Source organism: Kitasatospora sp. NPDC058115 (assembly GCF_042884635.1).
GTDB lineage: Bacteria > Actinomycetota > Actinomycetes > Streptomycetales > Streptomycetaceae > Kitasatospora.
The window spans coordinates 57,672-115,342 of sequence record NZ_JBHVTL010000012.1; the positions used below are offsets into that span (position 1 = coordinate 57,672).

Here is a 57,671-nt window from a genome sequence, read left to right on the forward strand (position 1 = left end):
GCCATGACCCCGGACTACGGCCCGCGCCTGCACCAGGGCGACGAGGAACTCGGCGGGTACCTGCTGACCGGCAGCACCGCCAGCGTCGCCTCCGGGCGGATCGCCTACTCCTTCGGCCTGGAGGGGCCGGCGGTGACGGTCGACACGGCCTGCTCCTCCTCCCTGGTGGCCCTGCACCTGGCCGTGCAGGCGCTGCGCTCGGGCGAGTGCTCGCTGGCGCTCGCCGGCGGCGCCACCGTCATCCCCACGGTGGGCATGTTCCTGGAGTTCAGCCGCCAGCGGGCCCTGGCGCCCGACGGCCGCTGCAAGGCCTTCTCGGACCGGGCGGACGGCTTCGGCCTCGCCGAGGGCACCGGCATGCTCCTGCTGGAGCGGCTGTCCGACGCCCGGCGCCACGGCCACCCCGTGCTGGCCCTGGTGCGCGGCACCGCGATCAACCAGGACGGCGCCAGCAACGGACTGACCGCCCCCAGCGGCACCGCGCAGCAGCGGGTGATCCGCCAGGCCCTGGCCGTCGCGGGGCTCGCCCCGGCCGACGTCGACGCGGTGGAGGCGCACGGCACCGGCACCCGCCTCGGCGACCCGATCGAGGCGCAGGCCCTGCTGGCGACCTACGGGCAGGACCGTGAACTCCCCCTGTGGCTGGGCTCGCTGAAGTCGAACATCGGCCACACCCAGGCCGCGGCCGGCATCGCGGGCGTCATCAAGATGGTCCTCGCGCTCCAGCACCGGACCCTGCCGAGGACCCTGCACGCGGCCGAGCCCTCGACCCGGGTGGACTGGACGGCGGGCGCGGTGCGGCTGCTGGCCGAGCCGGTCGACTGGTCCGACGGCGACCGCCCGCGCCGGGCCGGCGTCTCCTCCTTCGGCATCAGCGGCACCAACGCCCACGCCATCCTCGAACAGGCGCCCGCCACCGACCGGGACGAGGCCGCCGAGGCCACCCCCGCCGAGCCCGCCGCCGACGCCGTCCCGCAGGGCGCGGCGCAGCCCGTGCCGTGGCTGCTCTCCGCCCGCACCCCCGAGGCCCTCGCCGCCCAGGCCCGCGCGCTGCTCGCGCACGCCGAGGCCCACCCCGGACTGCACCCCGCCGACCTCGGCCACGCCCTGGTCCGCACCCGCACCGCCTTCGAGCACCGGGCCGTGGTGGTCGGCGCGGACCACGCGGAACTGACCGACGGGCTGCGGGCGCTGGCCGCCGGCGGCACCGCCCCCAACACCGCCCAGGGCCAGGCCGCCGAGGGCCGGCGGGTGGTCTTCGTCTTCCCCGGCCAGGGCTCGCAGTGGGCCGGCATGGCGGTCGACCTGCTGGACGGCTCGGCGGTCTTCCGCGAGCGGATGCGCGCCTGCGGCGCCGCGCTCGCCCCCTACGTCGACTGGTCGCTGGAGGACGTGCTGCGCGGCGCCCCCGGCGCACCGGCGCTGGAGGCCGCCGCCGTCGTGCAGCCCGCGCTGTGGGCCGTCATGGTGTCGCTGGCGGAGCTGTGGACCGCCTCCGGCGTCCGGCCCTCGGCCGTGGTCGGCCACTCCCAGGGCGAGATCGCCGCGGCCTGCGTGGCGGGCGCCCTCGACCTCGACGACGCGGCCCGCGTCGTCGCGCTGCGCAGCCGGCTGCTGGCCCGGCTCGCCGGGCTCGGCGGCATGGTGGCCCTGCCGCAGCCGCCGGCGGAGGTCACCGCACGGCTGGCCCGCTGGGACGGCAGGATCGGCGTCGCGGCCGTGAACGGCCCCCGCTCGGTGGTGGTCTCCGGCGACGCGGACGCGCTGGACGAACTGATGGTCTCCTGCGAGCTGGACGGCGTGCGGGCCCGGCGGGTGCCGGTGGACTACGCCTCGCACTGCGCCCACGTCGAGGCCATCGAGGAGGAGCTCGCCGGGGCGCTGGCGGGCATCACCCCGCACGCCCCACAGGTGCCGTTCTACTCCACGGTCACCGGCGAGGTGGTCCGGGGCGCGGAGCTCGACGCCGCCTACTGGTACCGCAACCTGCGCGGCACCGTGCAGTTCGAGTCGGCCACCCGGCGGCTGCTGGCCGACGGCCACCAGGTCTTCGTCGAGGCCAGCCCGCACCCGGTGCTCGCCCTCGGCGTCCAGGAGAGCGCGGAGGCCGCCGGGGCGCCCGCCGAGGTGGTGGGCTCGCTCAACCGGGGACAGGGCGGCCCCGACCGCTTCCTGCGGGCGCTCGGCGAGGCCCACGTCCGGGGCGTGGACGTCGACTGGCCGGCGGTCTTCCCCGGCCGCGCCACCCGCACCCTCGCCCTGCCGACCTACCCCTTCCAGCGCCGCCGCCTGTGGCTGGACCCGGACGCGCCCGCCGCCGCGGCCCCGGCGGTCCGCGACGCGGCCGAGACGCGGTTCTGGGAGGCCGTCGAGAACGAGGACCTCCGGACGCTGGCCGACACCCTGGCCCTGGACGCCGACGCCGCGCTCGCCGAGGTGCTCGGCGGTCTGGCCGCCTGGCGACGGCAGGCCGACGAGACCGCCACGGTCGACGGCTGGCGCTACCGGATCGACTGGCGGCCCCTGCCGCGCACCCCGGCGGCGCTGACCGGGACCTGGCTGGTCGTCGCCCCCGCCCCGGTCGCCGCCGCCGCCGCGGCCGACGGGGAGCCGCCCCGGCTCACCGCGATCCGCCGCGCGCTCGCCGAGCACGGCGCGCGCACCGAGCTGTTCACCGTCGAGCCCGGCGAGGACCGCGGGCGGCTGGCGGCCCGGCTGGCCGGGCTGGACACCGGCGGCCTCACCGGAGTGCTGTCCCTGCTGGCGGACGCGGAGCAGGAGCTGCCGGACCACCGGGTGACGGCCGGCCTCGCCGCGACCGTCGCCCTCGTCCAGGCGCTCGGCGACGCGGACCTCGGCGCCCCGCTGTGGTGCCTCACCTCCGGCGCGGTCGCCACCGGTCCCCAGGACCCGCCGCGCAGCCCGGCGCAGGCCCAGCTCTGGGGGCTGGGACGCGTGGTGGGCGCCGAGTACCCGCAGCGCTGGGGCGGCCTGATCGACCTGCCCGAGGAGCCGGACGAGCGCTCCCTCGCCCTGCTGGCCGGCGCCCTGGGCGGCTCGCGCGGCGAGGACGAACTGGCGGTCCGCGACGGCGTGGCGCTCGGCCGGCGGCTGGTCAGGGCCGCCGCGAGCGCAGTCCCCGCCCGGGCCGGACTGCGACCGCGCGGCACCGTCCTGGTCACCGGCGGCACCGGCACCCTGGGCGCCCACGTCGCCCGCCGGCTGGCGCACGACGGCGCCGAGCACCTGGTCCTGACCAGCCGCGCCGGCCAGGACGCGCCGGGCGCCGCCGAACTGCGCGCCGAGCTGGAGGCCATCGGCGCCCGCACCACCGTCGCCGCCTGCGACGTGGCCGACCGGGACCAATTGCGCACGCTGCTCGACTCGCTGGCCGGGGAACCGCCGCTCACCGGCATCGTGCACGCCGCCGGTGTCCTGGACGACGGCGTGCTCGACGCGCTGACCGTCGAACGCCTGGAGCGGGTCCTGCGCCCCAAGGTGGACGCCGCCCTCAACCTGCACGAGCTCACCGCCGACCGCGAGCTGGACTTCTTCGTCCTGTTCTCCTCGGTGGCCGGTGTCGTCGGCAACGCCGGCCAGGGCGGCTACGCCGCGGCCAACGCCTTCCTGGACGCGCTCGCCCACCGGCGCCGCGCCGAGGGTCTGCCCGCCACCGCCGTCTCCTGGGGCTCCTGGGGCTCCGGCGGCATGATGGCCGACGCCGTCGAACAGCACCTCAGCCGCCGCGGCATCGTCCCGATGCCCGCCGACCTCGGCGTCGAGGCGCTGCGCCGGGCCATGGAACACGACGACACCGCGGTCACCGTGGCCGACATCGCGTGGGACCGCTTCGTGGCGGCCTTCGCCGTCACCGGCCGCTACCCCCTGCTGAACGACCTGCCCGAGGCGCGCCGGCTGCTGGACGGCGGAGCGGCCACGGCCGCCGCCGGGGCGCAGGGCGGCGCCGGCGGCCGACCGGCGCTCGCCCAGCGGCTGGCCGGGCTGTCCGCGACCGAAGCGGCCCGCACGGTCCTCGAACTGGTCCGGGCGCAGGCCGCCACGGTGCTCGGCCACGCGGGACCGTCCGCCGTCCAGCCCGGGCGCGCCTTCCGCGAGGTCGGCTTCGACTCGCTGACCGCCGTCGAACTGCGCAACCGGCTCTCCGCGGCGACCGGCCTGCGGCTGCCCACCACCGTCGTGTTCGACCACCCCACCCCCACGGCCCTGGCGGGCTACCTGCACGCCGAGGCCGGCGGGCAGCGGGAGGAGCAGGGCGAGGCGTCGCACCCGGTGAACCCGGCGGGTCCGGGCGCGGACGGCGAGCCGATCGCCATCGTCTCGATGAGCTGCCGCTTCCCCGGCGGGGTCCACTCGCCCGAGCAGCTGTGGCAGCTGCTGGCCGACGGCGCCGACGCGCTGACCGGCTTCCCCGAGGACCGCGGCTGGGACCTCGACACCCTCTACCACCCCGACCCCGAACACCTCGGGACCACCTACTCCCGCGAGGGCGGGTTCCTGCACGACGCCGCCGAGTTCGACGCCGCTTTCTTCGGGATCTCGCCGCGCGAGGCGCTGGCCATGGACCCGCAGCAGCGCCTGCTGCTGGAGACCTCCTGGGAGGCGTTCGAGCGGGCCGGTATCGACCCGGCCACGCTCAAGGGGACCGCGTCCGCCGTCTTCGTCGGCTCCAACGGCCAGGACTACGCCTCCGGCCCGGGCCGGGCACCCGAGGGCGTCGAGGGCTACCTGCTCACCGGACGCGCCGCCAGCGTCGTCTCCGGCCGCCTGGCCTACGTCTTCGGCCTGGAGGGGCCGGCGGTGACGGTGGACACGGCGTGCTCGTCCTCGCTGGTCGCCCTGCACCTGGCGGTGCAGGCGCTGCGGCAGGGCGAGTGCACGCTCGCGCTGGCCGGCGGGGTGACCGTGATGGCCGACCCCGGCGTCTTCGTCGAGTTCAGCCGCCAGCGCGGCCTGGCCGCCGACGGCCGCTGCAAGGCCTTCGCCGCGTCGGCGGACGGCACGGGCTGGGGCGAGGGCGTCGGCATGCTGCTGCTGGAGCGGCTCTCCGACGCGCGCCGCCACGGGCACCCGGTGCTGGCCGTGGTGCGCGGCAGCGCGATCAACCAGGACGGCGCGTCCAACGGCCTGACGGCGCCGAACGGGCCGTCGCAGCAGCGGGTGATCCGCCAGGCGCTGGCGAACGCGGAGCTGTCGGCCGCGGACGTCGACGTGGTGGAGGCGCACGGCACCGGCACCACGCTGGGTGACCCGATCGAGGCGCAGGCGCTGCTGGCCACCTACGGCAAGGACCGCGAACGGCCGCTGTGGCTGGGCTCGTTGAAGTCCAACATCGGCCACACCCAGGCGGCGGCCGGAGTGGCGGGTGTGATCAAGATGGTGCTGGCCATGGAACACGGCCTGCTGCCGAAGACCCTGCACGTGGACGAGCCGACCCCGCACGTGGACTGGTCGGCGGGCGCGGTGGAACTGCTGACGGAGGCCGTCGACTGGCCGCAGGACGACCGCCCGCGCCGGGCCGGCGTGTCGGCCTTCGGCGTCAGCGGCACCAACGCCCACGTCATCCTGGAGGCGGTCCCGGCTCCGGGGGCGGCCGAGGGGGAGCCCGGAAGCGGGGTTGACCTGCCGCTGCCGTGGGTGGTGTCGGGCAAGGACGCCGGCGCCCTCGCGTCGCAGGCCCGGCGGCTCGCCGCCCACCTCGACGAGCACCCCGACCTGGACCTCGCCGACCTGGCGTTCTCGCTCGCCACCGGCAGGGCCGCGCTGGAGCGGCGGGCGGTGATCGTGGGCCGGGACCGGGAGGACCTGCGGGCCGGACTGGCCGCGCTGGCGCAGGACGGGGCGGCCCCGCACCTGGTGCGCGGCGCGGTCGGGCCGGACGGCGCCCGGGTGGCCCTGCTCTTCTCGGGGCAGGGGAGCCAGCGGCTGGGGATGGGGCGTGAGCTGCATGCGTCGTTCCCGGTGTTCGCGGCGGCGTTCGACGAGGTCTGCGCCGCCGTGGACGTCCACCTCGAACGGCCTTTGCGGGAGGTGGTGTTCGGCGAGGACGCGGAGCTGCTGGCGCGCACCGAGTTCACCCAGCCCGCGTTGTTCGCCATCGAGGTGGCGTTGTTCCGGCTGGTGGAGTCGTGGGGGGTGCGGGCGGACTTCCTGGCCGGGCACTCGATCGGCGAGCTGGCCGCCGCGCACGTCGCGGGCGTCTTCTCGCTGGCCGACGCCGCCGAACTGGTGGTGGCCCGTGGCCGGTTGATGCAGGAGCTGCCGTCGGGCGGGGCGATGGTGGCGGTGCAGGCCCCGGAGGACGAGGTCGTGCCGCTGCTCGCCGGTCGCGAGGACCGCGTGGGTATCGCGGCGGTCAACGGGCCGTCCTCGGTGGTGCTTTCGGGCGACGAGGACGCCGTCGCGGAGGTCGTCGCACTGCTGGAGGGCCGCCGGACGAAGCGGCTCACGGTCTCGCACGCGTTCCACTCGCCGTTGATGGAGCCGATGCTCGCGGGCTTCCGGGAGGTCGTGGAGCGCGTCACCTTCGCCGCGCCCACCCTGCCGATCGTCTCCACCCTCACCGGACGGCCGGTCTCGGCGGAGGAGTTGGCTGCCCCCGACTACTGGGTGCGCCACGTCCGCCACGCCGTCCGCTTCGCCGACGCCGTCGACACGCTCGCGGGCGAGGGCGTGACTGCGTTCCTGGAGGTCGGCCCCGGCGGCCTGACCCCGATGGTCCAGGAGACCCTGGCGGACGCCGTCGCCGTCCCCGCCCTGCGACGGGACCATGCCGAGGCCGAGTCCCTCACCACCGCGCTGGCCCACCTGCACACCCACGGCATCGCGCCCGACTGGGACGCAGTCCTCGCCGGCCGGGGCGCCCGCCGGATCGACCTGCCCACCTACGCCTTCCAACGCCAGCACTACTGGCTCCGGATGCCGGTGGCCGCCGACGCGGCCGCGATCGGCCTCGCCGACGCCGAACACCCCATGCTGGGAGCGGTCGTGGGACTGCCGGACGGCACCACGGTGCTGACCGGGCGGCTCTCGCAGACCACACACCCCTGGCTCGCCGACCACGCGGTGTCCGACGTGGTCCTGGTCCCCGGCACGGCCTTCGTCGAACTGGCCGTCCGCGCGGCCCAGCAGGTGGGCCACGACCGGGTCGAGGAGTTCACCCTGGAGGCCCCGCTGGTGCTGCCCGACCACGGCGGCGTCCAACTGCGGCTCACGGTCGGCCCCGAGGACCCCGCCGGACGTCGCACGCTCGCCCTGCACTCCCGGCCGGAGGACCGGCTCGACGAGCAGGAGTGGACCCGCCACGCCGGCGGGACGCTCGCGAGCGGGCCCGCAGCCGCCGAGCCGTTCGACCTGAGCGCCTGGCCGCCCCCCGGCGCCACCCCGGTGGACACCGCCGACCTCTACGACCGGCTGGACGAGCTGGGCTTCGGCTACGGCCCGGTGTTCCGCGGCCTGCGCGCGGCCTGGCGCCGGGGCGAGGACCTGTTCGCCGAGGCCGCCCTGCCCACGGCCGCCGCCGCCCAGGCGGGCGCCTACGCCCTGCACCCCGCGCTGCTCGACTCCGCGCTGCACGCCTCCTGGCTCGGCCTGCTCTCCGGCGCCGAGACCGGACAGGGCCTGCTGCCCTTCTCCTGGGGCGAGGTGGACCTGCGGGCCGGCGGCGCCGCCGTCGTCCGCGTCAAGCTGAGCCCGGCCGGGCCGGACACCGTGTCGGTGCTCGTCGCCGACGGCGCGGGACTGCCGGTCGCGTCGGTCGGAACCCTGGTGCTGCGCCCGGTCGCGGCCGAGCAACTGCGGGAGGCGGCCAGGTCCGAGCGGGACGCGCTGTTCCGGCTCGACTGGGTGGACGCGCCGCAGGGCGAGGCACTGCCAGCGTCGGCCGTGCTGACCCTGGAGGCCGCCGCCGACGGCTCGGAGCTGTCCGCGCTCGCCGACGCTCCGCTGCCGGCCTACACGGCGGTCACGGCCGCGGTGCCCGTGGACGCCGGGCCGGACGACCCGGCCGCCCTCGCCGACGCCGTCCGCGCCGCGAGCCACCGCGCACTGCGGCTGGTCCAGGACTGGCTGGCCGACGACCGCTTCACCGCCTCGCGCCTGGTGCTGGTGACCCGGCACGCCACCGCGCCCGACGGTGCGACCGGGACGGTCGACCCGGCCCAGGCCGCCGTCTGGGGCCTGCTGCGCTCGACCCAGTCGGAGCACCCGGACCGGTTCGTGCTGGTCGACCTGGACGGCGACACCGACGCCGCCGCCGTCCTGCCCGCCGCCCTGGCCGGCGGCGAGCCGCAGCTCGCCGTCCGGGACGGGCGCGTCCTGCTGCCCCGCCTGGCGAGGAGCGCGGACCCCGGGCCCGACGCCGGCCGGACCCTCCCGACCGGGGGCACCACACTGATCACCGGCGCGACCGGCACGCTCGGCCGGCTGGTGGCACGCCACCTGGTCACCGAGCACGGCGTGCGCCACCTCCTGCTGGTGGGACGCCGAGGACTCGCGGCCGAGGGAGCGGCGCAGTTCGAGGCCGAACTCACCGCCCTGGGCGCCGAACCCGTCACCGCCGCCTGCGACGTCGCCGACCGCGACGCGCTCGCCGCACTGCTCGCGACGATCCCCGCCGAGCGCCCGCTCACGGCCGTGTTGCACGCGGCCGGCGTGGTCGACGACGGCACCGTCTCCGCGCTCACACCCGAGCGGGTGGACCGGGTGCTGCGCCCCAAGGTGGACGCGGCGCTCAACCTCCATGAGCTCACCCGGGGCACGGACCTGTCCGCGTTCGTGCTGTTCTCCTCCGTCTCCGCCACGCTCGGCGGCGCCGGGCAGGGCAACTACGCGGCGGCGAACGCCTTCCTGGACGCCCTCGCGCAGCGCCGCCGGGCGGCCGGGCTGCCGGCGGTCTCGCTGGCCTGGGGCCTGTGGGCCGAGGGCAGCGGCATGACCGGCAAGCTCGCCACCGCCGACCTCGCCCGGATCCGGCGGATGGGCCTGGCCGCGATGGACTCCGCCGAGGCCCTCGCCCTGTTCGACGCCGCGTGCGCGAGCGACGCCGAGGTGCTCTACCCGGTGCGCCTGGACGCCGCCGGACTCCGCGGCCGGGCCGCCGACGGCGAGGTCCCGGCCCTGCTGCGCGGGCTGGTCAGGCCGGCCCCCCGGCGGACCCGGGCCGCCGACGCCCCGGCCGCGGGCGACTCCGGCACCCTCGCCGGCCGCCTGGCCCCGCTGGCCGAGGCCGAGCGGGTGCGTGTCCTGCTGGACCTGGTCCGCCTCCAGATCGCGACCGCGCTCGGCCACGCCTCCCCGGAGCAGGTCGATCCCGAACGGGCCTTCAAGGACCTGGGATTCGACTCGCTGACGGCGGTGGAGCTGCGCAACGCGCTGAACGCGGCCTGCGGGGTGCGGCTGCCGGCGACGCTGGTCTTCGACCACCCGACGCCGGAGGCGCTCGCCCGCCACCTGCTGGCCGAGCTGATGGGCTCGTCGGCGGGCGCGGCCGAGGAGAGCGCGCCGGCACCGCTGAGGGCGTCCTCCGGGCTCCCGCAGCAGGCCGGGGCGGACGAGCCGATCGCGATCGTGGGGATGAGTTGCCGGTATCCCGGTGGCGTTGCGTCGCCGGAGGAGTTGTGGCGGCTGGTGGCCGGGGGTGGTGACGCGATCGGTGGGTTCCCGGCGGATCGTGGTTGGGATCTGGAGGGGCTCTACCACCCGGATCCGGAGCATGCGGGGACGAGTTACACGCGTGAGGGTGGTTTCCTGTACGGGGCGGGGGAGTTCGATCCGTCGTTCTTCGGGATCTCGCCGCGTGAGGCGCTGGCGATGGATCCGCAGCAGCGGCTGTTGCTGGAGACGTCGTGGGAGGCGTTCGAGCGGGCCGGGATCGATCCGACCTCGGTGAAGGGCTCGCGGACCGGCGTCTTCGCCGGCGTGATGTACCACGACTACGGCTCCCGCCTGCCCGTCGCGCCCGAGGGCTTCGAGGGGTACCTGGTCAACGGCAGTGCGGGCAGCATCGCCTCGGGTCGGGTGGCGTACACCTTCGGCCTGGAGGGGCCGGCGGTGACGGTGGACACGGCGTGCTCGTCCTCGCTGGTCGCGCTGCACCTGGCGGCGCAGGCGCTGCGCTCGGGCGAGTGCTCGCTGGCGCTGGTCGGTGGCGTCACCGTGATGGCGACGCCGAGCATCTTCGTGGAGTTCAGCCGTCAGCGCGGGCTGTCGGCGGACGGCCGCTGCAAGGCGTTCGGTGCCGGGGCGGACGGCACGGGTTGGGCCGAGGGGGCGGGCATGCTGCTCGTCGAGCGCCTCTCGGACGCCGAGCGCCACGGGCACCGGGTGCTGGCGGTGGTGCGCGGCTCGGCGGTGAACCAGGACGGTGCGTCGAACGGCTTGACGGCGCCGAACGGGCCGTCGCAGCAGCGGGTGATCCGCCAGGCCCTGGCGAACGCCGGGCTGTCGGCGGCGGACGTGGACGTGGTGGAGGCGCACGGGACCGGTACGACGCTGGGTGACCCGATCGAGGCGCAGGCGCTGCTGGCCACCTACGGGCAGGACCGTGAACGGCCGCTGTGGCTGGGCTCGTTGAAGTCGAACATCGGTCACACCCAGGCGGCGGCGGGTGTCGCGGGTGTGATCAAGATGGTGATGGCGATGCGGCACGGTGTGCTGCCGCGCACCCTGCACGTGGACGAACCCTCGTCGCACGTGGACTGGTCGGCGGGCGCGGTGGAACTGCTGGCGGAGCCGGTCGAGTGGTCCGTGGGCGACCGCCCGCGCCGGGCCGGCGTCTCCTCGTTCGGTGTCAGCGGCACCAACGCGCACGTCGTGCTGGAGCAGGCCCCGGCGGCGGTCACCGACGAGAGCCCGCAGGGGGCGCCGACGTCGGACGTCGCCGTCGCCTGGCCACTGTCGGCGAAGGACCCGGCCGCGCTGCGGGGCCAGGCGGAGCGCCTGCTCACGCATCTCGCGGAGCGACCGGAGCTCGGCGTCGTCGAGGTCGGCCGGTCGCTGGCGACCTCGCGCGCCGCACTGGCGCACCGCGCCGTGGTGGTGGGCCGGGACCGGGAGGAACTGCTCCAGGGCCTGTCCGCGATGGCCGAGGACCGGCGGCCGTCCGCCGGCCTGGTGACCGGTGAGGCGGGTTCCGCGGCCGGTCGGCTCGCGTTCCTGTTCTCGGGGCAGGGGAGTCAGCGGCTGGGGATGGGGCGTGAGCTGTGCGCGTCGTTCCCGGTGTTCGCGGAGGCGTTCGACCAGGTCTGCGAGGCGGTGGGCTTTCACCTCGAACGGCCTTTGCGGGAGGTGGTGTTCGGCGAGGAAGCGGAGCTGCTGGCGCGCACGGAGTTCACCCAGCCGGCGTTGTTCGCGGTCGAGGTGGCGCTGTTCCGGCTGGTGGAGTCGTGGGGGGTTCGTCCCGCCGTCCTGGCCGGTCACTCGATCGGCGAGTTCGCCGCCGCGCACGTCGCCGGGGTGCTGTCGTTGGAAGACACCGCCGAACTGGTGGTGGCGCGCGGCCGGTTGATGCAGGAGCTGCCGTCCGGTGGGGCCATGGTCGCGGTTCAGGCCGCGGAGGACGAGGTCGCACCGCTGCTCGCCGGCCGTGAAGAGAGCGTGGGTATTGCGGCGGTCAACGGCCCGTCCTCGGTGGTGCTTTCGGGTGACGAGGACGCCGTCACGGAGGTCGTCGCACTCCTGGAGGGCCGCCGGACGAAGCGGCTCACCGTCTCCCACGCGTTCCACTCGCCGCTGATGGAGCCCATGCTCGCGGGCTTCCGGGAGGTCGTGGAGCGCGTCACCTTCGGCGCGGCCACCCTGCCGGTCGTCTCCACCCTGACCGGACGGCCGATCTCGGCGGAGGAGTTGGCCGACCCCGACTACTGGGTGCGCCACGTCCGCCACGCGGTCCGCTTCGCCGACGCCGTCGAGACGCTCGCGGCGCAGGGGGTGACGGCGTACCTGGAGATCGGCCCCGGCGGCCTGACCCCGATGGTGCAGGAGACCCTGCCCGACACCACCGCCGTCCCCGCCCTGCGCGCCGATCGCACCGAATCCGCGGCCTTCACCGCCGCCCTCGCCCAGCTGCACACCCGGGGCGTCGCCCTCGACTGGGACGCGGTCTTCCCCGGCCCGGGCGCTCACCGGGTCGACCTGCCCACCTACGCCTTCCAGCGTCGGCACTACTGGCTGGAGGCGCCCGCGATCGCCGGGGACGTGGCCTCCGTCGGCCTGGCCTCCGCCGAGCACGCCCTGCTGGGTGCGGCCGTGAGCCTGCCCGACGGCGGCGTCCTGCTGACCGGGCGGCTGTCGCTCCCCACCCACCCCTGGCTGGCGGACCACGCGGTCTCCGGTGCGACCCTGCTGCCCGGTACGGCCTTCCTCGACATGGCGGTCCGGGCCGGTGACGAGGCCGGGTACGACCGGGTGGACGAACTGACCCTCTCCGCGCCGCTGGTGCTCCCCGCCCGGAACGCGGTGCAGATACGGGTGACCGTCGCGGCGGCCGACGGGACCGGGCGGCGCGCGGTGGAGATCCACTCGCGCCCCGAGGACGGTGCGGCCACGGACGCCCCGTGGACGTGCCACGCCATCGGCGTCCTCACGCAGGCCGGGGACGCGGCCTCGCCGGACACCGCCGACGCGGCCGTCTGGCCGCCCGCCGGTGCGACGGCGGTGGACATCGACGGCTGCTACGAGCGGCTGGCGGAGGCCGGCTTCGGCTACGGCCCGGTGTTCCGGGGCCTGCGGGCCGTGTGGCGGCACGGGGCGGAGCTCCTGGCCGAGGTCGCCCTGCCCGAGGACGTCCCGGTGGCCGGCTTCGCCCTGCACCCGGCCCTGCTCGACTCCGCCCTGCACGCGATGGGGGTGGGCGGATTCCTGGCCGACGGCCACGAGGGACGGCTGCCGTTCTCGTGGAGCGGGGTGCGGGTGTCCGCCACGGGTGCGACGGCGTTGCGGGTCCGGCTGGCCCCGGCGGCCGGCTCCGGGGCCGGAGCGGACACCGTGTCGCTGGCGATCGCGGACGGCGAAGGCCGCCCGGTGGCGTCGGTGGGCACGCTGGCCCTGCGGTCGGTGACGGGCGAGCAGCTCGCGGCGGCCCGGTCCACCGAGGCGGGTTCGCTGCTCCGGGTGGAGTGGGTGCCGGGGGTGGTGTCGGCCGGTGCGGTGGAGGTGGAGGTCCGTGAGGGTGTGGCGGGTCTCGGGCGTGAGGGTGCTGCGGTGCCGGGGGTGGTGGCGGTGGTGTGCGCGTCGTCGGGGTCCGGTGCCGGGGGTGTGCGTGGGGTTGTGGGGGGTGTGCTGGAGCTGGTGCGGGACTGGGTGGTGGAGGAGCGGTTCGGTGGTTCGCGGTTGGTGGTGGTGACGCGTGGTGGTGTTGCGGTGGGTGCGGACGAGGGTGCTGGGGTGGAGGTCGGTCAGGCGGCGGTGTGGGGTCTGGTGCGGTCGGCGCAGTCGGAGCATCCGGGTCGGTTGGTGCTGGTGGATGTGGAGCCGGCGGTGGGGGACGTCGGGGCGGCGGTGTCGGTGGCGGTGGCGTCGGGGGAGCCGCAGGTGGCGGTGCGTGACGGTCGGGTGCTGGTGCCGCGTCTGGCGCGGGTGGCTGCCGGTGAGGGTGCTGCCGTTTCCTTCGCGGAGGGTGGCACGGTGCTGGTGACGGGTGCGAGCGGGACGTTGGGGCGGTTGGTGGCTCGTCATCTGGTGGTCGGGCACGGTGTGCGGCACCTGCTGCTGGTGAGCCGTCGCGGGGAACTGGCACCGGGAGCCGTGGAGTTCGAGACCGAACTCGCCGCCCTGGGCGCCGAGGTGACCACTACGGCGTGCGACGTGGCGGACCGTGATGCGCTCGCCGCGCTGCTGGCGGCCGTCCCGGCCGAGCACCCGCTGACCGGGGTCGTCCACGCGGCGGGAGTGGTGGAGGACGGCATCGTCACCGCCCTCACACCGGAGCGGATCGACCGGGTGTTCCGTCCGAAGGTGGACGCGGCTCTGCATCTGGACGAGCTGACGCGGGATGCGGAGCTGTCGGCGTTCGTCCTGTTCTCCTCGGCGGCGGGGGTGCTCGGCAGTGCGGGGCAGGGCAACTACGCGGCGGCGAACGCCTTCCTGGACGCGCTCGCGCAGCAGCGCCGGGCGGCCGGGCTGGCTGCGGTGTCGACGGCGTGGGGCCTGTGGGCCCAGGACAGCACGCTGAGCGGCGAGTTGAGCGAGGCGGACCGGCGCCGGATCTCCCGCTCGGGGATGACCGCGATCGAGACCGCCGACGGCCTGGCGCTCTTCGACGCCGCCCTGCGCACCACCGAGCCGGTCGTGGTGCCCACCCGGCTGGAGTACGCCGCCCTGGCCGCACAGGCCCGCTCCGGGTCGCTGCCGCCGCTGCTCAGCGCTCTGGTGCGGACCCCGGTGCGGCGCACGACGGCCGGCGCCGCCACGGCCGCGCCCGGATCCTCGCTGGCGCAGCGACTGGCGGGCCGCTCCGAGGTCGAGCAGTTCGACCTCGTGCAGTCCCTGGTGCGCGAGCAGGCGGCCACCGTCCTGGGCCACGAGTCGGCGGCCACCGTCGCGGTGGACCGCCAGTTCCGGGACCTGGGCTTCGACTCGCTGACGGCCGTGGAACTGCGCAACGCGCTGAACGCGGCCTGCGGGGTGCGGCTGCCGGCGACGCTGGTCTTCGACCACCCGACGCCGGAGGCGCTCGCGCGGTACCTGCTGGCCGAGCTGGTCGGCTCGTCGACGGCCGAGCGGGAGCTCGCCGGCCTCTCCCGGCCGACGGCCGGGGCGGACGAGCCGATCGCGATCGTGGGGATGAGTTGCCGGTATCCCGGTGGTGTCGCGTCGCCGGAGGAGTTGTGGCGGCTGGTGGCCGGGGGTGGTGACGCGATCGGTGGGTTCCCGGCGGATCGTGGCTGGGATCTGGAGGGGCTCTACCACCCGGATCCGGAGCATGCGGGGACGAGTTATACGCGTGAGGGTGGTTTCCTGTACGGGGCGGGGGAGTTCGATCCGTCGTTCTTCGGGATCTCGCCGCGTGAGGCGCTGGCGATGGATCCGCAGCAGCGGCTGTTGCTGGAGACGTCGTGGGAGGCGTTCGAGCGGGCCGGGATCGATCCGACCTCGGTGAAGGGCTCGCGGACCGGTGTCTTCGCCGGCGTGATGTACCACGACTACGCCTCGCAGCTCGCCGAGGTGCCGGACGGCCTCGAAGGCCATCTCGGGATGGGCACCTCCGGCAGCGTGGCGTCCGGCCGGGTGGCGTACACCTTCGGCCTGGAGGGGCCGGCGGTGACGGTGGACACGGCGTGCTCGTCCTCGCTGGTCGCGCTGCACCTGGCGGCGCAGGCGCTGCGCTCGGGCGAGTGCTCGCTGGCGCTGGTCGGTGGCGTCACCGTCATGGCGACGCCGAACACCTTCATCGAGTTCAGCCGCCAGCGCGGGCTGTCGGCGGACGGCCGCTGCAAGGCGTTCGGCGCCGGGGCGGACGGCACGGGCTGGGCCGAGGGGGCGGGCATGCTGCTCGTCGAGCGGCTCTCGGACGCCGAGCGCCACGGGCACCGGGTGCTGGCGGTGGTGCGCGGCAGTGCGGTGAACCAGGACGGTGCGTCGAACGGCTTGACGGCGCCGAACGGACCGTCGCAGCAGCGGGTGATCCGCCAGGCCCTGGCGAACGCCGGGCTGTCGGCGGCGGACGTGGACGTGGTGGAGGCGCACGGGACCGGTACGACACTGGGTGACCCGATCGAGGCGCAGGCGCTGCTGGCCACCTACGGCCAGGAGCGGCCGGCGGACAAGCCGCTCCGCCTGGGTTCGGTGAAGTCGAACATCGGCCACACCCAGGCCGCGGCGGGTGTCGCGGGTGTGATCAAGATGGTGATGGCGATGCGGCACGGTGTGCTGCCGAAGACCCTGCACGCGGACGAGCCCTCGTCGCACGTGGACTGGTCGGCGGGCGCGGTGGAACTGCTGACGGAGGCCGTCGACTGGCCGCAGGACGGCCGCCCGCGCCGGGCCGGCGTCTCCTCGTTCGGTGTCAGCGGCACCAACGCGCACGTCGTACTGGAGCAGGCCCCGGCGGCGGTCGCCGACGAGGAGCCGGAGAGCGCACCGGCCAGCGGTGCCGCCGTCGTGCCGTGGACGCTGTTCGCCAAGGACGAGCCCGCGCTGCGGGCGCAGGCGCGGCGCCTGGCCGCGTTCGTCACCGAGCGCCCCGAACTCGACCCGGTCGACCTCGGCTACTCGCTGGCCACCTCGCGCGCCGCGATGGAGCACCGCGCCGTGGTGGTGGGCCGTGACCGGGAGGAACTGCTCCGGGGCCTGTCCGCGATGGCCGAGGACCGGCAACTCCCCGGGTCGGCGCGCGGCGCCGCTTCCCCGGATGCCGGGCCGGCGTTCCTGTTCTCGGGGCAGGGGAGTCAGCGGCTGGGGATGGGGCGTGAGCTGCACGCGTCGTTCCCGGTGTTCGCGGAGGTGTTCGACGAGGTCTGCGCCGCCGTGGATGTCCACCTCGAACGGCCCTTGCGGGAGGTGGTGTTCGGCGAGGACGCGGAGGTCCTGAACCGGACGGAGTTCACCCAGCCGGCGTTGTTCGCGGTGGAGGTGGCGTTGTTCCGGCTGGTGGAGTCGTGGGGGGTCCGTCCCGCCGTCCTGGCCGGGCACTCGATCGGTGAGCTGGCCGCCGCGCACGTCGCGGGCGTCTTCTTGCTGGAAGACGCCGCCGAACTGGTGGTGGCACGCGGCCGGTTGATGCAGGAACTGCCGTCCGGTGGGGCCATGGTCGCGGTGCAGGCCTCGGAGGACGAGGTGCTGCCGCTGCTCGCCGGTCGCGAGGACAGCGTGGGCATTGCGGCGGTCAACGGCCCGTCCTCGGTGGTGCTTTCGGGTGACGAGGACGCCGTCGCGGAGGTCGTCGCACTGCTGGAGGGTCGCCGGACGAAGCGGCTCACGGTCTCCCACGCGTTCCACTCGCCGTTGATGGAGCCGATGCTCGCGGGCTTCCGGGAGGTCGTGGAGCGCGTCACCTTCGGCGCGCCCTCGCTGCCGATCGTCTCCACGCTCACCGGGCGGCCGGTCACGGCGGAGGAGTTGGCCAACCCTGACTACTGGGTGCGCCACGTCCGCCACACCGTGCGCTTCGCCGACGCGGTCGCGGCCCTGGCAGCCCGGGGAACGACGGCGTTCCTGGAGATCGGACCGGGCGGTCTGACCTCGATGGTCCAGGAGACGCTGCCGGACGCCCTCGCCGTCCCGGCCCTGCGATCCGACCGCGCCGAGGATGTGGCGCTGACCACCGCCCTGGCCGAGCTGCACGTGCGGGGCACCGCCCTCGACTGGGAGGCCGTCTTCGCCGGCCGGGGCGCCCGCCGGGTCGACCTGCCCACCTACGCCTTCCAGCACGAGCGCTACTGGCTGGAGTCGGGCCGCCCGACGGGCGATGTCACGGCGGCGGGCCTGACGGAGGCCGGCCACCCGCTGCTGGCGGCGGTGGTCACGCTGGCCGGTGGTGAGGGTGCGTTGTTGACGGGGCGGTTGTCGCTTGCGGCTCAGCCCTGGTTGGCGGAGCACGTGGTGGCGGGTGCGGTGCTGGTGCCGGGGACGGCGTTGGTGGATCTGGTGCTGCGGGCCGGTGACGAGGTGGGGTGCGAGCTCCTGGAGGAGCTGACGCTCCAGGCGCCGTTGGTGCTGCCCGAGCAGGGCGCGGTGCAGGTCCAGATCACGGTGAGCGCCGCCGACGAGACCGGCCGCCGCACGGTGAACGTGTACGGGCGCCCGGAGGCGGGCGACGGCTCCGAGCCGTGGACCTGCCACGCGGCCGGAGCGGTCGCACCCGGGCGGAGCGAAGCCTTCGACCTCGCGGACTGGCCGCCGGCCAGGGCGGAGGCCGTGGCGACCGAGGGCTGCTACGACCGCCTGGCCGACCTGGGCCTGTCCTACGGCCCGGTGTTCCAGGGGCTGCGCGGGGTGTGGCGGCGTGGTGAGGAGGTGTTCGCCGAGGTGGCGCTGCCGGAGGGCACCGAGGTCGACGGGTTCGGTGTCCACCCGGCGCTGCTGGACGCGGCCCTGCACGCGGTGGGCCTGGGCGGGCTGCTGCCCGACACCGGACAGGGGCGGATCCCGTTCTCCTGGAGCGGTGTGCGCCTGGCGGCGACCGGCGCGGGCGCGCTGCGCGTGCGACTGGCCCCGGCCGGGCCGGACGCCGTCTCGCTGCTGGCCGCCGACGCCACCGGCCGGCCCGTCGCCACCGTCGACTCCCTGGTCCTGCGCCCCCTCGTCGCCGAGGAGCTGACCGCTGCCCGCGGGGACTCGCTCCACCGCGTCGACTGGACGGTCCTGCCGGTCGAGTGGCGGCCGATGGTGCAGTCGTGGGCCGTCATCGGCGACGACGACGGCCTGCGCACCGCCGTCGAGGAGACCGGGGCGCAGGCCGACTTCCACCCGGACCTGGCCGATGTGCTGCGGCGGGTGGAGAGCGGCGGCCAGGTGCCCGCGGTGGTCCTGGCCGCGGTGGGCGGCCGGGTCGACAGCGACCACCCCGCCCAGCACGTGCACCGCACCGTCCACCGGATGCTGGAGCTGGTGCAGCAGTGGGTGTCCGACGAGCGGCTGAGCGACTCCCGGCTCGTGGTCCTGACCGGCAATGCGGTGGTCGCACGGGACAGCGACAAGGAGGTCGATCCGGCCCAGGCGGCCGTCCGGGGCCTGGTGCGGTCCGCGCAGTCGGAGCACCCGGGCCGGTTCCTCCTGGTCGACCTGGACCGGGACGCGGAGTCGGTGGGCGTCCTGCCCGCTCTGCTCGACGCGGGCGAGGAACAGAGTGCGGTGCGTGACGGCCGGGTGCTGGCGCCGCGTCTGGCGCGGGTGGCTGCCGGTGAGGGTGCTGCCGTCTCCTTCGCGGAGGGTGGCACGGTGCTGGTGACGGGTGCGAGCGGGACGTTGGGGCGGCTGGTGGCTCGTCACCTGGTGGTCGGGCACGGTGTGCGGCATCTGCTGCTGGTGAGCCGTCGCGGGGAACTGGCACCGGGAGCGGTGGAGTTCGGGACCGAACTCGCCGCCCTGGGCGCCGAGGTGATCACCAAGGCGTGCGACGTGGCGGACCGTGATGCGCTCGCGGCGCTGCTGGCGGCCGTGCCGGCCGAGCACCCGCTGACCGGGGTCGTGCATGCAGCGGGGGTGACGGACGACGGGCTGATCGGGTCGTTGTCGTCGGAGCGGCTGGACCGGGTGTTCCGTCCGAAGGTGGATGCGGCTTTGCATCTGGACGAGTTGACGCGGGATGCGGAGCTGTCGGCGTTCGTCCTGTTCTCTTCGGCGGCCGGGGTGTTCGGCAGTGCGGGGCAGGGCAACTACGCGGCGGCGAACGCCTTCCTGGACGCGCTCGCGCAGCAGCGGCGGGCGGCCGGGCTGGCGGCGGTGTCGATGGCCTGGGGTCTGTGGGCCGAAGGCAGCGACATCACCGGCCGGATGACGGAGGCCGACCGCGCCAGGATGGCCCGCGGCGGAGTCCTGCCGCTCGCCACCGAGGAAGGGCTGGCACTCTTCGATGCGGCGCTGAGCCAGGACGGGACGACCGTCGTGCCGGTGCGCCTGGACCCGGCGGGTCTGCGGGCGCAGGCCGCGGCGGGGTCGCTGCCCGCGCTGTTGCGGGGCCTGGTGCGGGTGCCGGTCCGGCGGGCGGCCGCGAGCGCGGCGCCGGGCGGGGCGGCCACGCTGTCCGCACGGCTGACCGGCCTGCCCGAGGCCGACCAGCGCAAACTGCTGCTGGACGTGGTCTGCGAGCACGTGGCGTCGGTCCTGGGACTCGCCTCGCCCCAGGCGGTGCGTCCCGACCGGCAGTTGCGCGAGCTCGGCTTCGACTCGCTCACGGCCGTCGAACTGCGCAACCGCCTGGCCGCGGCCAGCGGACTGCGGCTGCCGCCGACGCTGATCTTCGACTACCCGACGCCCAACGAGGTCGCCGAGTACCTGCGGGCCGAGTCCGCGCCGGCGGCGCCCGGTGTCGGCGAGCTGCTCGCCGAACTCGACGGCCTGGAAGCGGCGTTGCGGACGGCGGCACCGGACGGTGAAGGCCGGACGGCGGTCGCCGCGCGGCTGCGGGCGCTGGCCGCGCTGTGGACGGACGCCGCTCCGGCCGAGGGTACCGGCGTCGCCGAGGAACTCGGCGCCGCGACCGACGACGAGATGTTCGACTTCATCGGCAAGGAGTTCGGCATCTCCTGACCCCCCGGAGAGTTGGCGGCCAACTCCCGTTCCCCACAACGAATCTGCCGGATTCCGGCTCCACGCGACGTCTGCAAGAGGGTGGCCTCAGGTGAACAACGAGGAAAAGCTCCGCTACTTCCTCCGGCGAGTGACCGCGGACCTGCACGAGGCCCGCGAGCGGCTCCAGCGGATCGACGACTCCCAACAGGAGCCGATCGCGATCGTGGCGATGAGCTGCCGCTACCCCGGCGGCGTCACATCGCCCGAGGACCTCTGGCGCCTGCTGGCGGACGGCCGTGACGCGATCACGGAGTTCCCCACCGACCGCGGCTGGGACCTGGAGGCGCTCTACGACCCCGACCCCGACACGCGGGGCACCAGCCACGTCCGCGAGGGCGGGTTCCTCGACGGAATCGACCGCTTCGACGCCGGCCTCTTCGAGATATCGCCGCGCGAGGCCCTCACCATGGACCCGCAGCAGCGGCTGCTGCTGGAGACCTCCTGGGAGGTCTTCGAGCGGGCGGGGATCGATCCGACCTCGCTGCGCGGCAGCCGGACCGGCGTGTTCGCCGGGGTGATGTACCACGACCACTCGGCCGTCCTCCAGCAGGCGGTCGAGGACGTCGAGGGCTACATCGGGACGGGCAGTGCGGCCAGCGTCGTCTCGGGCCGGGTGGCGTACACCTTCGGCCTGGAGGGGCCGGCGGTGACGGTCGACACGGCGTGCTCGTCCTCGCTGGTGGCCCTGCACCTGGCGGTGCAGGCGCTGCGGCAGGGCGAGTGCACGCTGGCGCTCGCCGGTGGTGTCACCGCGATGGTCAACCCGACGGCGTTCGTGGACTTCAGCCGTCAGCGCGGCCTGGCCGCCGACGGCCGCTGCAAGCCGTTCGCGGCGGCGGCGGACGGCACCGGGTGGGCCGAAGGGGTCGGCGTCCTGCTGCTGGAGCGGCTCTCCGACGCGCGGCGCCACGGTCACCGGGTGCTGGCGGTGGTGCGCGGCAGCGCGGTGAACCAGGACGGTGCGTCCAACGGTCTGACGGCGCCGAACGGGCCGTCGCAGCAGCGGGTGATCCGCCAGGCGCTGGCCAACGCCGGACTGTCGGCGGCCGACGTGGACGTGGTGGAGGCGCACGGCACGGGCACGACCCTCGGCGACCCGATCGAGGCGCAGGCGCTGCTGGCCACCTACGGGCAGGACCGTGAACGGCCGCTGTGGCTCGGCTCGTTGAAGTCGAACCTCGGCCACACCCAGGCGGCGGCGGGGGTCGGCGGCGTCATCAAGATGGTGCAGGCGCTCCAGCACGAGTGGCTGCCGAAGACCCTGCACGTGGACGAGCCGACGCCGCACGTGGACTGGTCGGCGGGTGCGGTGGACCTGCTGACCGAGCCGGTGGCCTGGCCGGCGGGCGAGCGGCCGCGCCGCGCCGCCGTCTCCTCGTTCGGCTTCAGCGGGACCAATGCGCACGTCATCGTCGAGCAGGCCCCGGAGTCCGACGAGGCGGACGCCTCCGCACCGGTTCCGCTGCCGGTGGCCGAGCTGCCGGTTCCCGTGCTGCTGACGGCGAAGAGCCCTTCGGCGCTGCGCGACCAGGCCGTGCGGCTTCTCGCCCACCTGGAGGCCGACCCCGGGCTCACGGTCGCGGATCTCGGCTTCTCCACCGCGACGACACGGGCCGCCCTCGACCACCGGGCGGCGATCGTCGCGGTGGACCGTGCGGACCTGCGCGAGTCCTTGGGCGCGCTGGTGCGGGACGAGCCGGTCGCGGGCGTGGTCACCGGGGCGGTGGCCCCTCGGAGCCTGGTCGCGCTGCTCTTCTCGGGGCAGGGGAGTCAGCGGCTGGGGATGGGGCGTGAGCTGCACGCGTCGTTCCCGGTGTTCGCGAAGGCGTTCGACGAGGTCTGTGAGGCGGTGGGCTTTCACCTCGAACGGCCGCTGCGGGAGGTGGTGTTCGGCGAGGAAGCGGAGCTGCTGGCGCGCACGGAGTTCACCCAGCCGGCGCTGTTCGCGGTGGAGGTGGCGTTGTTCCGGCTGGTGGAGTCGTGGGGGGTGCGGGCGGATTTCCTGGCCGGGCACTCGATCGGCGAGCTGGCCGCCGCGCACGTCGCGGGCGTCTTCTCGCTGGAGGACGCCGCCGAACTGGTGGTGGCACGTGGCCGGTTGATGCAGGAGCTGCCGTCGGGTGGGGCGATGGTCGCGGTGCAGGCCTCGGAGGACGAGGTCGCGCCGCTGCTGGTCGGCCGTGAAGCGAGCGTGGGTATCGCAGCGGTCAACGGCCCGTCCTCGGTGGTGCTTTCTGGATCGGAGGACGCCGTCGAGGAGGTCGTCGCACTCCTGGAGGGCCGCCGGACGAAGCGGCTCACGGTCTCCCACGCGTTCCACTCGCCCCTGATGGAGCCCATGCTCGCGGCCTTCCGCGAGGTCGCCGCACGCGTCACCTTCGGCGCCCCGGATCGTCCGATCGTCTCCACCCTGACCGGACGGCCGGTCACCGTCGAGGAGCTCGCCGACCCCGACTACTGGGTGCGCCACGTCCGCCACGCCGTCCGCTTCGCCGACGCCGTCGAGACGCTGGCGGCGCAGGGCGTGACGGCGTTCCTGGAGATCGGTCCCGGCGGTCTGACCCCGATGGTGCAGGAGACGCTGCCGGACGCCCTCGCCGTCCCCGCCCTGCGGGCCGACCGCCCCGAACCCGCCGCCTTCACCACCGCCCTCGCCCACCTCCACACCCACGGCACCGACCTCGACTGGGACGCCGTCTTCGCCGGCACCGGCGCCCGCCGCGTCGACCTGCCCACCTACGCCTTCCAGCACGAGCGCTTCTGGCTCGACACCCGCCCGGCCACCGGCGACCTCACCGGCTCGGGCCTGTGGTCGGCGGACCACCCGCTGCTCGGCGCGGCGGTCACCCTGGCCGACGGTGACGGTGTGCTGCTGACCGGCCGGCTCTCGCTGGCCACGCACGCGTGGCTGGCGGACCACGCCGTGCGGGGCACGGTCCTGCTGCCCGGCACCGCGCTGATCGAGTTGGCGATCCGGGCCGGCGACCAGGTGGGCTGTGACCGCGTCGAGGAACTGACCCTGGAATCACCGCTGTTGCTTCCGGAGCAGGGCGGCGTCCACGTGCAGGTCCTGGTGGACGACGCCGACGGGTCCGGGCGTCGCGCCGTGCGGCTCTACTCGCGGCCCGACGACGCGACGGCCGCCTCGCCGTGGACGTGCCACGCCACCGGGGTGCTCGCTCCGGCCGGGGCGCCGACCGACGAGCACGCGGCGTCCGAGCCGGCCGAGTGGCCTCCCGCCGGCGCCGTCGAGGTCGGTGTCGAGGGGCTGTACGACCGTCTCGCCGGACTGGGGCTGGTCTACGGCCCCGTGTTCCGGGGCGTGCGGGCCGGATGGCGGCGCGGGGACGAGGTGTTCGCCGAGGTCGCGCTGCCCGAGGGCGTCGAGGCGACGGGCTTCGCCGTGCACCCCGCGCTGCTGGACGCGGCGCTGCACGCCGTCGCCCTGAGCGCCTCCGCCGAGGAGCACGACGAGGGGCGGATCCCGTTCTCGTGGAGCGGGGTGCGGGTGTCCGCCACGGGTGCGACGGCGTTGCGGGTCCGGCTGGCCCCGGCGGCCGGCTCCGGGGCCGGGGTGGGCACGGTCACGCTGTCGGCCGCCGACGGCGCCGGGCGGCCGGTGCTGTCGGTCGAGTCGCTGATGTTGCGCCCGGTGGGCGCGGAGCAGCTGGCCACCGCACGCGAGCAGCAGCGTGACGCGCTCTACCGGGTGGAGTGGGTGCCGGGGGTGGTGTCGGCCGGTGCGGTGGAGGTGGAGGTCCGTGAGGGTGTGGCGGATCTCGGGCGTGAGGGTGCGGTGGTGCCGGGGGTGGTGGCGGTGGTGTGCGCGTCGTCGGGGTCCGGTGCCGGGGGTGTGCGTGGGGTTGTGGGTGGTGTGCTGGAGCTGGTGCGGGACTGGGTGGTGGAGGAGCGGTTCGGTGGTTCGCGGTTGGTGGTGGTGACGCGTGGTGGTGTTGCGGTGGGTCCGGACGAGGGCGCTGGGGTGGAGGTCGGTCAGGCGGCGGTGTGGGGTCTGGTGCGGTCGGCGCAGTCGGAGCATCCGGGTCGGTTGGTGCTGGTGGATGTGGAGCCCGGGGTCGGGGACGTCGGGGCGGCGGTGTCGGTGGCGGTGGCGTCGGGGGAGCCGCAGGTGGCGGTGCGTGACGGTCGGGTGCTGGTGCCGCGTCTGGCGCGGGTGGCTGCCGGTGAGGGTGCCGCTGTTTCCTTCGCGGCGGGTGGCACGGTGCTGGTGACGGGTGCGAGCGGGACGTTGGGGCGGTTGGTGGCTCGTCATCTGGTGGTCGGGCACGGTGTGCGGCGTCTGCTGCTGGTGAGCCGTTCCGGTGCGGGTGGGGCGGGGATGGCGGAGTTGGTGGCGGAGTTGACGGCTGTGGGTGCGGAGGTGGTCGTCGAGGCGTGTGACGTGGCGGACCGGGATGCGCTCGCCGCGCTGCTGGCGGCCGTGCCGGCCGAGCACCCGCTGACCGGAGTCGTCCACGCGGCGGGGGTGACGGACGACGGGCTGATCGGGTCGTTGTCGTCGGAGCGGTTGGACCGGGTGTTCCGTCCGAAGGTGGATGCGGCGCTGCATCTGGACGAGTTGACGCGGGATGCGGAGCTGTCGGCGTTCGTCCTGTTCTCTTCGGCGGCGGGGGTGTTCGGCAGTGCGGGGCAGGGCAACTACGCGGCGGCGAACGCCTTCCTGGACGCGCTCGCGCAGCGACGCCGGGCGGCCGGGCTGGCGGCAGTGTCGACGGCGTGGGGCCTGTGGGCCCAGGACAGTGCGCTGAGCGGTGAGTTGAGCGAGGCGGACCGGCGCCGGATCTCCCGCTCGGGGATGACCGCGATCGAGACCGCCGACGGCCTGGCGCTCTTCGACGCCGCCCTGCGCACCGCCGAGCCGGTCGTGGTGCCCACCCGATGGGACGCCCGGGTGCTGCGGGAGTCGGCCCGTTCCGGCGCGCTGCCGGAGCTGCTGCGGAACCTGGTGCCCACCCCGGTGCGGCGCGCGGCCGCGTCCTCGGCCGAGCAGCCCGGGGCGTCGTCGGCGACGGCGCGGCGGCTGGCCGGCCTGCCCGAGCCGCAGCAGTACGAACTGCTGGTGGACCTGGTGCGCACCGAGGCCGCCGCGATCCTCGGCCACGGGCGCGCCGGGTCGATCCGACCGGAGCAGGCGTTCCGTGAGCTGGGCTTCGACTCGCTGACGGCCGTCGAACTCCGCAACCGGCTCGGCGCCGCCACCGGTGTGCGACTGCCGGCCGGCCTGGTCTTCGACTACCCGACGCCCGCCGCGCTGGCCGGCTTCCTGCGCGAGCAGCTGGCCGACGCGCCACGACCCGCCGCCGCCGTGGTCACCGCGACCCGGGGCGACGAGCCGATCGCGATCGTGGCGATGAGCTGCCGCTACCCCGGCGGGGTGCGCACGCCGGAGGAACTCTGGCAGCTGCTCGCCTCCGGCACCGACGCCATCTCCGGGTTCCCCGTCGACCGGGGCTGGGATCTCGGCCTGCTCGCCGCCGACGGCCCCGACGAGGCCGGGACCAGCCACACCCGCGAGGGCGGCTTCCTGCACGACGCGGGCGACTTCGACGCGGCGTTCTTCGGGATCTCGCCGCGCGAGGCGCTGGCGATGGACCCGCAGCAGCGGCTGTTGCTGGAGACGTCGTGGGAGGCGTTCGAGCGGGCCGGGATCGATCCGACCTCGCTGAAGGGCTCGCGGACCGGCGTCTTCGCCGGGGTGATGTACCACGACTACGCCTCCTCGCTGCAGACGGTCCCCGAGGGCGTGGAGGGCTTTCTCGGCACCGGGAACTCGGGCAGCGTCATCTCGGGCCGGCTCTCCTACTCCTTCGGGCTCGAAGGCCCGGCGGTGACGGTGGACACGGCGTGCTCGTCCTCGCTGGTGGCCCTGCACCTGGCGGTGCAGGCGCTGCGCAACGGCGAGTGCACGCTCGCGCTGGCCGGCGGCGTCACCGTGATGGCCGGGCCGGGGGCGTTCGTCGAGTTCAGCCGTCAGCGCGGCCTGGCCGCCGACGGCCGCTGCAAGGCCTTCGGCGCCGGAGCGGACGGCACCGGCTGGGGCGAGGGCGTGGGCATGCTGCTGGTCGAGCGGCTGTCGGACGCCGAGCGTCACGGGCACCCGGTGCTGGCGGTGGTGCGCGGCAGCGCCGTCAACCAGGACGGCGCGTCGAACGGCCTGACGGCGCCCAACGGTCCCGCGCAGCAGCGCGTCATCCAGCAGGCCCTGGCCAACGCCCGCCTCACCCCCGGTGACATCGACGCGGTGGAGGCGCACGGCACGGGGACCAGGCTCGGCGACCCGATCGAGGCGCAGGCGCTGCTGGCCACCTACGGACAGGACCGTGAACGCCCGCTGTGGCTGGGGTCGTTGAAGTCGAACATCGGTCACACCCAGGCGGCGGCGGGTGTGGGCGGCGTCATCAAGATGGTGCAGGCGCTCCAGCGCGGCGTCCTGCCCCGGACCCTGCACGTGGACGAGCCGTCCCCGCACATCGACTGGTCGACCGGTACGGTACGGCTGCTGACCGAGCCGGTGGAGTGGCCGGCGGACGGCCGTCCGCGCCGGGCCGGCATCTCCTCGTTCGGCTTCAGCGGGACCAATGCGCACGTCATCGTCGAGCAGGCCCCGGCCGCGCCCGCCGAGCGCCGCCGGGAGGTGGAGAGCCGTGGTGGGGCCGCGATCCCGTGGGTGCTGTCCGCCAAGACGCCCGAGGCCCTGCGGGACCAGGCCGCGCGGCTGCTCGCGTACGCGCAGGGGCGGGACGACCTGGGGGCGGCCGACGTGGCGTACTCGCTGGTCACCTCCCGGGCGGCGCTGGAGCACCGCGCGGCGGTGGTCGCGACGGACCCTGCGGGTGCGGTGGAGGGCCTGCGTGCGCTGGTGACCGGTGAGCCGTCCGGGGCGGTGGTCCGCGGGGTCGCGGTGCCCGGGGCGAAGGCGGCGCTGCTGTTCTCGGGGCAGGGGAGTCAGCGGCTGGGGATGGGGCGTGAGCTGTGCGCGTCGTTCCCGGTGTTCGCGGAGGCGTTCGACGAGGTCTGCGCCGCCGTGGACGTCCACCTCGACCAGCGCTTGCGCGAGGTGGTGTTCGGTGAGGACGCGGAGCTGCTGGCGCGGACGGAGTTCACCCAGCCGGCGTTGTTCGCGGTCGAGGTGGCGTTGTTCCGGCTGGTGGAGTCGTGGGGGGTTCGTCCCGCCGCCCTGGCCGGGCACTCGATCGGCGAGTTCGCCGCCGCGCACGTCGCGGGCGTTTTCTCGCTGGAAGACGCCGCCGAACTGGTGGTGGCCCGTGGCCGGTTGATGCAGGAGCTGCCGTCCGGTGGGGCGATGGTGGCAGTGCAGGCCTCGGAGGACGAGGTCGCCCCGCTGCTGGTCGGCCGCGAAGAGAACGTAGGCATGGCAGCGGTCAACGGCCCGTCCTCGGTGGTGCTCTCGGGCGAAGAGGACGCCGTCGAGGAGGTCGTCGCACTCCTGGAGGGTCGTCGCACCAAGCGGCTCACGGTCTCCCACGCGTTCCACTCGCCCCTGATGGAACCGATGCTCGCGGCCTTCCGCGACGTCGCCGCACGCGTCACCTTCGCCGCGCCCACCCTGCCCATCGTCTCCACCCTCACCGGGCACCTCCTCACCGCCGAGGAACTGGCCGACCCCGACTACTGGGTGCGCCACGTCCGCCACGCCGTCCGCTTCGCCGACGCCCTCGACACCCTCGCGGCCAACGGCGCGACGGCGTTCCTGGAGATCGGCCCCGGCGGCCTGACCCCGATGGTGAAGGAGACCCTGCCGGACGCCCTCGCCGTCCCCGCCCTGCGCGCCGACCGCCCCGAACCCGCCGCCTTCACCACCGCCCTCGCCCACCTCCACACCCACGGCACCGCCCTCGACTGGACGGCCGTCCTCGCCGGCACCGGCGCCCGCCGCGTCGACCTGCCCACCTACGCCTTCCAGCGCCGCCGCTACTGGCTGGAGCCGGGCCCGGCGGCCGGGGACGTCACCTCGGCGGGACTGACGGCGGCCGACCACCCGCTGCTGGGAGCCGCCGTCACGCTGGCCGGCGGCGAGGGCGTGGTGCTGACCGGGCGGCTGTCCCTCACCACGCATCCCTGGCTCGCCGATCACGCGGTGTTGGGTACCGTGCTGCTCCCCGGCACCGCCCTGGTGGACCTCGCGCTGCGGGCCGCCGACGAGGTGGGGTGCGACCTCCTGGAGGAGCTGACCATTCAGGCCCCGCTCGCCCTTCCCGAGCAGGCCGGCGTCCAGCTCCAGGTCGTCGTGGCACCGGCCGACGAGGCCGGCCGCCGCACGCTCACCGTCTACTCGCGCGAGGCCGGCGGCGAGGCGGCCGACGCGCCGTGGACCGGCCACGCCACGGGTCTGCTCGGCACCGGTGCCGCCCCGGGGGCGGAGATCGAGTTGTCCGCCTGGCCCCCGCCGGGGGCGGGCCCGCTCGACACCGAGGCGGTGTACGAGCGGCTGGCGGCACTGGGGCTGGACTACGGCCCGGTGTTCCAGGGCCTGCGGGCCGCCTGGCAGCAGGGCGGGGTCGTGTTCGCCGAGGTCGCCCTGCCCGAGGGGACGGTGACCGGCGGGTTCGGCGTACACCCGGCGCTGCTGGACGCGGCGCTGCACGCCGTCGCGCTGGGCGGGCTGCTGCCCGACAGCGGCGGGACGCGGGTTCCCTTCTCCTGGAGCGGTGTGCGCCGGTACGCGCCGGGCGCGGCCGGCCTGCGGGTGCGGATCGCCCCGGCCGGGGCGGACGCGGTGTCCCTGCTGGCCGCGGACGGGACCGGCCGGCCCGTCGTCTCGGTCGACTCCCTCGTCCTGCGGCCGGTCTCCGCCGACCAGTTGGCCGCCGCCCGCGCCGGGCGGCCGGACGCGCTCCACCGGGTCACCTGGGCACCCCTGCCGCTCGCCGCGCCGGTGGCCGCCGCCCCCGGGCCGCAGGCCTGGGCGCTGGTGGGCGACGCCGGGAGCGGACCGGGCGCGGCGCTGCTCGCCGTCGGCCACGCCGTGGACGTGCACGCCGGGCCGGCCGAACTGCCGGCGGGGCCCGCGCTCCCCGACACGGTGGTGGCCCTTCCGCCCCTGATCCCCGGCGCGGCGCCGGGCACGCCGCAGGCGGCCCGGGCCGCGACCGCCCACGCCCTCGCGCTGGTGCACGACTGGCTGGAGCGGGCGGGCTCCGGGGCGGCCCGGCTGGTGGTGCTGACGCAGGGCGCGGTCGCGCTCGACGGCCCGGCCGGTGACCGGGCCGAGCGGCCGGACCCGGCACAGGCCGCGGTCTGGGGCCTGCTGCGTTCCGCGCAGTCGGAGCACCCGGGCCGGTTCGTCCTGGCCGACCTGGACGACCACGAGGAGTCCGCGCGCGCCCTGCCGGCCGCGCTGGCGGCCGCCGTGGCCGCCGACGAACCGCAACTGGCGCTGCGCGAGGGCCGGACGTTCGTGCCACGCCTCGCCCGGGCGACGACGGCCGACGCGACGGCAGACGCGACGACGGCCGACGCGACGGCAGACGCGACGACGGCAGACGCGACGACGGCCGACCCGGCGGGAGCCGACGAGGCGGGGCCCGCACCGGACCCGGCGGGCACCGTCCTGGTCACCGGCGCGACCGGGGCGCTGGGCCGGCTGGTGGCACGGCACCTGGTCGCGGTCCACGGCGCGCGGCACCTGCTGCTGGTCAGCCGGCGCGGACCGGAGGCCGAGGGCGCCGGCGAGTTCGAGGCCGAACTCGCCGCCCTGGGCGCCCGGGTGACGACGGCGGCCTGCGACGTGGCGGACCGCGCCGCGCTCGCCGCGCTGCTCGACTCGGTGCCCGCCGAGCACCCGCTGACCGCCGTCGTGCACGCCGCCGGTGTGCTGGACGACGGACTGGTCGGCTCGTTGACGGCGGAGCGGCTGGACCGGGTGTTCCGCCCGAAGGTGGACGCGGCCTTCCACCTGCACGAGCTGACCGGCCGCCACGGGCCGGTGGAGCTGGTGCTCTTCTCCTCCCTCGCCGGCACCCTCGGCAACGCCGGCCAGGCCAACTACGCGGCCGCCAACGCCTATCTGGACGCGCTGGTGGAGCTCCGCCGCGCCCAGGGCCTGCCGGGCGCCTCGCTCGCCTGGGGGCCGTGGGCGGGCGACGAGGGGATGCTGGGCGAGCTCGGCGCCGAGGCGCTCGGGCGGATGGCCCGGGGCGGGGTGGTGCCGCTGTCGGCCGGCGAGGGCCTGGCCCTGCTCGACAGGGCCCGGGCGGCGGCCGCCGCCGGGGGCCCGGGCGTCCTCGTCCCGGTGCCGCTGAACCTCGCCGCCCTGCGGACCAGGGCCCGCAGCGAGCCGCTGCCGGCCGTCCTGCGCGGCCTGGTGCCGGTGACGGTCCGCCGGGCGGAGCGGGCGGGCGCCACCGCACTGGCGGAGCAGCTGGCCGGAGCGTCGCCGGACAAGCGCCGGCGGATCCTGCTGGCCACCGTCCGCGGCGAGGTCGCCGCCGTCCTGGGCCACGCCTCCGCCGAGGCGGTCGGCCCCGGCCAGGCCTTCCGCGACCTCGGCTTCGACTCGCTGACCGCCGTCGAACTGCGCAACCGCCTCGGCGCCGTCACGGGGCTGAGCCTGCCGGCCGGCCTGCTGTTCGACCACCCGACGCCGACCGCGCTGGCGGACCACCTCGGCGCCTCGATGCCGGCCGCGGACGCGGCGGCGGCGCCGTCCGTGCTCGCGGAGATCGACCGGCTCGAAGCCGCCCTGGCCGCCTCCCCGTCCGACCGGGGCCTGCGCAGCACCGTCACCATGCGCCTGGAGGTCCTGCTGGCGAAGTGGAACGGGGCGCAGGACGACGACCACCCCGGCGCCGACCGGGGCGCGGCCGCGGTCGAGGCGGCGACCGACGACGAACTCTTCGAGCTGCTGGACAACGAGCTCGGCACCTGATCGACCGGCACGAACTCCCCTCGGCGTTGAGGAACTGAATTCAGATGACTGACGAGAACAAGCTCCGGGACTACCTCAAGCGTGCCACCGTCGACCTGCGCCACGCGCGTCAGCGGCTGCGGGAGGTCGAGAGCAGGAACCACGAGCCGATCGCGATCGTCGCGATGAGCTGCCGCTTCCCCGGCGGGGTGCGGTCGCCGGAGGACCTGTGGCAGCTGGTCGCGGACGGCGGCGACGCGATCTCCGGCTTCCCCACCGACCGCGGCTGGGACCTGGACGCGCTCTACCACCCGGACCCCGGAAACCCGGGCACCAGCTACACCCGCGAGGGCGGGTTCCTGCACGACGCCGCCGAGTTCGACGCCGCGTTCTTCGGCATCGGCCCGCGCGAGGCGCTGGCGATGGACCCGCAGCAGCGGCTGCTGCTGGAGGCGTCCTGGGAGGTGGTCGAGCGGGCCGGCCTCGACCCGCGCTCCCTGCGCGGCAGCGACACCGGCGTCTTCGCCGGGGTGATGTACCACGACTACGTCTCCCGGCTGCCGCAGCTGCCCGAGGGCGTCGAGGGCTACGTGAGCACCGGCAACTCGGGGAGCGTGGTCTCCGGCCGGATCGCCTACACGCTGGGCCTCGAAGGCCCGGCGGTGACGATCGACACCGCCTGCTCCTCCTCGCTGGTCGCCCTGCACCTCGCCGTCCAGGCGCTGCGCAACGGCGAGTGCTCGCTGGCGCTGGCCGGCGGCGTCACCGTGATGGCGGGCCCGGCCACGTTCACCGAGTTCAGCCGCCAGCGGGGCCTGTCGCCCGACGGCCGCTGCCGGGCGTTCTCCGCCTCGGCGGACGGCACCGGCTGGGGCGAGGGCGTCGGCGTGCTGCTGGTGGAACGGCTCTCCGACGCCCGGCGCCACGGGCACCCGGTGCTGGCGGTGGTGCGCGGCTCGGCGGTGAACCAGGACGGCGCCTCCAACGGCCTGACGGCGCCGAACGGGCCGTCCCAGCAGCGCGTCATCCGGCAGGCGCTGGCCAACGCCAGGCTCTCGCCCGCCGAGGTGGACGCGGTGGAGGCGCACGGCACCGGCACCGCGCTGGGCGATCCGATCGAGGCGCAGGCCCTGCTGGCCACCTACGGCCAGGACCGTGAACGGCCCCTGTGGCTCGGCTCGGTCAAGTCGAACCTCGGTCACACCCAGGCGGCGGCCGGCGTCGCCGGTGTGATCAAGATGGTGCAGGCGATCCGGCACGGCGTCCTGCCGCCCACCCTGCACGTGACGCAGCCCTCGCCGCACGTGGACTGGTCGGCCGGCGCGGTGTCGCTGCTGACCGAGGCGACCGACTGGCCCGGGACGGGCGCGCCCCGGCGGGCCGGGGTCTCGGCCTTCGGCGTCAGCGGCACCAACGCGCACCTCGTCCTGGAGGAGTCGCAGCCGGACGCCGAGGACGCCCCGGCCGAGGAGGGCGGGGCGCCGGCCCCGGCGGAGGCGCCGCCGCTGATCCCCTGGGTCCTGTCCGGCAAGGACCAGGCCGCCCTGGTCGCCCAGGCCGGGCGGCTGCGCGCGCACCTCGCCGCGGACCCGGGCCCCGGCACCCTCGACGTCGCCCTCTCCCTGGCCACCACCCGCTCCGCCTTCGAACACCGCGCCGTGCTGCTCGCCGCCGACCGGGCCGGACTGGACGGTGCGCTCGCCGCGCTGGCCGACGGCTCGCCCGAACCGGACCTGGTGCGCGGCGTCGCCGAGGACGTCCGCCAGGTGGCGCTGGTCTTCCCCGGACAGGGCTCGCAGTGGGTCGGCATGGCCGTCGAACTGCTCGACGCCTCCGCGGTGTTCCGCGAGCGCATCGGCCGGTGCGAGGCGGCCCTCGCCCCCTACGTGGACTGGTCGCTGACGGCCGTGCTGCGCGGCGAGGAGGGCGCGCCCGGGCTGGAGCGGGTCGACGTCGTGCAGCCGGTGCTGTTCGCCGTGATGGTCTCGCTGGCCGAGCTCTGGCGCTCCTACGGGGTGAGCCCGGAGGCCGTGGCCGGACACAGCCAGGGCGAGATCGCCGCCGCCTGCGTGGTGGGCGCGCTCTCCCTGGAGGACGCCGCGAAGGTGGTGGCGCTGCGCAGCCGCGCGCTGACCGCGCTGGCCGGCCTGGGCGGCATGATGTCCGTCGGCCTGCCGCTGGAGCAGCTGACCCCGCGTCTCGCGCCCTGGGGCGAGCGGCTGGCGGTGGCCGCCGTCAACAGCCCCTCGTCCATCGTCCTGTCCGGCGACCCGCAGGCCCTGGCCGACCTGCGCGACAGCCTGCTCGCCGACGACGTCCGGGCCCGGATGATCGCCGTGGACTACGCCTCGCACTCCGCGCAGGTCGAGGCGGTGCGCGAGCGGGTGCTGAGCGAGCTCGCGGACATCACGCCGCGCTCCTGCGACGTGCCGTTCTACTCCACCGTGACCGGCGGGGTGCTGGACACCGCCGAACTGGACGCCGACTACTGGTACCGCAGCCTGCGCCGGACCGTGCGGTTCGAGGAGGTCACCCGCGCGCTGGTGGCGCACGGCCACGGCGCGCTGATCGAGGTCAGCGCCCACCCGGTCCTGACGATCGGCATGCAGGAGACGATCGACGCCCTGGGCAGCGACGCCGTGGCCCTGGGCACGCTGCGCCGGGGCGAGGGCGGCCCGGCCCGGATGCTGCGCGCCGTCGCCGAGGCCCACGCGCACGGCGCCGCCGTCGACTGGACCGCCGTCCTCGCCGGCACCGGCGCCCGCACCGTCCCGCTGCCCACCTACGCCTTCCAGCACCAGCGGTACTGGCTGGACGCCCCGCACACCGCCGGGGACGCCGCCGGCCTCGGCCTCGGCGCGGCGGACCACCCGCTGCTGGGCGCCGTCGTCACCCTGGCGGACTCCGACGGCCTGCTGCTCACCGGCCGGCTCTCCGCGCACACCCACCCCTGGCTCGCCGACCACGTGGTGCTGGGCTCGGTCCTGCTGCCGGGCACCGCGTTCGTCGAACTCGCGATCCGGGCCGGCGACCAGGTCGGCTGCGGCCTGCTGGAGGAACTCACCCTGGAGGCGCCGCTGCTGCTGCCCGAGCGCGGCGCCGTGGTGGTGCAGGTCTCGGTCGGCCACCCGGACGACGCCGGCCGGCGCTCCTTCGGCCTGTACTCGCGCCCCGAGGACGCCCCCGCCGAGGAGGAGTGGACCCGCCACGGCACCGGACTGCTGGGCACCGGGCCCGCCACCGGGGGCGAGGACCTCACCCTCTGGCCGCCCGCCGACGCCACCGCCGTCGACCTCACCGGCTTCTACGACCGCCTCGCCGAGCGCTCCTTCGGCTACGGCCCGGTCTTCCAGGGCCTGCGGGCCGCCTGGCGGCGCGGCGACGAGGTCTACGCCACCGTCGCGCTGCCCGCCGAGGCGCAGGCGGAGGCGGGCCGCTTCGGCCTGCACCCGGCGCTGCTGGACGCGGCGCTGCACGCCGTCGGGTTCGGCCCGCTCGGCGACATGGGGACCGGACGGCTGGCGTTCTCCTGGGAGGGCGTGCGCCTGCACGCCACCGGAGCCGCCGAACTGCGCGTGCGGCTGGCCCCCGCCGGCCCCGACGCCGTGTCCGTGACCGTCGCCGACGGCACGGGCCGGGCGGTCGCCGGGGTCGGCACGCTGTCCTTCCGCGCCGTCGGCGAGGAGCAGCTGCGCCAGGCCCGCGGCGGCCACCATGACGCGCTGCACCGGGTGGACTGGACGGCGCTGCCCGTGCCGGCCACCGCACCGGACACGCCCTGGGCGGTGCTCGGCGACGACGCCTCGCCGGCCGTGCGGGCGCTGCTGGACGGCCCCCGGCCCCCGGCGCACCACCCCGGCCCGGGGGAGCTCGCCGAGGCCGTCGCGGCGGGCGCGCCGCTGCCCGAGGCGGTCGTGGCCGTCCTGCCCACGGGCGGGACCGGGCCGGAGGCCGTCCGGGCGACGGCGCGCGACACCCTCGCGCTGCTGCGCGACTTCCTGGCCGAGGAGCGCCTCGCCGCCTCCCGGCTGGTGCTGCTCACCAGCGGCGCGGTGGCCACCGCGGCCGGGGCCGACACCCCGGGCCTGGACCACGCGCCGGTCTGGGGCCTGGTCCGCTCGGCGCAGTCCGAGCACGCCGACCGGCTGGTCCTGGCGGACCTCGACGACCACCCCGACTCCTACCGGCTGCTGCCCGCCGCGATCGCCACCGGCGAACCCCAACTCGCCCTGCGCGCCGGAGCGGCGAGCGTCCCGCGACTCGCCCGCGTGCCGCTGCGCACAGAACCGGAGGCCGCCGGGGAGCGCACCGCGGCGACCCCGCTCGACCCGAACGGCACCGCCCTGATCACCGGCGGCACCGGCGCCCTGGGCGGGCTGCTCGCCGAACACCTCGTCACCGAGCACGGCATCCGCCACCTGGTGCTGACCGGCCGCCGCGGGCCCGCCGCCGAGGGCGCGGCCGAACTGCGCGACCGGCTCTCGGCCCTGGGCGCGAGCGTCACCCTCGCCGCCTGCGACGCGGCGGACCGCGAGGCGCTGGCCGACCTGCTCGCCGGCATCCCCGAGGACCGGCCGCTGACCGCCGTCTTCCACGCCGCCGCCGTGGTCGCGGGCGGCCTGGTCGACGCGCTGACCGCCGACGAGCTCGACCAGGTCCTGCGCCCCAAGGTCGACGCGGCGCTCAACCTGCACCACCTCACCCGGGACGCCGACCTGGCGGCGTTCGTCCTCTTCTCCTCCTTCGCCGGCACGCTCGGCGGCGCCGGCCAGGGCGCCTACGCGGCCGGCAACGCCTTCCTGGACGCCCTGGCGCAGCACCGCGCGGCCCACGGGCTCGTGGCCTCCTCGCTGGCCTGGGGCGTCTGGGAGGAGCGCGGCGCGCAGACCGCGCTGGCCGACGGCGACCTCCGGCGGATGGTCCGCGCGGGCCTGGTGCCGCTCTCCGCCGACGAAGGACTCCGTCTCCTGGACGTCGCCCGCAGCCTCGACGAGCCGGTGCTCGCGCCGGTGCGGCTGGACCTCGCGGCGCTCCGCGCCCAGGCCGCGGGCGGCACCGTGCCCGCCCTGCTGCGCGGCCTGATCCGGACGCCCGTGCGGCGGACCGCCGGGGCGGCGGCCGGGGAGGCCTCCGCCGAACTGCGGCGGCTGGCGGCGCTCGCACCGGCCGACCGCCGGGAGGCGTTGCTCGGACTGGTCCGCGCCCAGGCCGCGGCCGTGCTCGGCCACAGCACCGCCGAACTGGTGGACCCCGGCCGGGCCTTCCGCGAGCTGGGCTTCGACTCCCTCGCCGCGCTGGAGCTGCGCAACCGCCTGATCGCCGCGACCGGCGTCCGGCTGCCGGTCACCACCGTCTTCGACCACCCGACCCCCGCCGCGCTGGCCGGCCACCTGCTGGAGGAGGTCTCCGGCGGGGACGAGCACCCGGCCACCGGCGCCCCGGAGCACGACGGCCGCCCCGGCGACGACACCGAGCCGATCGCCATCGTCGCGATGAGCTGCCGCTTCCCGGGCGGGGTCACCGGCCCCGAGGAGCTGTGGCGGCTGGTGGCCGAGGGGACCGACGCCATCACCGGCCTCCCGGTGAACCGCGGCTGGGACCTCGAAGGGCTCTACGACCCGGACCCCGACGCCCCGGGCCGCTGCTACGCCCGCGAGGGCGGCTTCCTGCACGACGCCGACGCCTTCGACCCGGAGTTCTTCGGGATCTCGCCGCGCGAGGCGCTGGCGATGGACCCGCAGCAGCGGCTGCTGCTGGAGACCACCTGGGAGGCGTTCGAGGGCGCCGGGATCGACCCGGCCGCGCTGCGCGGCAGCCGGACCGGCGTCTTCACCGGCACCAACGGCCAGGACTACGCGGCCGGGCTGCGCGACTCGGGCGCGGAGGGGCTCGAAGGACACCTGCTCACCGGCAACTCCGCGGCGGTCGTCTCCGGCCGTCTCGCCTACACCTTCGGCCTGGAGGGGCCGGCGGTGACGGTGGACACGGCGTGCTCGTCCTCGCTGGTCGCCCTGCACCTGGCGGCGCAGGCGCTGCGCGCCGGTGAGTGCTCGCTGGCCCTGGCCGGCGGCGTCACCGTGATGTCGACCCCGGGCGCGCTCATCGCCTTCAGCCGTCAGCGCGGCCTGTCCGAGGACGGACGCTGCCGGGCGTTCGCGGCGGGTGCCGACGGCACCGGCCTCGCGGAGGGCGTGGGCATGCTGCTCGTCGAGCGCCTGTCGGACGCCGAGCGCCTCGGACACCCGGTGCTGGCCGTGGTGCGGGGCAGCGCGGTGAACCAGGACGGCGCCTCCAACGGCCTGACGGCGCCCAACGGCCCCGCGCAGCAGCGGGTGATCCGCCAGGCCCTGGCGAACGCCGGGCTGTCGGCGACGGACGTGGACGCGGTGGAGGCGCACGGCACCGGCACCACGCTGGGCGACCCGATCGAGGCGCAGGCCCTGCTCAAGGCCTACGGGCAGGGGCGCGCCGAGGGCAGCCCGCTCCGGCTCGGGACGGTGAAGTCGAACATCGGTCACACCCAGGCCGCGGCGGGTGTCGCGGGCGTGATCAAGATGGTGATGGCGATGCGGCACGGTGTGCTGCCGCCCACCCTGCACGCGGACGAGCCGACTCCGCACGTGGACTGGTCGGCGGGCGCGGTGGAGCTGCTGACGGAGGCCGTCGACTGGCCGCAGGGCGACCGCCCGCGCCGGGCCGGCGTGTCGTCCTTCGGCGTCAGCGGCACCAACGCCCATGTCATCCTCGAACAGGCTCCCGGCCGTCCGGCGGACCGGCCGCGACCGGCCGACCCGGCCCCGGCCCCGGCCGTCCTGCCGTGGGTGCTCTCCGCGAAGGACCCGCAGGCCCTGCGCGACCAGGCGGCGCGCCTGCTCGCGCACGTCCGGGAGCACGCGGAGCTGGACGCGGTGGACGTCGCCCACTCCCTGGTCACCTCGCGGGCCGCGCTGTCCCGGCGTGCCGTCGTGGTCGGCGCGGACCGGGAGGAACTCCTCGACGGACTGGCCGCGTTGGCGCGCGGCGAGACCTCGGGCGGCACGGTCGTGGACGGCGGGTCGGCGTTCCTGTTCTCGGGGCAGGGGAGCCAGCGGCTGGGGATGGGGCGTGAGCTGCATGCGTCGTTCCCGGTGTTCGCGGCGGCGTTCGACGAGGTCTGCGGGGCGGTGGACGTTCACCTCGGACGGCCGTTGCGGGAGGTGGTGTTCGGCGAGGATGCGGAGGTCCTGAACCGGACGGAGTTCACCCAGCCGGCGTTGTTCGCGGTGGAGGTGGCGGTGTTCCGGCTGGTGGAGTCGTGGGGGGTGCGGGCGGACTTCCTGGCCGGGCACTCGATCGGCGAGCTGGCCGCCGCGCACGTCGCGGGCGTGTTCTCGCTGGCCGACGCCGCCGAACTGGTGGTGGCCCGTGGCCGGTTGATGCAGGAGCTGCCGTCCGGTGGGGCGATGGTCGCGGTGCAGGCCTCGGAGGACGAGGTCGCGCCGCTGCTCGCCGGTCGTGAAGACAGCGTGGGTATCGCGGCGGTCAACGGCCCGTCCTCGGTGGTGCTCTCGGGCGACGAGGACGCCGTCACGGAGGTCGTCGCGCTGCTGGAGGGCCGTCGCAGCAAGCGGCTCACCGTTTCCCACGCGTTCCACTCGCCCCTGATGGAGCCCATGCTCGCGGCCTTCCGCGCGGTGGCCGAGCGCGTCACCTTCGCCGCGCCCACCCTGCCGATCGTCTCCACCCTCACCGGACGGCCGGTCTCGGCGGAGGAGTTGGCCGACCCCGACTACTGGGTGCGCCACGTCCGCCACGCCGTCCGCTTCGCCGACGCCCTCGGCACCCTCGCGGCCAACGGCGTGAAGGCCTTCCTGGAGATCGGCCCCGGCGGCCTGACCCCGATGGTCCAGGAGACGCTGCCGGACGCCCTCGCGGTTCTCGCCCTGCGCGCCGACCGCCCCGAACCCGCCGCCTTCACCACGGCCCTCGCCCACCTCCACACCCACGGCACCGCCCTCGACTGGACGGCCGTCTTCGCCGGAACCGGCGCCCGCCGCGTCGACCTGCCCACCTACGCCTTCCAGCGCGCGTCGTACTGGCTCAAGGCCGCCGCGCCGAAGGCCGACGGTGCGGTCGCCGTGGACCCGGCCGACGCGGGCTTCTGGGAGGTCGTCGAGCGCGCGGACCTGGCCTCGCTGTCCGAGCAGCTGGAGGTGGACGGGGAGACGCCGCTCAGCTCGGTGCTCCCGGCACTCGCCGACTGGCGTCGACGCCGGCGCGAGCACTCGGTGGTGGACCGCTGGCGCTACCAGGTCCAGTGGAAGCCGCTGGCCGCGCGCGGCGACGCCGAACTGACGGGCAGCTGGCTGCTCGTGCTCCCGACCGGGTCCCAGGACCACCCGACCGCGGTGGCGGTGCGGACGGCGCTCGGCGCGCACGGCGCCACCGTCGTCGAGGTGCCCGTGACGGGCGACGACGACCGCGCGGTGCTGGCCGGACGGCTGGCGGAGGCGACCGGCGACGACCGGCCGGCGGGCCTGCTCTCGCTGCTCGCCCTCGACGGGGACCGTCACCCGGCCCACCCCTCGCTGCCCCTGGGGCTGGCGCTGACCACCCTGCTGGTCCAGGCCCTCGGCGACGCCGGAGTGGACGCGCCGCTGTGGTGCGCCACCCGGGGCGCGGTGGCGGTCGGCCGTTCGGACGGCGCCGGGGATCCGTCCCAGGCGATGGTCTGGGGCTTGGGCCGCTCCGTGGCGCTGGAGCACCCGCAGCGCTGGGGCGGACTGGTCGACCTCCCGGAGACGCTGGACGACCGCTCGGCGCGCCGCCTCGCCGCCGTGCTCGCCGGCGGGAGCGAGGAGGATCAGCTCGCCGTCCGCTCCTCCGGCACCTTCGTGCGCCGCCTGCACCGCGCCGCCTCCGGCGCCGCGGGCACCGGCGCGGCCGACCGGGGCTGGCGCCCCCGGGGCACGGTGCTCATCACCGGCGGACTCGGTGCGCTGGGCACCCAGGTGGCCCGGCACCTCGCGCAGCGCGGCGCCGAGCACCTGGTGCTGACCGGCCGGCGGGGGAGCTCCACCGCCGGGGCGGCCGAACTCGCCGCCGAGATCGAGGCGTTGGGCGTGCGGGTGACCATCGCGGCCTGCGACGTGTCGGACCGCGACGCGGTGGCCCGGCTGCTCGCCGACCTCCCCGGGGCCGACCGGCCGACCGCCGTCGTGCACGCCGCGGGCATGCCCCAGTTCGCCCCGGTGGAGGGGACCGCGCTCGCCGACCTCGCCGAGGTGGTGGCGGCCAAGGTGGCCGGGGCCGCGCACCTGGACGAGCTCCTGGGCGACCACCCGTTGGACGCGTTCGTGCTCTTCTCCTCCGTCGCCGGAGTGTGGGGCAGCGGGAGCCAGGCCGGCTACGCCGCCGCCAACGCCTTCCTGGACGCCCTGGCGCAGCGGCGCCGGGCCCGGGGCCTGGCCGCGACCGCGGTCGCCTGGGGCCCGTGGGCCGAGGGCGGCATGGTGGACGGCGAGGAGGCGGAGGCCCACCTGCGCCGCCGCGGCCTGCCCGCGATGGCGCCGCAGCCCGCGATCGCGGCGTTCCAGCGGGCGCTGGACCAGGAGGAGACGGCGGTCGTGGTGGCCGATGTGCGCTGGGAGCGCTTCGTCCCCGCCTTCACCGTCACCCGCCCCAGCCCGCTCTTCGGGGAACTCCCGGAGGTGCGGGAGGCGCTGTCCGGCGCCGAGGACGCGCAGTCCGGTGGCGGACTTCCCTCCCTCGCCGCCGAGTTGGCCACCCTGCCGGGCGCCGAGCGCGACCGCGTCCTGCTCGACCTGGTCCGCACCGAGGTGGCCGGGGCGCTCGGCCACCCGGGCCCCGAGGCGGTCGCGCCCGAGCGGGCGTTCAAGGACCTGGGCTTCGACTCGCTCACCGGTGTCGAACTGCGCAACCGGCTGAACACCGTGACGGGGCTGCGGCTGCCGACCACCCTGGTCTTCGACCACCCCAACGCGACGGACCTCGCGGCCTTCCTGGCCGTCGAACTGTCCGGCGCGCAGGGGGGAGCCGCCACCGTGGCCGCGACGGCGGCGACCGGGACCGCGACCGGGAACGACGAACCGATCGCGATCGTGGCGATGGGCTGCCGCTTCCCCGGCGGCGTGCGGTCCCCGGAGGACCTGTGGCAGCTGCTGGTGGACGAGGCGGACGCGGTCGGCCCGTTCCCGGCCGACCGGGGCTGGGACATCGAGGCCCTGTACGACCCGGACCCGGAGCGGACCGGCACCAGCTACGTCAACCAGGGCGGCTTCCTGCACGACGCCGGCGCCTTCGACGCACGGTTCTTCGGGATCTCGCCGCGCGAGGCGCTGGCCATGGACCCGCAGCAGCGGATCCTGCTGGAGGTGGCCTGGGAGACCCTGGAGCGGGCACGGCTCGACCCCGCCTCGGTGCGCGGCAGCCTGACCGGCGTCTTCGTCGGCTCCGGCTACCAGGGCTACGGCGCCGGGCTGTCCGAGCTGCCCGAGGGGGTGGAGGGGCACCTCCTCACCGGCAGCTCCTCCTCCGTCATGTCCGGCCGGATCGCCTACGCGCTGGGGCTCGAAGGCCCGGCGGTGACGGTGGACACGGCCTGCTCGTCCTCGCTGGTCGCGCTGCACCTGGCGACCCAGGCGCTGCGCTCGGGCGAGTGCTCGCTGGCCCTGGTCGGCGGCGCGGCGGTGATGTCCAGCCCCAACGCCTTCGTCGAGTTCAGCCGCCAGCGCGGCCTGGCCGTCGACGGGCGCTGCAAGCCGTTCGCGGCCGCCGCCGACGGCACCGGCTGGGGCGAGGGCGTGGGCATGCTGCTGGTGGAGCGGCTGTCGGACGCCGAGCGTCACGGGCACCCGGTGCTGGCGGTGGTGCGCGGCAGTGCCGTCAACCAGGACGGCGCGTCGAACGGCCTGACGGCGCCCAACGGCCCCGCCCAGCAGCGCGTGATCCAGCAGGCCCTGGCCAACGCCCGCCTCTCCACCGCCGACATCGACGCGGTGGAGGCGCACGGCACCGGCACCGCGCTCGGCGACCCGATCGAGGCACAGGCCCTGCTGGCCACCTACGGCCAGGACCGGCCCGGGGACCGGCCGCTCTGGCTCGGCTCGATCAAGTCCAACATCGGCCACACCCAGGCCGCCTCGGGCGTCGCCAGTGTGATCAAGACGGTGCTCGCGATCCGGCACGGGTCGCTGCCGCGCACCCTGCACGTGGACGAGCCGACGCCGCACGTCGACTGGTCGACCGGTGCGGTGCGGTTGCTGACCGAGCCGGTGGCGTGGCCGGCGGGCGACCGCCCGCGCCGTGCCGCCGTCTCCTCCTTCGGCGTCAGCGGCACCAACGCCCACACCATCATCGAGCAGGCGCCCGCCGAGGCCGCCGTCGTGCCGGCCCCGGCCGTCCCGGAGGCGCCGCGAAGCCTGCCCTGGGTGCTGTCGGCGAAGGACGAGCCGGCCCTGCGCGAGCAGGCGAACCGGCTGCTCGACGCCCTGGACGCCGGCCCCGAGGCCGCCCCGGCCGACCTCGCCCTCTCCCTGGCGGTCTCACGGACCGCGCTGGACCACCGGGCCGTCGTCGTGGGCCGCGACCGGGCCGACCTCGCCGCCGCTCTCGGCGCGCTGGGCCGGGGCGAGTCGGTGGCCGGACTGGTGCGAGGGGTCGCTGCGTCGTCCCGCGGACGGCTGGCCCTGCTCTTCTCGGGGCAGGGGAGTCAGCGGCTGGGGATGGGGCGTGAGCTGTGCGCGTCGTTCCCGGTGTTCGCGGAGGCGTTCGACGAGGTCTGCGCGCATCTGGACGTGCATTTGGGGCGGCCGTTGCGGGAGGTGGTGTTCGGCGAGGACGCGGAGGTCCTGAACCGGACGGAGTTCACCCAGCCGGCGTTGTTCGCCATCGAGGTGGCGTTGTTCCGGCTGGTGGAGTCGTGGGGGATTCGTCCCGCCTTCCTGGCCGGGCACTCGATCGGCGAGTTCGCCGCCGCGCACGTCGCCGGGGTGCTGTCGCTCGAAGACGCGGCCGAACTGGTCGCCGTGCGCGGCCGGTTGATGCAGGAGCTGCCGTCCGGTGGGGCGATGGTGGCGGTTCAGGCCTCGGGGGACGAGGTCGCGCCGTTGCTGGTCGGCCGTGAGGACAGCGTGGGTATCGCGGCGGTCAACGGCCCGTCCTCGGTGGTGCTTTCGGGATCGAAGGGCGCCGTCGAGGAGGTCGTCGCACTCCTGGAGGGCCGCCGCACCAAGCGGCTCACCGTCTCCCACGCCTTCCACTCGCCGCTGATGGAGCCCATGCTCGCCGCCTTCCGCGCGGTGGCCGAGCGCGTCACCTTCGCCGCGCCCACCCTGCCGGTCGTCTCCACCCTCACCGGACAGCTCCTCACCGCCGACGAGCTCACCGATCCCGACTACTGGGTGCGCCACGTGCGCCACGCCGTCCGCTTCGCCGACGCCGTCGAATCGCTGGCGGCGCAGGGGGTGACGGTCTTCCTGGAGATCGGCCCCGGCGGCCTGACCCCGATGGTCCAGGAGACCCTGCCCGACACCGCCGCCGTCCCCGCCCTGCGCGCCGACCGCCCCGAGGACGCGGCGCTGACCACCGCCCTCGCCGAGCTGCACGTGCGGGGCGCCTCCCCGGTGTGGGACGCGGTCCTCGCCGGAACCGGCGGGCGGCGGGTCGACCTGCCCACCTACGCCTTCCAGCAGCAGCAGTACTGGCTGCGGAGCACGCCGGAGCGGTCCGTCCCGGCGGCGCCCGTCGACGCGGCGGAGGCCGAGTTCTGGGACACCGTGGAGCGCGGGGAGTCCCAGGCACTGGCCGAGCGGCTCGGTCTCGACGCCGACGCGCCGCTCGACTCGGTGTTCGCCGCACTGTCGTCCTGGCGTCGCGAGACCAGGACCCGCAACACCGTCGACAGCTGGCGCTACCAGGCCACCTGGAAGCCGTGCACCGACCTCCCGTCCGGCCCCCTGGCCGGCGGCTGGCTGGTCGTCGCGGCCGACGAGGAAGCGGCGGACGCCTGCGCCCGGGTGCTGCGGGAGCGGGGCGCCGAGCCGTCGACGCTGATCGTGGCCGACGCCGGCACCGACCGGCCGATGCTCGCCAAGCTGCTGCGCGAGACCCTGCCGCAGGACACCCCGACGGTCGGGGTGCTGTCCCTGCTGGCGCTGGACGAGCGCGCGCACCCGGTCCACCGGGCGCTGCCCCTCGGCCTCACGGCGACCGTCACCCTGGTGCAGGCCCTGGGGGACGCCGAGCTGGACGCCCCGCTGTGGTGCGTCACCCGGGCCGCCGTCTCGGTCGGCCGCTCCAACCCCGTCGAGCAGCCGCTCCAGGGGCTGGTGTGGGGGCTGGGCCGTGCCGTCGCGCTGGAACACCCCGACCGCTGGGGCGGGTTGGTCGACCTCCCGCCGTCCTCCGGCCAGGACGCCCGCACCCTGGGCCGGCTGGCCGATGTGCTGGGCGGCGCCGGGGACGAGGACCAGCTGGCGGTGCGCGGATCCGGGGTGTTCGTCCGCCGGCTGACGCGGGCGGCACGGAGCACCCCCGGGCGCGCGTGGCGTCCGCGCGGCACCGTGCTGATCACCGGTGGCACCGGTTCGCTCGGCGGTCACGCGGCCCGCTGGCTGGCGCGCAGCGGTGCCGAGCACCTGGTGCTGACCAGCCGGCGCGGCGCGGCGGCCGAGGGTGCGGACGAACTGCGCCGTGAGCTGGAGGAGCTGGGGGCCGAGGTCACCATCGCGGGCTGCGACGTGGCCGACCGCGAGGCGCTGGCGGGGCTGCTGGACTCCCTGCCGGCCCAGCACCCGCTGACCGCCGTGGTGCACGCCGCCGGCCTCCCGCAGTTCACCACCGTCATGGAGACCGGCCTGGGCGAGCTGGCGGACGTGGTCGCGGCCAAGGTGGCGGGCGCCGTGCACCTGGACGAGCTGCTGGAGGAACGGGACCTGGACGCCTTCGTGCTCTTCTCCTCGGTCTCCGGGGTCTGGGGCAGTGGCAGCCAGGCGGCCTACTCGGCCGGCAACGCCTTCCTGGACGCCCTGGCGCAGCGGCGCCGGGCCCGGGGCCTGGCCGCGACCGCGGTCGCCTGGGGTCCCTGGGGCGAGGGCGGCATGGCGGCCGAGGACGGCGCGGCGGAGCACCTGCGCCGCCGCGGCCTGCCGCAGCTGGCCCCCGCGCTGGCCGTCAGCGCGCTCCAGGACGCCCTGGACCGGGACGAGACCGCGGTGGTGGTGGCGGACGTCGACTGGTCGCGGTTCGCGCCGTCCTTCACCGTCGGCCGGGTGAGCCCGCTGCTCGGTGACCTGCCGGAGGTCCGGGCGGCCCTGGCGGGGGCCACCGGCGCCGACGCGGCCGCCGACGGCGGGGCGTCGGAGCTCACCCGCCGCCTCGCGGAGCTGCCGCCGGAGGGCCGGCACGCGCTGCTGCTCGACCTCGTGCAGACGGAGGCCGCGGCCGTGCTCGGCTACGGCGGGGGCGAGTCGATCGAGCCGGACCGGGCGTTCCGGGAGCTGGGCTTCGACTCGCTCACCGCGGTCGAGCTGCGCAACCGGATCGCCACGGCGACGGGGCTGCGGCTGCCGACCACGATGGTGTTCGACCACCCCACCCCCGGCGCGCTCACCGACCACCTGTGCGCGGAACTCGTCCCGGCCGCCGGCGGGGACGCGGGCACCGGCGACGTCCCGGACGCCCGGCTGCGGCAGGCCCTGGCGACCGTCCCGCTGTCCCGCCTGCGGGAGGCCGGGCTGCTGGAGGCCCTGCTGCGGCTGGCGGAGCCCGGCGCGGGGGAACCGGCCCCGGACGACCCCGGCACGGCGGAGTCCATCGAGACGATGGGCATCGACGATCTTGTCGAACTTGCGCTCGGCGACAGCGATTTCTGAAACGGCCCTGAGTACGGAGCGGATGATGACCACCTCGAACGACAAGATCGTTCAAGCACTGCGGGCCTCCCTTCAGGAGACCGAGCGGCTGCGTCGGCAGAACCGGAAGCTGGTGGAGGACGCCGCGGAGCCCCTCGCGATCGTGGCGATGAGCTGCCGCTTCCCCGGCGGCGTCGCGTCGCCCGAGGACCTGTGGCGCCTGGTCGCCGAGGGCGGCGACGCGATCGGCGGCTTCCCCGCCGACCGCGGCTGGGACCTGGAGGCGCTCTACGACCCCGACCCGGACCACGCCGGCACCTGCTACGTCCGCCGGGGCGGATTCCTGCACGACGTCGCCGAGTTCGACGCCGGGTTCTTCGGGATCTCGCCGCGCGAGGCGCTGATGATGGACCCGCAGCAGCGGCTGCTGCTGGAGGCCACCTGGGAGGTCTTCGAGCGGGCCGGCCTCGACCCGGCCTCGCTGCGCGGCACCCGGACGGGCGTCTACGCGGGGACCAACGGGCAGGACTACGCGCGCCTCTCCAACTCCCCGGAGGACTTCGACGGCTACCTCGGCACCGGCAACGCCGCCGCCGTGGTGTCGGGCCGGATCGCCTACACCTTCGGCCTGGAGGGGCCGGCGGTGACGGTGGACACCGCGTGCTCGTCCTCGCTGGTGGCCCTGCACCTGGCGGCGCAGGCGCTGCGGCGCGAGGAGTGCGCGCTGGCCCTGGTGAGCGGCGTGACGGTGATGTCGACGCCCGGCGCGTTCATGGAGTTCAGCCGCCAGCGCGGACTGGCGGCCGACGGCCGCTGCAAGCCCTTCTCCGCCGCCGCCGACGGCACCGGCTGGGCCGAGGGCGTGGGCATGCTGCTGGTGGAGCGGCTCTCCGATGCACGTCGCCACGGTCACCCGGTGCTGGCCGTGGTGCGGGGCAGCGCGGTGAACCAGGACGGCGCGTCCAACGGTCTGACGGCGCCGAGCGGTCCCGCCCAGCAGCGGGTGATCCGCCAGGCGCTTGCGGACGCGGGGCTGTCCGCGGCCGAGGTGGACGCGGTGGAGGCGCACGGGACCGGCACCTCGCTGGGCGACCCGATCGAGGCGCAGGCCCTGCTGGCGACCTACGGCCAGGACCGGCCCGAGGACCGGCCGCTCTGGCTGGGGGCGCTGAAGTCGAACATCGGGCACACCCAGGCCGCGGCGGGTGTCGCGGGTGTGATCAAGATGGTGATGGCGATGCGGCACGGTGTGCTGCCGCGCACCCTGCACGTGGACGAGCCCTCGCCGCACGTGGACTGGTCGGCGGGCGCGGTGCGGCTGCTGACCGAACCGGTGGCCTGGCCGGAGCTGGACCGGCTCCGGCGGGCGGGCGTGTCCTCGTTCGGCGTCAGCGGCACCAACGCGCACGTCATCCTCGAAGCGGCGCCCGCCGAGGAGCCTGCGGAGGAGCGGACGGACGGCCCGGCGGGTGGGCCGCCGCAGGTCCCGGTGACGCTGTGGCCGCTGTCGGCCCGGGACGGGCAGGCGCTGCGCGGGCAGGCCCGGCGACTGCTGGCCCACCTGGCGGAGCGTCCGGGGGTCGACCCCGCCGACCTCGGCCGCTCACTGGCCACCTCGCGTGCCGCGCTGCCCCACCGGGCCGTGGTCCTCGGGGCCGACCGGGACGGGCTGCTGCGCGGGCTGGAGGCCCTGGCGCGGGACGGTGCCGATGCCGGGCTGGTCCAGGGCGTCGCGGGACGGAAGAACAAGCTCGCGGTCCTGTTCTCGGGGCAGGGGAGCCAGCGGCTGGGGATGGGGCGTGAGCTGTGCGCGTCGTTCCCGGTGTTCGCGGAGGCGTTCGACGAGGTCTGCGCGCATCTGGACGTGCACTTGGAGCGGCCGTTGCGGGAGGTGGTGTTCGGCGAGGACGCGGAGCTGCTGGCGCGCACGGAGTTCACCCAGCCGGCGCTGTTCGCGGTCGAGGTGGCGTTGTTCCGGTTGGTGGAGTCGTGGGGGGCGCGGGCGGACTTCCTGGCCGGGCACTCGATCGGCGAGCTGGCCGCCGCGCACGTCGCGGGCGTGTTCTCGCTCGAAGACGCGGCCGAACTGGTCGCCGTGCGCGGCCGGTTGATGCAGGAGCTGCCGCCGGGCGGGGCGATGGTCGCGGTGCAGGCCTCGGAGGACGAGGTCGCGCCGTTGCTCGCCGGTCGCGAGGACCGCGTGGGTATCGCGGCAGTCAACGGCCCGTCCTCGGTGGTGCTTTCGGGATCGGAGGACGCCGTCCTGGAGGTCGTCGCACTGCTGGAGGGCCGTCGCACCAAGCGGCTCACGGTCTCGCACGCGTTCCACTCGCCGCTGATGGAGCCGATGCTCGCGGCCTTCCGCGCGGTGGCCGAGCGCGTCACCTTCGCCGCGCCCGCTCTGCCGATCGTCTCCACCCTCACCGGACAGCTCCTCACCGCCGAGGAACTCGCCGACCCCGACTACTGGGTGCGCCACGTCCGCCACGCCGTCCGCTTCGCCGACGCCGTCGACACGCTCGCGGCCAACGGCGCGACGGTCTTCCTGGAGGTCGGCCCGGGCGGTCTGACCCCGATGGTCCAGGAGACCCTGCCCGACACCGCTGCCGTCCCCGCCCTGCGCGCCGACCGCACCGAGCCCGAGTCCTTCACCACCGCCCTCGCCCACCTCCACACCCACGGCACCGCCCTCGACTGGGACGCCGTCTTCGCCGGAGCCGGCGGACGGCGCGTCGACCTCCCCACCTACGCCTTCCAGCGCCGCCGCTACTGGCTGGAGTCCTCCGCCTTCTCGGCCGCTCCGGCGGACCCGGTCGAGGCGGGCTTCTGGGAGACCGTGGAGCAGCAGGACCTGGCCGCGTTCGCCGACCGCATCCAGGTGCCCGAGGACGCCCCGCTGGCCTCCGTCCTGCCGGCGCTCTCCACCTGGCGCCGCACGCACCGGGAGCAGTCCACGGTGGACGGCTGGCGCTACCGGATCACCTGGAAGCCCGCACCCGATCTCAGGGAGGCCGCCCCGGGCGGGCGCCGCCTCGTCCTGCTGCCCGCCGGACCGGACGAGGACGGCTGGGGCGCGGCCGTCGTCGGCGCCCTGCGCGCGCACGGCGAGGAGGTCGTCCCCGTCACCGTGGACACCGCCGCCGGCCGCGAGGCCGTCGCCGAGCAGCTGCGCGGTGTGCTCGCCGACCTCGGCCCGGAGCAGGGCGCCCCCGAGAACGGCGTCACCGGAGTGCTCTCCCTGCTCGCGGTGGACGAGCGGGCGCACCCCGTGCACCCCGTGCTGCCGGCGGGCCTGGCCGCCACCCTCGCCCTGGTCCAGGCGCTGGGCGACCTCGGCCTCGACGCCCCGCTCTGGTGCGCCACCCGGGGAGCGGTCTCGATCGGCTCCTCCGACCCGGTCCGCAGCGCCCGGCAGGCGCAGGTCTGGGCGCTGGGCCGGACGGCGGCGCTGGAGCACGGCCGCCGCTGGGGCGGTCTGGTGGACCTCCCGGAGGCGCTGGACGAGCGGGCCGCCCGCCGCCTGGCGGCCGTGCTGACCGGCGCGGGCGCCGAGGACCAGCTCGCGGTGCGCGGCTCGGGCGTCTACGTCCGCAGGCTGACGCGCGCGCCGCAGGGCGCGGTCACGGCGGGCGCCGCCCGGCGGCCGCACGGGACCGTGCTGATCACGGGCGGTACGGGCGCGCTGGGCGGCCATGTCGCACGCCGGCTGGCGCGCGAGGGCGCCGAGCACCTGGTGCTGGCCGGTCGGCGCGGGCTCGCGGCCGACGGCGCGGCCGAACTCCGTGACGAACTGGTGGCCCTGGGGGCCGAGGTGACCGTCGCCGCGTGCGACGTGGCCGACCGGGAGGCGCTGGCGCGGCTGCTCGACGGACTGCCGGCCGAGTACCCGCTGACCGCCGTGGTGCACGCCGCCGGTGTGGGCACACCCGGCCTGCTGGCCGAGACCACGCCGGAGGAGTTCGCCCGGGTGGTGGCCGCGAAGGCCGAGGGCGCCCGGCACCTGGACGAACTGCTGGGCGACCGGGCGCTGGACGCGTTCGTGTTGTTCTCCTCGATCTCCGGCGTCTGGGGCGCCGGCGGCCAGGCCGCCTACGCGGTGGCCAATGCCGCGCTCGACACCCTGGCCGAGCGGCGCCGGGCCCGGGGCCTGGCCGCGACCGCCGTGGCCTGGGGGCCCTGGGCGGGAGGCGGCATGGTCGAGGACGGTGACGCCGAGGACCGGCTGCGGCGCCGTGGACTGGCCGCGCTCGCCCCGGAGTTGGCGGTCTCCGCGCTGTGCGGCGCGCTGGACCGCGAGGAGACCGCCGTCACCGTGGCGGACGTGGACTGGTCGCGGTTCGCGCCGTCCTTCACCCTGGTACGCCCCAGCCCGCTGATCGCCGACCTGCCGGAGGTCCGGTCCGCGCAGGCGGCCGGCGCCGACGGCCCGGAGCCGGCCGCCGACGCACCGGTGCCCGCGTTCGTCCGCCGGGTGACCGGGCTCGCGGAGGCCGAGCAGCTGCGCGCGGTGCTGGACCTGGTCCGGGCGGAGGCGGCCGCGGTGCTCGGCCACGGGGGAGCGGAGCAGGTCGCCGCCGACCGGGCCTTCCGGGAGCTGGGCTTCGACTCGCTGACCGCCGTCGAGCTGCGCAACCGGCTGGCCGCGGCGACCGGTGTGCGACTGCCGGCCACCCTGGTCTTCGACCACCCGTCGCCCGCCGTGCTGGCCGCCCACCTGCGCGGGCAGCTGACCGGCGCCGAGGAGACGGCCGCGCCCACGGCCGCCGCCACGGCCGCGCGCCGCGACGAGCCGATCGCCATCGTCGCGATGAGCTGCCGCTACCCGGGTGAGGTCCGTTCGCCCGAGGAGCTGTGGCGGCTGGTGGCCGAGGGGCGCGACGCGGTGGCCGGCTTCCCCGCGGACCGCGGCTGGGACCTGGAGGCGCTCTACGACCCCGACCCGGACCGGCCGGGCACCAGCTACGCCACGGACGGCGGATTCCTCTACGACGTCGCCGACTTCGACCCGGCCTTCTTCGGCATCTCGCCGCGCGAGGCGCTCGCCATGGACCCGCAGCAGCGGCTGCTGCTCGAACTGACCTGGGAGGCCTTCGAGCGGGCCGGGATCGATCCGGCCGCGATGCGCGGCAGCCGGACCGGCGTCTTCATGGGCTCCGGCTACCAGGACTACGCCTCCCGCCTGTTGAGCGTGCCGCAGGACCTGGAGGGCTACATCGGCACCGGCAGTTCGGCGAGCGTGGTGTCGGGCCGGATCGCCTACACCTTCGGCCTGGAGGGGCCGACGCTGACGGTGGACACCGCGTGCTCGTCCTCGCTGGTCGCGCTGCACCTGGCGGCGCAGGCACTGCGGCGCGGCGAGTGCTCGCTCGCGCTCGCGGGCGGGGTGACCGTGATGTCCAGTCCCAACGCCTTCATCGAGTTCAGCCGCCAGCGCGGCCTGGCGCCCGACGGCCGTTGCAAGCCCTTCGCGGCCGCCGCCGACGGCACCGGCTGGGGCGAGGGGGCGGGCATGCTGCTGGTGGAGCGGCTGTCGGACGCCGAGCGTCACGGTCACCGGGTGCTGGCGGTGGTGCGGGGCAGTGCGGTGAACCAGGACGGCGCCTCCAACGGCTTGACGGCGCCCAACGGTCCCGCGCAGCAGCGGGTGATCCGCCAGGCCCTGGCGGACGCGGGGCTCTCCCCGGCGGACGTCGACGTGGTCGAGGCGCACGGCACCGGGACGACGCTCGGCGACCCGATCGAGGCACAGGCGCTGCTGGCCACCTACGGGCAGGACCGGCCCGAGGAACGCCCGCTGTGGCTGGGCTCGTTGAAGTCGAACATCGGTCACACCCAGGCCGCGGCCGGGGTCGGCGGCATCATCAAGATGGTGCAGGCGCTCCGGCACGAGGTCCTGCCCAGGACCCTGCACGTGGACGAGCCCACCCCGCACGTCGACTGGTCGGCGGGCGCCGTGGAACTGCTGACCGAGGCCGCCGACTGGCCGCGGAACGACCGGCCGCGCCGGGCGGGCATCTCGTCCTTCGGGGTGAGCGGCACCAACGCCCACGTGATCATCGAGCAGGCGCCCGCCCCGGCCGGTCCGGCCCCGGTCCCGGCGGCCCCGGCAACGGCGGACGGGGCCGAATTCCCGTGGGTGCTCTCCGGCGCCACCGCGGAGGCCCTGCGCGGACAGGCCGAGCGCCTCCACGCCCACCTGGCCGAGCGGCCGCAGCTGGGCGCGGCGGAGGTCGGCCTGACCCTGGCCACCTCGCGCGCCGCCCTGGAGCACCGCGCGCTGGTGGTGGCCCCGGACCCGGCCGGCCGGATGGCGGGCCTGCGCGCCCTGGCGGACGGTGAGCCGGACCGCTCGGTGGTTCTCGGCACCGCTTCGGCGGGCGCCGGGCCGGCGTTCCTGTTCTCGGGGCAGGGGAGTCAGCGGGTGGGGATGGGGCGTGAGCTCTGCGCGTCGTTCCCGGTCTTCGCCGAGGCCTTCGACGAGGTCTGCGCGTACCTCGACGTCCACCTCGAACGGCCGTTGCGGGAGGTGGTGTTCGGCGAGGACGCGGAGCTGCTGGCGCGCACGGAGTTCACCCAGCCGGCGCTGTTCGCGATCGAGGTGGCGCTGTTCCGGCTGGTGGATTCCTGGGGGGTCCGCCCCGCCGTCCTGGCCGGTCACTCGATCGGCGAGTACGCCGCGGCGCACGTCGCCGGGGTGCTGTCATTGGAAGACGCCGCCGAACTGACGGCGGCGCGCGGCCGGTTGATGCAGGAGCTGCCCCCGAACGGGGTGATGGTGGCGGTGCAGGCCCCGGAGGACGAGGTCGCGCCGCTGCTTGCCGGTCGCGAGGACAGCGTGGGTATCGCGGCGGTCAACGGCCCGTCCTCGGTGGTGCTTTCGGGATCGGAGGACGCCGTCGCGGAGGTCGTCGCACTGCTGGAGGGCCGTCGCAGCAAGCGGCTCGCCGTCTCCCACGCGTTCCACTCGCCGTTGATGGAGCCGATGCTGGCGGGCTTCCGGGAGGTCGTGGAGCGCGTCACCTTCGGCGCGCCCACCCTGCCGATCGTCTCCACGCTCACCGGGCGGCCGGTCACGGCCGAGGAGGTGGCCGACCCCGACTACTGGGTGCGCCACGTGCGCCACGCGGTCCGCTTCGCCGACGCCGTCGAGACGCTGGCGGCGCAGGGCGTGACGGCGTTCCTGGAGGTCGGGCCCGGCGGCCTGACCCCGATGGTGCAGGAGGCCCTGCCCGAGGCCGTCGCCGTCCCGCTCCTGCGCGCGGACCGACCGGAGGCCGGGTCCTTCACCACCGCCCTCGCCCGGCTGCACGCCCACGGCACCGCCCTCGACTGGGAGGCCGTGTTCGCCGGCACCGGCGCCCGCCGCGTCGACCTGCCCACCTACGCCTTCCAGCGCCGCCGCTACTGGCTGGACACCCGGCCCGCGCCCGGCGACCTGACCGGCGCGGGCCTGCGGTCGGCCGGCCACCCCCTGCTGGGCGCCGCGGTCGCGTTCGCCGGTGGTGAGGGTGCGTTGTTGACGGGGCGGTTGTCGCTTGTGGCTCAGCCCTGGTTGGCGGAGCACGTGGTGGCGGGTGCGGTGCTGGTGCCGGGGACGGCGTTGGTGGATCTGGTGCTGCGGGCCGGTGACGAGGTGGGGTGCGAGCTCCTGGAGGAGCTGACGCTCCAGGCGCCGTTGGTGCTGCCCGAGCAGGGCGCGGTGCAGGTCCAGATCACGGTGAGCGCCGCCGGCGGAACCGGCCGCCGCACCGTCCAGGTGCACTCCCGGCCGGACGGCGCCCAGGAGGGCGGCGAGGACTGGACCTCGCACGCCACCGGCGCCCTGGTCACCGCCGGGCCGGCGTCCGACGAGGAACTGTCGCCCTGGCCGCCCCTCGCGGCCGAGGCCGTGGCGACCGAGGGCTACTACGAGCGGCTGACGGAGCTGGGGTTCGGCTACGGCCCGGTGTTCCAGGGGCTGCGCGGGGTGTGGCGGCGCGGCGAGGAGGTGTTCGCCGAGGTGGCGCTGCCGGAGGGCACCGAGGTCGACGGGTTCGGTGTCCACCCGGCGCTGCTGGACGCGGCCCTGCACGCGGTGGGCCTGGGCGGGCTGCTGCCCGACACCGGCCAGGGACGGATCCCGTTCTCCTGGAGCGGTGTGCGCCTCGCGGCGACCGGCGCGGGCGCGCTGCGCGTGCGACTGGCCCCGGCCGGACCGGACGCCGTCTCGCTGCTGGCCGCCGACGCCACCGGCCGGCCCGTCGCCACCGTCGACTCCCTGGTCCTGCGCCCCGTCGCCGCCGACGGGTTCGCCCGGGCACGCCGCGCCGAGCAGCAGGACGGGCTCTACCGGATCACCTGGCCGACGGTCGCCCTGCCGGCCGCGCCGGGCGCCGACGCGGAGCACGCCGACTGGGCCCTGCTCGACCACGCCGCTCCCGAGGACCCGAACGGGAGCCTTGCGACCGCGCTGGCCGCCGAACTCGCGGCGGCCGACGCCCGGCTCACCGTCCACCCCGGCCTCACCGCGCTCACCACCGCCCTGGACGACGGCGCCACGCCCCCGCACCTGGTGCTCGCCGCCGTCGCCCCCGGCGGGGAGCACGCCGCCGACGTCCACCGGACGACCCGTGAGGTCCTCGGCCTGGTCACGGCCTGGCTGGCCGAGGAGCGCACGGCGCGGTCCCGGCTGGTCCTGCTCACCCGCGGCGCGGTCGCCCCGGAGGCCGGCGAGTCGGTGGCCGACCCGGCCCAGGCCGCCGCCTGGGGCCTGGTGCGCTCCGCCCAGTCCGAGAACCCGGACCGGATCCTGCTGGTCGACCTGGACGGCCACCCGGACTCGGTGCGCGCCCTGACGGCCGTGCCGGCCGCCGGTGAGCCGCAGCTCGCGCTGCGCCGGGGGGCCGCCCACGCCCCCCGGCTGGCCCGTACGGAGCCCGGCGCGGCCCTGCACCCCGCCCCCGGTGCGTCCGGCTGGCGGCTGACCACCGACGGCACGGGCACCCTGGACGGCCTCGCGCTGACCGAGAACCCGGCCGCCACGGCCCCGCTGGGCGAGGGGCAGGTCCGGATCGCCGTCCGGGCCGCCGGGGTGAACTTCCGCGACGCGCTCATCGCCCTGGGCATGTACCCGGGGGCGGCCTCGCTGGGCAGCGAGGCCGCGGGCATCGTCGTCGAGACCGGGCCCGGGGTCACCGGCAGGGCCGTCGGGGACCGCGTCTTCGGCATGGTCCCCGAGGCCTTCGGGCCGCTCGCGGTCGCCGACCACCGCATGGTGGCCCGCATGCCGCGCGGCTGGACCTTCGCCCAGGCCGCGTCCGCGCCGATCGCCTACCTCACCGCCTACTACGCCCTGGTCGACCTGGCCGGCCTGCGCCCGGGCCAGTCGCTGCTGGTGCACTCGGCGGCGGGCGGCGTCGGCATGGCGGCCACCCAGCTGGCCCGCCACCTCGGCGCCGAGGTCTACGGCACCGCGAGCCCCGGCAAGTGGGCGGCGCTGCGGGCCGACGGCCTGGACGAGGCGCACCTCGCCTCCTCCCGCACGCTCGACTTCGCGCCGCACTTCCTGGCCGCGACCGGCGGGCGCGGGGTGGACGTCGTCCTGAACTCGCTGGCCGGCGAGTACGTCGACGCCTCGCTGCGGGTGCTCGCCGACGGCGGGCACTTCCTGGAGATGGGCAAGACCGACGTCCGTGACGCCGCGGCGGTCGCCGCGGCCCACCCGGGCGCGTCCTACCGGGCGTTCGACACGATCGAGGCCGGACCGGACCGGATCGGCGCCATGCTCGGCGCCCTGGTGGAGCTGTTCGAGCGGGGCGTGCTGCGGCCGCTGCCCGTCACCGGCTGGGACGTGCGGCAGGCGCCGGACGCGCTGCGCCACCTCAGCCAGGCCCGGCACACCGGCAAGCTGGTGCTCACCGTGCCCGCCCCGATCGACCCGCGGGGCACGGTGCTGATCACCGGAGCCACCGGCGCCCTCGGCGGCGTGGTCGCCCGGCACCTGGTGACCGAGCACGGCGTCCGGCGGCTGCTGCTGACCGGCCGGCGCGGTCCCGCGGCCGAGGGCGCCCGCGAACTGCGCGACGAACTGGTGGAGCTGGGGGCGGAGGTGACCCTGGCGGCCTGCGACGCCGCCGACCGGGAGGCCGTCGCCGCGCTGCTGGCGGCCGTCCCGGCCGAGCACCCGCTGACCGCCGTGATCCACGCGGCGGGGGTGCTGGACGACGGCACGGTGACCTCGCTGACGCCCGGGCGGCTGGCGGCGGTGCTGCGCCCGAAGGTGGACGCGGCCCTGGTGCTGGACGAGCTCACCCGCGATCTCGACCTGTCGGCCTTCGTGCTGTTCTCCTCGGTCGCCGCCACCCTCGGCAGCGCCGGGCAGGGCAACTACGCGGCGGCCAACGCCTTCCTCGATGCGCTGGCCCTGCGCCGCCGGGCGTCCGGTCTGCCCGCGACCGCGCTGGCCTGGGGCCCCTGGGCCGAGGGCGGGATGGCGGCCGGGATGGACGCGTCCGGCCGCGACCGGATGGCGCGATCGGGGCTGGTCCCGTTCCGGGCGAAGGAGGGCCTGGCGCTCTTCGACACCGCCCGCTCGGGGGAGAACGCCCTGGCGGTACCGGTGCGCTTCGACTCCGCGGCCGACCGGGGCGCCGCCGCGGCGGCCGTCCCGGCGATCCTGCGGGCCCTGGTCCGCACGCCCGCCCGGCGCACGGCCGAGGCCGCGACGGGCGGCGCGGACACCCTCCGGCACCGGCTGGACGGTCTGCCGCAGGACGAGCAGACCCGGCTGCTGCTGGACGTCGTGCGCACGCACGTGGCGGCGGTGCTGGGGCTCGGCGGACCGCAGGACGTCGAGCGGGGCCGCGAGTTCAAGGCCCTGGGCTTCGACTCGCTGACCGCCGTGGAACTGCGCAACCGGCTCGGTGCCGCCACCGGGCTGCGGTTGCCCGCGACGCTGGTGTTCGACTTCCCGAACCCCCTCGCGCTCGCGGAGCGGATCCGGACCGGCCTCGCGCCGGAGCAGGTGGAGCCGGCGGTGGCGGTGTTCGGCGAGATCGACCGGCTGGAGGCGGTCCTCGCGGCGATCGGAGCGGACGACGAACTCGTCCGCTCCGGGGTCCGCACCCGGCTGCAGGCGGTGCTCGCGGGGCTGGCCGGCACCCCGGCGGACGAGGCGGACGGCGCGGACGCGGACGCCTCGGACGAGCGGCTCCGGAGCGCGACCGTCGACGACATCTTCGAGCTGATCGACCAGGAGCTCGACGCCTCCTGACCCTGTGGCTCCACCGGATCGCAGTGCGACAGCACTTCCTGACTCTCATGGCGGGTGAACGAGACATGCAGAACGAGCAGAAGCTGCTCGACTACCTCAAGCGCGTGACGGCCGATCTCAAGCAGACCCGGCGCCGGTTGCACGAGGCGGAGGCCAAGGACCAGGACCCGATCGCCATCGTGGCGATGGGCTGCCGCTACCCCGGGCAGGTCAACAGCCCCGAGGAGCTCTGGCAGCTGGTCGAGCGCGGCGGCGACGCGGTCTCCGGCTTCCCCGCCGGCCGCGGCTGGGACCTGGAGGACCTCTACGACCCGGACCCCGGGAGCCCCGGCAAGTGCTACACCCGCGAGGGCGGGTTCCTGCACGAGGCGGGGGAGTTCGACCCGGGCTTCTTCGGGATCTCACCGCGCGAGGCGCTGGCCACCGACCCCCA

Annotated in this window: 2 protein-coding genes and 5 pseudogenes (2 of these 7 cut by a window edge); all 7 read left to right on the forward strand. The window is 76.1% G+C overall.

Going from position 1 to position 57,671, the window contains the following annotated elements; genetic code table 11:
- Positions 1-20,205: the 3' portion of a type I polyketide synthase gene (locus ACFVVL_RS14970; RefSeq protein ID WP_387675051.1), read on the forward strand. It extends 2,661 nt beyond the left edge of the window; the window shows 20,205 of its 22,866 coding nt (coding positions 2,662-22,866); its start codon lies beyond the left edge, outside the window; the stop codon is at positions 20,203-20,205.
- 133 nt (positions 20,206-20,338) lie between these two features.
- A pseudogene (locus tag ACFVVL_RS14975) lies at positions 20,339-31,156 on the forward strand (SDR family NAD(P)-dependent oxidoreductase); the annotation flags it as partial.
- A gap of 80 nt (positions 31,157-31,236) precedes the next feature.
- A pseudogene (locus tag ACFVVL_RS14980) lies at positions 31,237-36,468 on the forward strand (type I polyketide synthase); the annotation flags it as partial.
- A gap of 198 nt (positions 36,469-36,666) precedes the next feature.
- Positions 36,667-41,094 (forward strand): annotated as a pseudogene (locus ACFVVL_RS14985) (type I polyketide synthase); the annotation flags it as partial.
- Positions 41,095-41,280: 186 nt separating this feature from the next.
- Positions 41,281-46,008 (forward strand): annotated as a pseudogene (locus ACFVVL_RS14990) (type I polyketide synthase); the annotation flags it as partial.
- Positions 46,009-46,033: 25 nt separating this feature from the next.
- Positions 46,034-57,238: a type I polyketide synthase gene (locus tag ACFVVL_RS14995; RefSeq protein ID WP_387675054.1), complete on the forward strand. Its 11,205-nt coding sequence runs from the start codon at positions 46,034-46,036 to the stop codon at positions 57,236-57,238.
- Positions 57,239-57,318: 80 nt separating this feature from the next.
- Positions 57,319-57,671, forward strand: a pseudogene (locus ACFVVL_RS15000) (type I polyketide synthase); its annotated part runs 9,844 nt beyond the window's last position; the annotation flags it as partial.

Coding starts and splice junctions, on each gene's coding strand:
- ACFVVL_RS14995 (WP_387675054.1), top strand. CDS start 46,034: ATGACCACCTCGAACGACAAGATCGTTCAAGCACTGCGGGCCTCCCTT.